Here is a 57,086-nt window from a genome sequence, read left to right on the forward strand (position 1 = left end):
CCGGGGAACGGCAGGCGCAGGCCGCGCCGGGGCGCGGGCGCCTCCTGCGGCGTCCGCGCGGCGGGCAGGTCCATGGGGTCCATGACGGCGGCGGCGAGCGTCAGCGCGCGGAGCCCGTCGGCGAGGGCGTGGTGGAACTTGAAGAGGACGGCGAACGACGCCCCGTCCGCCGACGGCAGCACGTGCGCCTCCCACGGAGGCCGTGCCCGGTCGAGCGGCCGCTCCATGAGCGCGCCCGCGGCGGCGTGGAAGTCGGCGACCGGCTCCGCGATCCGCACATGGTCCAGCGGGTCGAACGCCGCGACGGGCACCCGCGCCGCACCGCCCACGGGCACGAGCACCCCGGCTATCCGGATGCGCAGGCCCGGCACTCCGGCGGCGCGCGCGGCGAGCAGTTCGCAGGCGTGCCGGGCGGCGCCGGGGCCGTCGGCCTCGAAGACGCCCAGCGCGCCGAGGTGCATGGGGTGTGCGGAGGTCTCGATGTTCCAGAAGGCAAGGTCGAGAGGGGCGAGCAGGTCCGGTCCTGTGGCAGTCATGGAGTGCTCTCGCGTCGACGACGGGGACGCCGCAGTCAAGCGCGCTCGGTCGATTACGGTCAAGTACGATCTAGGCACGCACAGTTAACAACAGGTTAAGACCCGCCTCTCCGTGAACTTCCCGGGAAAGGCGGGTCTCCTGTGACTTCTGGTGCGTGTCTAGTACGTCACTTCAGCGCGGGCGGCGCCGCATCCGCACCGGTCCCCCACGCCGAGGGCGCGCTGCCCACCGTGAACGACAGATCGCGCAGGCCTCGCAGGTCCTCGGTGGTCAGGTACGTCTTGCCGTACGCGGACCCGTTCGCCCGCGCCGACTGGATGTACCGGTCGGTGCCGGACGTGCCCGGCGCCCGTACCGTCAGCTTGCCCTTCGGGTAGTAGCGGCGGTCGAGGGTGAGGTCGACCCGCTCGAAGACCGGCGTCGACAGGCCCCACGTGTCCGTGCCGGGCTGGACCGGGAAGATGCCGATGGACGACAGGACGTTCCAGGCGGACATGGTGCCGAGGTCGTCGTTGCCGGTCATGCCGGTCGGGCCGTCGGTGAACAGGGTCAGCGCGGCGTGCACCACGTCGGTGGTCTTCCACGGCTGCCCGGTGGAGAGGTAGGTGTACGGGGCGATGAGGTCGGGCTCGTTCTGCGGGTTGTACTTGTCGGCGTTGTAGTAGTCGTACGGCCCGTTGACCCACACCTCGCGGGCGGTCTTCGCCGGGTCGGCGACGAGCTGGTCGTAGGCGAAGAAGGAGTCGAGGCGCTTGTTCGCCGCGTCGGTGCCGCCGATCAGACCGACCATGCCGGGCAGGTCCTGCGGCACGAGCCACTGGTACTGCCAGGACGTGCCCTCGTGAAAGCCCTCGCTCTGCGCGGGGTCGGCGGGCCCGGTGAAGGCGCCCGAGGCGTCGCGGGCCCGGAAGAAGCCCGTCGAGGCATCGAAGATCTTCCGGTAGTTCTGCGCCCGCTCGGCGTACCGCTTCGCGTCGGCCTTGTGGCCCAGATCCTTCGCCATCTGCCCGAGCATGGCGTCGGACAGGGCGTACTCCAGGGTGGCCGAGGCCCCGTGGTCGTAGTCGGAGTCACCGGGCTTCACGTGCGCGCGGCCCTTGATGTACGGGGCGAAGCCGTCGGCGAGGTACTCCTTGTTGGCCTCGCGGCCCACGGGCGCGGAGTCGGCCGGCGGCACGCCGTCGGCGTTCTTCTTCAGCGCGCGGTACGCGTCCTCCTCGTGCCCCTTGAGCAGGCCCTGCTGGTAGGCGTTGGTGAGGAACGGGGTGACCGGGTCACCGGTCATGATGTTGGTCTCGACCGTGCCGTAGCCCCACTTGGGCAGCCAGCCGCTGTCCTTGTCGATCTGGATGACCGACAGCGCCATGTCACGGGACTCGCGCGGCGCGAGCAGCGACAGGAGCTGGGCCTGGGTGCGGTACGTGTCCCAGAGCGACCAGTTCTGGTAGTAGGTGTAGCCCTTCGCGCGGTGGGTCTTCTGGTCCCAGCCCGTGTACCGGCCGTCCACGTCGCTGCCGACGTTCGGCGCGAGGAACGAGCGGTACAGCGAGGAGTAGAAGGTGCGGCGCAGGGTCTCGCTGCCGCCCTTCGCCCGCACCTCGCCGAGCCGGTCCTCCCACGCGGCGGTCGCGGCGCGATGCACCTTGTCGAAGGAACGGCCGCCCTCGGCGCGGAGGTTGAGGGCCGCGCCCTTCGCGTCCACGTAGGAGATGGCGGTGGTCGCCTCGACCGTGCGGTCCTTGCTGGTGTCGAACCGCACGTAGGCGCCGTTGCGCTCGGCGTCCGCGGCGGAGGACTTGGAGCCCGCGGTGACGGTGTCGCCCTTCCACGTGCCGGACGTGGTGAAGGGGCGGTCGAACTTGGTGATCGTGTAGACCGTGTACGGCTTGGTGTCCTGGCAGAAGCCGCTGCCCGTGATGGCGGTGCGCACGGTGCGGCTGTCGAGGATCTCGACCTTGGTGCGCACCGACTTGTGCAGCGACTGGCCCGCGTTGATCAGGACGTTGGCCTTGTTCGTGGCCGGGAAGGTGTAGCGCTGGACGCCGGTGCGCCGCGTGGCGCTCAGCTCGGCGCCGATACCGGTCTTCAGGCCGACCTTGTAGTAGCCGGGCGAGGCCGTCTCGTCGTCGTGGCTGAACTCGGCGGCGTACTTCGCGTAGTCCGTGCTCGTGATGTCACCGGTCGTCGGCAGCACGGGCAGGTCGCCGCCGAGGCCGCAGCCGACGCCGGAGATGTGGACGGTGGAGAAGCCGCGGATGTGGTTCTCGGAGTAGTCGTAGCCGGTGTTGTGCCCCGTGTCCGGGGAGAACTGGACCATGCCGAACGGGACGGCGGCACCGGGATAGGTGTTGCCCTCGTTCTCGGTGCCGATGAACGGGTTGACCAGGTCCGTGAGGCGGCCGGAGTCGGCGGACGGCGCGGCCTGCGCCATCGGCGCGCCGAGCCCCGTGCCGAGCAGGACGGCGGCTCCGAGCGCGCCCACCGCCAGGCGGGCAGCTCTGCGGACTGTCGTGCGGGTTGTCATCCTCAGCCTTTCGACAACGTTGTCAACGGGCGCGCTCATTCTTCGTGCGTCCCGGGGGTCCGTCAAGACGTCAGCCGCCACAGATGGTCGTCCGTCCCGTTGTCGGCGAACTGCACCACTTGGGCGCTGTCGGCCGTGGACATCCCGTCGACGCCGAGCACCTTGCCGCTGTGCTCGTTGCGGAGCAGGAACCAGCCGTCCCCCTGGTCGATCCGGGTCCACAGCAGGTCGGGGCGCCCGTCGTCCTCGTACTGGACGGCCCAGGCGCTGTCGGCGGTGGAGCTGCCCTTGACGGACAGGTACTTGCCGCTCTGGCCGTTGCGGATACGGAGCGTGCCGCCGCCCGCGTCGAGCAGCTGCCACGCGTGGTCACCGGTTCCCGAGTTGTCGAACTGGACGACGCGCGCGTCATTGTCCGTGGACATGGAGTCGACGGCGAGGACCTTGCCGCTGTGCTTGTTCTGGATGCGCCGGTACGGGGCCTCGGGCGTCCAGGGCCGTCCGTTCGGGGCGGCCGTGGGGAAGGACGTGATGCGCAGCCGCGCCGCGCCCATCGGCACGAGCGTCACCGTCTCCACGGCCGCCCGGCTGCAGGCCGGGCTCGGCTGCAGCGGCGCGACCACGTGCTCGTCGTCCGCGATCCACTCGGGCAGGCGGCGGGCCTGCGTGGCGAGGGTGACGGGCGCGGCGTCGAGCGTGAACGGGTTGGCCGGCAGCGGCCCCGGCCTGCGGCGCAGGGTGGGCATGCTGCCCGGCACGAGGCCGTAGTTCCAGGCCGAGGCGGCGTGCACGTCGTACTCGGGGAAGGTGTCGTCGCCCCCGGTGCGCACGTACTTCTCGGTGATCTTCAGGGAGTAAGTGAGCGGGCCGTGGTCGACGCTTACGCTGTCGTGGTTCCGGGACCACGTGCGCAGGGTGGTGCGCTGCGGCAGGCGCAGGGTGACGCGGTCGCCGGTGCGCCAGGTGCGCCGGATCTCGGTGAAGGACGGGCCGGAACTCGCTTTCACAGTGCGGCCGTTGACGGCGAGCCGCGGCTTCTCGCACCAGCCCGGCACGCGCAGCCGCAGCGGGAAGTCGACGGGCCGGTCCGCGCGGACGGTCAGTGTGATCGTCTCGTCGAACGGGTAGTCCGTCTCCTCCGTGATGGTCACGGGGACGGCGTCCGCGCCCGCCTCCGCCCGCACCTCGCACGCGGAGTACAGAGCGGCGGCCAGTCCCCCGTCAGGCGTGGCGAGCCACAGCTCCTCGGTGAAGTAGGGCCAGCCCATGCCGTAGTTGTGCGGGCAGCACCGGTACTGGTCGACGCCCGGCTGAAAGGACTGCATGGCGAAGCCGTTCTGGAACTGCCCGTCCGTCTTGCGGGCGTTGTCGAGGTCGACGCTGTTGGCGCTGGTGACGTAGTGGATGCCTTTGCCCTGCGGGTCGAGCGACGCGGGCAGCATGTTGAAGGCGAGGTCCTCGCAGCGGTCGGCCCACACGGGGTCGCCGGTGAGCCGGGTGAGGAGTTCGTGGCTGGCCATGAACTCGACGATGCCGCAGGTCTCGAACCCCTGCCGGGGATCACCGAAGCCGGGCCGGCAGTTCTCGTCGCCCGCGATGCCGCCGCCCGCGAACTGCCCGTACTGAGACAGCACTTGCTCGTACGTGCGGTACGTGGCCCGCACCAGGTCGTCGGCGCCGCTCGTCGCCCACTGCGCGTACTGGGCGGGTTCGCGGAAGCCCTGGGCGATGTTCACGTTGTGCGGGCTGGGCAGCGGGCCCGTCCAGTCGGCGCCGTAGCGGTGCATCTTCTCGACGAGGCTCGCGAGGAACGCCTCACCCGTGCGGTCGTACAGCCAGCGCGCGGTGTCGATGCCGTCGCCCCAGCGCACGGAGACCCAGCTGGAGTCGTAGGCGCCCTTGCCCTGCGCCTCCATATAGCGCAGGAAGCGGGTCAGGAACGGCACGATCCGGGCGTCGTGCGTGTACTCCTCGTACGTGCGCAGCGCCATGAGCAGGGGCAGGAACGGCCAGAAGTCGGGGCCGCCGTTGAGCGAGGTGCGCAGGGCGCGCGGGCCGAAGAAGCCGTCCGGCTCCTGGGTGGCGAGGATGGCGTCGATCCAGCGCTCGGCGGTGGCGAGCGCGGAGGCGTCCCGGGTCGCGATGGCGAGGGGCACGTATCCGCGCAGCCAGTACGGGAGTTCCTCCCAGCCGCCGAGTTCGGGGTGGACCCAGCCGCTGGTGTCCATGTCCAGGAAGTGGGACTTGTCCTCGTAGCGGCCGCAGAGCCCTGCGAGCTGGAGTCTGAGCTGTTCGGCGAGCCAGCCGCGGGCGGTGATGCTGCCGACGGGGAGGCGGGTGAAGGCGTCGGGCGCCACGGTCGTACGGGCAGCCGGGCTCGCGGTCGTGCCGGCGGTCGCGGTTCCGGCGGCCGGGAGTCCGAACACCGTCGCCGCCGCCACGCCGCCGCCCTGCAGTACGCCACGTCGTGTCACGGTCATCTTCGTGCTCCTCACGGGGGTGGTTGGAGCCATGGGGAGGGGGCGGGCCCGGCCGTCGCCGGACCCGCCCCGAAGCACCTCAGGGATCAGGCGCAGTTCTGCACGGTCGCCTGCGAGGCGTCCTTGATGAGCTTCACCTGCGCGTCGTGCACGCGCTTCACGTCCGGCTTCACGACCCTGCGGTCGTAGGTGATGAGCCCGTTCAGCTCACCCTCCACGTCGGAGATCTGCGTGTAGACGGCGCCGTTGCCGCCCTTGCAGGCCAGGGCGTGCACCTCGTCGAGCTTGGTGAGGTAGTCGTCCGTGTACGTCGCCGGGTCCACGTCGACGTAGGACTGCTGGACCGACCAGGCGTGTCCGGGCACGGCGAGGCCGAGGCCGCCGTACTCGCCCGCGACCAGGGCGCGCTTGCCGTCCGGGTTCGGGGGCAGCGCCGGGCTCGGGTAGCCGTGCTCGTCGAGGATGTCGCCGGTGCCGCCGTCGCGGCCGAGGTTGATGCCGGACATCGAGTTGATGAGGCGGGTCGGGTCCCACGCCTTGGCCTGGTCGGCGAGGCGCGCCTCGTCGTACTGGCCCCAGCCCTCGTTGAGGGTGACCCACATGATGACCGACGGGTGGTTGGCGTGCTGGTCGATCATGATCTTCATCTCACGCTCGAACTCGGCGCGGGCGGCCGTCGAGGGGTTCACCCCGGCCGTCATCGCCGGCATGTCCTGCCAGACCAGGAGGCCGAGCTTGTCGGCCCAGTAGAACCAGCGGTCGGGCTCGACCTTGATGTGCTTGCGGACGGAGTTGAAGCCCATCTGCTTGTGCATCTTCAGGTCGTAGGCCAGGGCCTCGTCACTGGGCGCGGTGTGCAGGCCGTCCGGCCAGAAGCCCTGGTCGAGGGTGGCCATCATGAAGGTCGGCTTGCCGTTGAGGACGGTGCGCGGGGTGCCGTTCACGTTCTCGACGGCGATGGAGCGCATCCCGAAGTAGCTGCCGACACGGTCCTTGCCGACGCTCACCTTGAGGTCGTAGAGGAACGGGTCGTCCGGGGTCCACAGGTGCGGCTTGTTCAGCTTCAGGGTGAGCGTCTTGCCGGAGACACCGGTGACGGTGCCGACCTTGCGCTTGCCCTCGTAGGCGGTGGCCTTGACCGGGAGGCCGGCCTTCACGCCGGTCGTCTCGACGGCGAGGCTGCTGGTCTTGACGTCCGGGGTCAGCTTCAGGTCGGTGACGCTGTCCTTGGCGACCGGCTCCATCCACACCGTCTGCCAGATGCCGGACGACGGGGTGTACCAGATGCCGGACGGGTCCAGGCGCTGCTTGCCGAGCGGCGGGTTCTCGCCGTTCGCGGCGTCGGTCGGGTCGTAGACGCCGACGATCAGCTCCTGGGTGCGGCCCGGCTTCAGCGCGTCGGTGATGTCGGCGCTGAACTTGTCGTAGCCGCCCTTGTGGTCCGCGACCTTCTTGCCGTTGACGTAGACCTCGGACTTCCAGTCCACGGCGCCGAAGTTCAGCTGGAGCCGCTGGTCCTTGCCGACCTTCCAGTCCTTGGGGACCGTGAAGGTGCGGCGGTACCACATGCGGTCCTCGTGGCGCTCGATCCCGGAGAGCTGGGACTCGACCGGGTAGGGCACGAGGATCTTCTCGCCGAGCTTCTTGCCGGTCGGGACGGGGTCGCCGTCCTTGGCTCCGGCGAACTCCCAGGTCCCGTTCAGGTTCTGCCAGTCCGAGCGGGTGAGCTGGGGCCGCGGGTACTCGCGGTGGGCGTTCTTCGGGGTGACGTCGTCGCCCCACTTCGTGGAGAGCTGGTACGTGGAGTGGTTCGGGCCGCTGGACCAGAACTGGCCGACGGCCTTGCCGTCGCTGCCCGTCAGACCGCCCTTGCCGTCGTAGGTGACGTCGGCGAGGCCGGGCGCGTCCCCGTCCTTGTTGCCGACGACGGGCTCCGTGAGGTTCACGAGCAGCGTGCGCGGGTTCTTCCTGTCCGCCTTGATGCTCTTGAGCGGCCACTTCGCGCCGCCGATCACCGCGGTGAGGTGGTCGTTCACCTCACTCGGCACGGCGCCGAGCTTCTGCGCGAAGTCGAGCTTGAGGGTGCGGCCGTCGCCGAGCACGGTGGTGCCGATGGCGCCGTCGTACGCCCAGTCGTCCGGGATGCGGAAGGCGGAGGAGGGAATCGCCTCCTTCTGCCCGCCCGGCTCGGTCCAGCGCACGTGCAGGTTGGACCCGCCGTAATGCTCGAAGTACTCGACCTTGAAGTTCACCGCCTGCCCGGCGGTCAGCTGGACGGCCTGGGAGGTCTGCTCCTTGTCCCAGTCGTCGACCCAGTGGTCGATGACGAGCTTGTCGTCGACCCAGAGACGGAAGCCGTTGTCGCCGCTGATGGAAAACGTTGTCAGGCCGGTCTTCTCCGGCACCAGCTTTCCGGTCCAGCGGGCGTTCACGTCGTCATTGCGACCGGTCGCGGACTGGAGCCGGGACTCCAGGCTGCCGAAGTCGAGCTGCGGGTCGAAACCGGTGGCCTTCAACTCGTGGAAGTCGAAGGCTCCGGGCGCGGATTGGGTGTAGTACTCGCCTTTGAGCCCGTGCGGCACGGCCGGTTCGTCCGCGGCCGTGGCGGACGGTGCCACGGTGAGTGCGGTGAGACCGAGCGCCGCGGTGAGCAGCGGAGCCAGATGGCGGCCCTGTCGTCTGAGGGTTCTGGTGCGCAACGTTCCTCCAGTGCGGGACGCGTCCGGTGGAACACGTCGAGGAAGGGTGGCGGCTCGCCGTTCCAGTCGGTACAACTCGTCTGTACAACGTTGGAAGGAACGGCAGTTGGCATGACAGCACGCATTCCGGTGTGCTGTCCAGGGGCATGACACGCGCACCCGGTGAGCGGGTGCGCCGAAGCCGAAGGAGATTCCGTGCGGGTGAGCCTCAAGGATGTCGCGGAGCGCGCGGGCGTCTCGATCAAGACCGTCTCGAACGTGGTGAACAACTACCAGCACGTCACACCGGCGATGCGGGCCCGCGTCCAGTCCGCCATCGACGAACTCGGCTACCGGCCCAATCTCACCGCCCGCAACCTGCGCAAAGGCCGTACGGGGATCATCGCGCTCGCCGTGCCCGAGCTGGGCAACCCGTACTTCGCGGAGCTCGCGGGCGCCGTGATCGACGCCGCCGCCGAGCACGACGTCACGGTGCTGCTCGACCACACGCGGGGCGACCGTGAGCAGGAGGTTCTCGTCAGCCAGGGGTTCCGGGCGCGGGTGATCGACGGTCTGATCCTGAGCCCGCTGGAACTGGAGGCGGAGGATCTGCGCGGCCGGGACGACGACGTGCCGCTCGTGCTGCTCGGCGAGCGCGTGTACGACCTGCCCTACGACCACATCGCCATCGACAACGTGGCGGCGGCCCGCACCGCGGTACGGCATCTGATCAGCCGGGGCCGCACCCGCATCGCGTACCTCGGCGAGCGCATCGATTCGGCCAACCAGCCGGCGCATCTGCGACTGGCGGGCTGGCGCGCGGAGTTGACCGAGGCGGGGCTCCCTGCGCCGGACGCGCAGGTGGGGGCAACGGGCGGCTGGGACCGGGGCGACGGTGCCGAGGCGATGGCGCGGATGCTGGACTCGGGGGTGCGTCCTGATGCCGTCTTCGCCTACAACGACCTGGTCGCGATCGGCGCGATGCGCGTCCTGCACGAGCGGGGCCTCAGGGTGCCGTGGGACGTGGCGGTGGTCGGGTTCGACGACATCGCGGAGGGCCGCTTCGGGGCCGTCACGCTGACCACGATCTCGCCGGACAAGCAGTCCATCGCGCGCCTCGCGGTGCAGTCGCTGCTGAGCCGCCTGGAGCATCCGGAGGAGCGCTCGGGGCGTGAACTCGCCGCCGCATACCGGCTGATAGAGCGGGAAAGCACCCTCGGCCGCCGTTGATCGTTCCGGGCACCACGGCGGCGCGTGAGGGTGCAGGTCGGGGCACGAGTCGTTGCGCGAGGCCTAGACAGCACCTTTTTAACGATGTAAAAACCTCCCCTGTACCGCCGTTCCACCGGTCGAACACTCCTACCCCGTCCGCGCGTTGACGCGCCGGGCCGTGCCGTTTTGGGGACCATCACATGACGCAGACCGCACGCATTCGCCGCACCTCCTCCCGGGCCCTGCTCGCCGCCGGCCTCGTCGCGAGCGTGGCGCTCGCCACCGGCTGCGCCAAGTCCGAGGACGACGACGCGGGTTCCGCCACGAGCAGTTCGAGCGCGCAGAACGAGAACGCCGGGCAGGAGGTGGCCTCCTCGGGGGACGGCAAGACCTGCGACGTCTCGGCGTACGGCGGCAAGAAGCTCGACCTCAAGGGCGCCACGGTCGGCTTCTCGCAGTCCGAGAAGGAGGCCAACCCGTTCCGTATCGCGGAGACCGCCTCGATCAAGGCCGAGGCGGAGAAGCGCGGCATCAAGCTGCTCACGGCCAACGCCCAGTCGCAGTTCTCCAAGCAGATCAGCGACGTGCAGGACCTCATAGCGAAGGGCGCGGACCTGTTGGTCATCGCGCCGCTCAACTCCGACGGCTGGGAGCCCGTGCTGCGCGCGGCGGGCGCCAAGCACATCCCGATCGTCACCGTCGACCGCAAGATCAACGCCACGGCCTGCAAGGACTACGTGTCCTTCATCGGCTCGGACTTCGTGGAGCAGGGCAAGCGCGCCGCGGACCAGATGATCGAGGCGACCGGCGGCAAGGGGACGGTGGCGATCCTGCTCGGCGCCGCGGGCAACAACGTGACGACCGAGCGCACCAAGGGCTTCGAGGACCAGATCAAGGCGAAGGCCCCGGATCTGAAGATCGTCTTCAAGCAGACCGGTGAGTTCGCCCGGGAGAAGGGCCAGCAGGTCACCGAGCAGCTCATCCAGTCCAAGCCCGACATCAGCGGCATCTACGCCGAGAACGACGAGATGGGCCTGGGCGCCGTCAACGCGCTCAAGAGCGCCGGCAAGAAGGCGGGCGCCGTCAAGATCGTCACGGTCGACGGCACGCGCAACGCGGTCCAGGGCATCGTCGACGGCTGGATCTCCGGCGTCGTCGAGTCCAACCCGCGCTTCGGCCCGCTCGCCTTCCAGACCCTGGACTCCTTCACCAAGGGCGACAAGGTCGGCCAGGACATCGTCATCAAGGACAGCGCGTACACCGAGGCCAACGCCAAGACGGACCTCGACAAGGCGTTCTGAGATGCTCTCGGCAAAGAATCTTAGCAAGACGTTCCCCGGCGTGCGCGCGCTCGACGGTGTCGACTTCACCGCGCGCGCCGGGGAGGTGCACGCCCTCATCGGGGAGAACGGGGCGGGCAAGTCCACGCTCATCAAGGTCCTGACCGGCGTGTACCAGCCCGACCCGGCCGCCGACTCCGACGGCTCGTCCCTGACCTACGACGGCCGCGAGGTCAGTTTCTCGACGCCGCTCGAAGCGCAGCACGCGGGGATCTCCACCATTTACCAGGAGGTCAACCTCGTCCCCCTGATGAGCGTGGCCCGCAACCTGTTCATGGGCCGCGAGCCGCGCAACAGGCTGGGCCTGATCGACTTCCGGCGCATGCACCGCGAGGCCGACGACGCCCTGCACGAGCTGGGCGTACGGGTCGACGTGCAGCGCCCGCTGCGTGAACTCGGCATCGGCGCCCAGCAGATGGTGGCGCTGGCCCGCGCGGTCTCGGTCGACGCGAAGGTCGTCATCATGGACGAGCCGACGTCGTCGCTCGAACCGCGCGAGGTGCAGACCCTCTTCGGCGTGATCCGCATGCTGCGCGAGCGCGGCATCGCCGTCGTCTACGTCAGCCACCGCCTCGACGAGCTGTACGCGGTCTGCGACGCCGTCACCGTGCTCCGCGACGGCAAGCTCGTGCACACCGGAAAACTCGCCGACCTGGACCGGCTCCGCCTCGTCTCGCTCATGCTGGGCCGCGACATCGGCGACGTGCAGGACGAGGGCCTGACGAAGTTCTCCGGCGAGCACGACGCGGCGGCCGAACCGGTGCTGCGCGCGGAGGAGTTGACCATCCAGCACCAGTTGCACGGCGTCTCGCTCGACCTGCGTCCCGGGGAGGTCGTCGGGCTCGGCGGGCTCCTCGGCTCCGGGCGCAGCGAGACCGCGAAGGCGATCGCGGGCGCACTGCCCCCGGACAGCGGCAAGGTCACGGTGGCGGGCACGCAGGTGCGGACCGGCTCCACGCCCGCCGCGATCCGTGCGGGCATCAGCCTGCTGCCCGAGGACCGCAAGGCCGAGGGGATCGTGCCCGGCCTGTCGGTGCGCGAGAACATCGCGCTCGCCGCGCTGCCGACGCTGTCCCGCTTCGGCCTCGTCGACGAGGGCCGCATCGACCGCATCGTCGACACCTTCGTCAAGCGCCTGCGGATCAAGTCGGCGGGCCCGCACCAGAAGGTCGGCGAGCTGTCCGGCGGGAACCAGCAGAAGGTGCTGCTCGCCCGCTGGCTCGCGATGAACCCGAAGGTGCTGCTCCTCGACGAGCCGACGCGTGGCATCGATGTCGGCGCCAAGGCCGAGGTGCAGAAACTCATCGACGAACTGGCCGACGACGGCCTCGCCGTCCTGCTGATCTCCTCCGACACGGAGGAGCTGATCGAGGGCTCGGACCGGGTCGTCGTCCTGAAGGACGGCGCGGTGGTCGCGGAGCTGACCGGTGACGGCGTCACGGAGGACCGACTGATGCGTGCCATCGCCGCGACACCCGCTGGGGGGCCGAGCGTTGACTGACCTGTCCCTCGGCAGGGCGGGCGTCGACCGCGCCCGGCTGATGCGCCTGCTCCAGGAGTACGGCGTCTACGTCGGCGTGGCCGTTCTGCTCCTCGCCAACATCGCCTTCACCCCGCACTTCCTGTCGGCGGAGAACTTCCGCACGCAGGCCGTGCAGGTCGCCCCGGTCCTCATCGTGGCGCTCGGCATGGCCCTCGCGATCGGCACCGAGGGCGTCGACCTGTCGGTCGGCTCGGTGATGGCGCTCGCCACTTCCCTCATCTCCCTCTACCTCGGCTACGGGGTCTGGATCGCGCTGATCGCCGCGCTGATCGGCGGCGCCCTCGTCGGCGTCGCGAACGGCGCGCTGATCTCGTTCATCGGCGTACAGCCCATCGTCGCCACGCTGGCGCTGATGGTCGCGGGCCGCGGTCTCGCGCTCGTGCTGCTGCCGCAGCTCAAGGACGTCCGCGACCCGGGCCTGCGCTCGCTCGGCACCGGTGACGTGCTCGGCATCCCGTACCTGGTGCTGATCGCGGCGGCGCTCGCACTGCTCGTCGCCTTCGTGGTGCGGCGCACGACGTTCGGCCGCCAGCTCCTCGCGATCGGCGACAGCCGCCCGGCGGCGAAGCTCGCGGGGCTTCCGGTGCGCCGGGTCCTGATCCTCGTCTACGTCGTGTCGGGCGTGCTCGCCGCGACGGCCGGTGTCCTGGCCACCGCCCGTCTCACCGCGAGCGACCCGACCTCGCTCGGCAACCTGATGGAACTCTCGGCGATCACCGCGGTCGTGGTCGGCGGCACGCCACTCACCGGCGGCCGGGTCCGCATCGGCGGCACCGTCGCGGGCGCCGTCCTCATCCAGCTCCTGACGGCCACGCTCATCAAGCACGACCTGCCGCCGTCGTGGACGCAGATCGCCCAGGCCGTGGTGATCGTGCTCGCCGTCTACGCGGCCAGGGAACGGGGGAAGCGATGACGATGACCAAAGTCGACGCCGCACAGCCGGCCGAGGCCGCGCAGGAGGAGGCGCTCGGCGCGACCCGCGCGGAACGCCTGAGCGCGCTCGCGCAGCAGCACGGCGCGCTCGTCACCCTGGTGATCGCGGTGATCGCCGCGTCGCTCTCCTTCGACACCTTCCTGACCGGCGACAACCTGGAGAACATGGCGCTGTCGTCCGCGTTCCTCGCGATCGTGGCGCTCGGCATGACCTTCGTGATCATCACGGGCGGCATCGACCTGTCGGTCGGTTCGCTGTTCGCCCTCGGCGGTGTGCTCGCCGCGTGGGGTTCGCAGTACGGGACGATCGTGGCGCTGCTGCTCCCGCTGGCGGTGTGCGGTCTGATCGGCCTGGTCAACGGCCTGTTGATCGCCCGGTCCCGCCTCGCCCCCTTCATCGTCACCCTCGCGGCGATGCTCGGCGCGCGCGGCATCCTCCTCGCCATCACCGACGAGGGCTCGGAGACGTACCTCGTCGACAAGTCGACCGTCTTCGCCTCGCTCGGCCAGGAGAAGCTGTTCGGGGTCGGCCTGCCGGCCTGGATCACGCTCGTCCTGTTCGTGCTCGGCGCGGTGGTGCTCCGCCGGACCCGGTTCGGACAGTACGTGTACGCGGTCGGCGGCAACGAGGACGCGGCGGCCCTGATGGGCGCCCCTGTGGCCCGCACGAAGATCGGCGTCTACACGCTCTCCGGTCTCTGCGCGGGCCTGGCCGGCGCGCTGAACGCGGCCTGGCTGGTGTCGGGCGTGACCATCCTCGGCTCCGGCATGGAGCTGGAGGCGATCTCGGCGGTCGTCATCGGCGGCACCCTGCTGACGGGCGGCTTCGGTTTCATCAGCGGTTCGCTGGTGGGCGTCCTCCTCCTGAAGGTCATCCAAAACGTGATCAACCAGATCGGTTCGCTCGACTCCGCCTATCAGCAGGTGGTCAGCGGGGCGTTCCTGGCGGTCGTGGTGATCGCGCAGACGTGGCTGGGACGGCGGCGCCGGGTGCTGTGACGGTCCCGTGAGCCGCGAGCGTCCGCTCCCCCGGCCGCTCGCGGCTTCCGGCTTCAGTGCACGGCCTGGCCCTTGCCGAGGGCGATCACGCCGTTCTTCGAGACGGTGTACAGCTCCGCGTCCCGCTGCGGGTTGACGCCGATCGTCGCGCCGGCCGGGACCTCCACGTTCTTGTCGAGGACGGCGCCGCGCACGACGGCGCCGCGGCCTATCCGCACGTTGTCGTGGAGGACCGAGCTCTGGACGACCGCGCCGTCCTCGACCGTCACCCCGGGTGACAGGACCGAGCCGGTGACCTGGCCGCGGATGACGCAGCCGGGGCTGACGATCGACTCGCTCGCGATGCCCGCCGCGCAGAACTTCGCGGGCGGCAGCTGGCCCGGGTGGGTGTAGATCGGCCAGCGCCGGTTGTCGAGGTTGAACATCGGCTCGTCCGAGATCAGGTCCATGTGGGCCTCGTAATACGTGTCGAGGGTGCCGACGTCGCGCCAGTAGCCGTGATCGCGCTCGGTCTCGCCGGGCACGTGGTTGGCGTCGAAGTCGTAGACCTGGGCGACGCCGCGCTCGGTGAGCATCGGCAGGATCGAACCGCCCATGTCGTGCGCGGAGTCCTCGTCCTCGGCGTCCTGTAAAAGCGCGTCGACGAGGGTCTTCGTGGTGAAGAGGTAGTTGCCCATGGAGGCGAACACCTCGTTCGCGCTGCCCGGCAGCGCGGGCGGGTTCGTCGGCTTCTCCAGGAACGCCTCGACACGTGTGCTGTCGCGGGCGGGTGTGATGACGCCGAACGACGGGGCCTGCGCGCGCGGCACCCTGATCCCCGCCACCGTGACGCCCGCGCCCGACTCGATGTGCTGCGTGAGCATCTGGCGCGGGTCCATCCGGTACACGTGGTCCGCGCCGAACACCGCGATGAAGTCGGGCTGTTCGTCGTGGACGAGGTTGAGGGACTGCAGGATCGCGTCGGCGCTGCCCGAGTACCAGCGCGGCCCGAGGCGCTGCTGGGCCGGGACCGGGGTGACATAGTTGCCGAGCAGGCTCGACATCCGCCAGGTCGTGGTGACGTGCCGGTCGAGCGAGTGCGACTTGTACTGCGTCAGGACGCAGATCCGCAGGATGTCGCCGTTGACCAGGTTCGACAGGGCGAAGTCGACGAGCCGGTACGTGCCGCCGAAGACGACCGCGGGCTTCGCCCGGTCCGCGGTCAGCGGCATCAGCCGCTTCCCCTCCCCTCCCGCCAGTACGATGCCGAGCACCGAAGGACCACCGCGCATGACCGCCCCCTCCATGTTGTGGCGTCTCAGGGTTGTGGCGTCTCGGGCGCCGGTTGTGATGGTTCAGGCGCCGCCCAGGATCTCCCCGTACACCTCGACCGTGCGGCGGGCGATCGCGGCCCAGCCGAACTCCGCCGCCGCCCGCTCGTGGCCCGCCTCGCCCATGCGGCGCGCCGCGCCCGGGTCGCCGACCACCTCGTTCACGGCGCGCGCGAGGCCCGCCTCGAACGCCTCCGGGTCGGCCTCCGCGTACGGCACGAGGAGACCGTTCACGCCGTCCGCGACGACCTCCGGGATGCCGCCGACCCGGGACGCGACGACCGCGGTGCCGCAGGCCATCGCCTCCAGGTTGACGATGCCGAGCGGCTCGTACACCGAGGGGCAGACGAACACGGCGGCGTGCGTGAGGAGTTGGACGACCTCGGCGCGCGGCAGCATGGACGGGATCCAGTGCACGCCGTCACGGGTCCGCTTCAGCTCGTCGACCAGCTCGCGGAACTCCCGCCCGATCTCGGGTGTGTCCGGGGCTCCGGCGCAGAGGACGAGCTGCGCGTCGGGCGTGAACTCCCGGGCCGCGCGCAGCAGATGGGGCACGCCCTTCTGCCGCGTGATGCGGCCGACGAAGACGACGTAGGGGCGGCTCGGATCGATGCCGTAGCGGGTCAGCACGTCGGTGCCGGGATCGGCGTGGTACAGCGACACGTCGATGCCGTTGTGCACGACGCGGACCCGCTTGGGTTCGAGCGCCGGGTAGCAGGCGAGGATGTCGTCGCGCATCGCCCGGGACACCGCGATGACGCCGTCCGCCGCCTCGATCGCCGTGCGTTCGGCCCAGGCCGACAGGGCGTAGCCGCCGCCGAGCTGCTCGGCCTTCCAGGGGCGCAGCGGCTCCAGGGAGTGCGCGGTCATCACGTGCGGGATGCCCAGGTGCAGGGCGGCCAGATGGCCCGCGAGGTTGGTGTACCAGGTGTGCGAGTGGACCAGCTCGCGGCCTTCGAGGGCGGCGGCCATGGAGAGGTCCACGGAGAGGGTGCGCAGCGCGTCGTTGGCGCCGTCGAGCGCGGGCCAGGCGCGATGGCGGCGCACTCCGTCGCCCGAGCCCTCGCCCCAGGTGTGCACGTCGAGATCGACGAGCGGTCGCAGCTCCCTCGCGAGGAACTCGACGTGGACTCCAGCGCCGCCGTAGACGTCCGGCGGATACTCCCTGCTGAGCAGTCCCACTCGCACGCGGGCCCCCGTCTCCGGTCGTCCTTGCACAAACACTCGCACAGGCACGTGCACAGGCTCTGAGGCCGGTCTCGCTCGCTGTCGATCTCATGGTCACCCATGGACGGCCCGCGCGGAAGAGTGCGAACGGGCCGGGGCGCTCCGGGGGCCCGGTAGCACCCCTCCTGGGGATGACTCAGGAGGCGGCGTACTCCATCGGCAGTAGGACCCAATGCGTGCTCAGGTCGGACGACAGAAGGGCGGCGGCGAGAGATCGTGGAGGGTATGAGAACCGACCGCGCGCCGCATCGCACCGCAGGGGGCACCAGATGAGTGCCCTCGCGCTGGCCGTGCTGCTCTCCCTGGTCTCGGCGGTCGCCTACGCGGGCGGCGCGATCGTGCAGGAGCGGGTCGCCCAGACGTCGCCCGAGTCGGCGTACGCGCCGCTGCGCAGGCCCGCCTGGTGGGGCGCGGGCGCCCTGAACGGCACGGGCGCGCTGCTGCACGTCATCGCCCTCGCCTTCGGTCCGCTGAGCCTGGTGCAGCCGCTCGGCGCGCTGACGATCGTGCTGGCGCTGCCGATGGCGGCCCTGTTCGTCCGGCGCCGGGCCGGGGCCACCGCGTGGCGCGGGGCGATCATGGCGACGGTCGGGCTCGCGGGGCTCCTCGCGCTGACCGGTTCGGCTTCCGAGGACTCGCTCGACGGGGCCGAGCGCCTCCTGGTGGGTCTCGCGACGGCGGGCGGCGTCCTGGTCCTGATGATGTCGGCGCGGGCCGCGCACCGGCACCCGGTGGTGCGCGCGGTGCTGCTCGCGGTCGCGGCGGGCAGCGCGTTCGGCATGGCGTCGGTGTTCACGAAGTCGGTGGCCGTGGACTGGTCGGGCGAACCGTTCGAGCAGCTCACGACCCTTCTCGCGATCGCGGCCCTGGCCACGGCCGGGATGCTGCTCTCGCAGGCGTCCTACCGGGGCGCTGGCCTCGCGGCGCCGCTGGCGACCGCGACGGTCGTGAACCCGGTGGTGGCGGCGGCCGTCGGCCTCACCCTGTTCGGAGAGACGTTCCGGCACGGCACGACCGGCACGGTCCTCGCGCTGGGCTGCGGTGTCGTGGCCGCGGGCGGCCTGATCCTGCTGACGACCGAGCGCATCGGCCGGGAGAGCGGCGCGGCGCACGTCATCGCCCAGCACTCGCCCGCGCCCACGGTGCCGGACAGTCCGGCAGGGATCGAGGACCTGCCGGAACAGCCGGGACGGCAGGGACCGCCGACGCCGTCCAGCGGTGACCCGGCGGCGGACCGGAACGTCAGATCCTGACCCCGTGGGCCCGCAGGTAGGCCAGCGGGTCGATGTCGCTGCCGAAGCCAGGACCGGTCCGCATCTCGAAGTGCAGGTGCGGGCCCGTGCTGTTGCCGGTGGACCCGGAGCGGGCGATGCGCTGGCCCTCGACCACGCCCTGCCCGGCCCGCACGGAGAGCGCCGAGAGGTGCGCGTACTGGCTGTAGCGGCCGTCGGCGTGCCGGATCACCACCTGGTAGCCGTAACTGCCGCCCCAGCCCGCCGAGACGACGCGGCCCGCCGCGACGGCCTTGACGGAGGTGCCGGTGGGCACGGCGAAGTCCACGCCCGTGTGGTACCCCTTCGACCAGGAGGAACCCGCCGCGTGGTACGGGGTTCCGATGCCGGCGCTCACCGGGGCGACGACACCGTGCGTGGCGGGCTGCGCGGCCTCGGTCTTCTTCGGCGCGGCCTGCTGCTTGGGCGGGGCCTTCTTGGGCGCCGCCTGCTTGGGCTCGGTCTTCTTCGGCTGCGTCTTCTTAGGCTGGGCCTTCTGGTGCTGCTCGGGCTTCGGCGCCTTCCTGGGCTCGGCCTCGGGCTTCGTGGCCCTGGGTCTGTCGGTCCTCGGCGCGGTCCTCGCGGACGCGCCCGGCATCGAGAGCCGCTGGCCGGGCAGGATGAGGTCCGGGTCGGCGCCGATCGTCGTACGGTTCGCCGAGTACAGCCGCGACCAGCCGCCGCGCACCCGGCGGGTGTCGGCGATCCCGGAGAGCGTGTCGCCGCTGATCACGGTGTACATCTCGGCCCGGCCCGCCGTGGACTGCGGGGTCACCTCGGGCTTCACGTCCTTGACGGTGCGCGCCGGGGGCCCGCTCTGCGGCCGCACCGTCTCCGTCACCGTCGTACGGGAGAGGCCCGCGCGCTGCCCGCACACCGGCCAGGCGCCGGGCCCCTGCCCCTTGAGCACCTTCTCGGCGATCGCGACCTGCTGGTCCCTGGTGGCGAGGTCGGCGCGGGCCGCGTAGGCCGTGCCGCCGTACGCGGCCCAGGTCGAGCCGGTGAACTGGAGGCCGCCGTAGTAGCCGTTCCCGGTGTTGATGCTCCAGTTGCCGCTGGACTCGCACGCGGCGACCTTGTTCCAGGTGTCCAGGTCCGCGGCCTGCGCGGTGCCGGCGCCGATCAGCGGGATCGCCATACCGGCGCCGCCGACGGTGACCGTGAGCGACGCCCGGTTGACCCGGCTCGGCTGGTACCGGCGGTGCCGGCCGCGTAACGCCATGGAAGCCCCCTCTGTCACCTGCCGCACAGGCATAGGTAGGAGCCGCAAATTAGCCGCTCCCGCTCCGGGGTGACAAGAGCGCCAGAGCTGACCGTGGCCGCTTTCAGCCCCTCAAGTGGCCGGGAAGCCACTGCAGTTGCACGGCTTGCTGGAAGGGTCCGCCGCCCTCGTGGTCGTTGAACGCGTACACCTCCATGGAGCGCTCCGTGCCTGCCCAGTGGTTGTGCGCCGCGAACACCGTCGACGGCGGGCAGGTCAGGTCCTCCAGGGCCGCGGAGAACAGTCCGGGCGCGGTGGCGCGGGCCGCGAAGTTGATGCCGTCGAAGTACGAGAGCGTCCGGAACACGCGCTCGTCCGCGCCGATGTGCGCCTTCAGGTAGAGGGCGATCTCGCGGTAGGGGTGGCGCTCCGTGAGCGTGGCCGCGCGTCCGAAGTGGCAGAGGAACGGCACGTCGGGCGCGGCCGCCTTCAGGTCCGGGACGAGCCCGGCGACGGCGATGGTGATGCCGCCGCCCTGGCTGCCGCCGGTCACCGCGGTGCGGGCGGCGTCCACCAGCGGATGCGAGCGGGCCGCCTCGACGGCGCGCACGGCGTCGGTGTAGACCCGCCGGTAGTAGTACGCGTACGGGTCCTGGATGCCGCGCGTCATGAACCCGGGGGCGGCGGGATCGCTGCCGACCGGGTCCGGGGTGTCACCGACGGTGCCGCCGCTGCCCTGGCCCCGAGTGTCCATCACGAAGTGCGCGAACCCGGCGGCGGCCCACCTGAGGTGGGTGTGGGGCAGGCCCCGGCCGCCGCCGTAGCCGATGTACTCGACGACCACCGGGAGCGGCTCGGTGGTGCCCGCGGGGAGGATCAGCCAGCCCTTCACGGGATGCCCGCCGAAGCCCGCGTACGTAACGTCGAACATGTCGACCGCCGTGAGCGGGGTGTCGACCGGTGCGAACCGCGCGTCGAGGTCGTGCTCCCTGGCCTCGGCCAGGGTCTTCTCCCAGAAGGCGTCGAAGTCGTCGAGGGCCGTCAACGCGGGCTTGTAGGCACGCAGTTCGTCGAGCGGCAGGTCGAAATGAGGCACGCGCGGCTCCAGCATCGTAGAGAGTGCGGAAGGCAAGGCTACGCCGGACCGTTCGACAACTGAACAAGATCATTCATTTTCCGACTCCAGGAGCGACAGGCATGAGCACTACAGCCCAGATCGGTGTCACCGGGCTCGCTGTCATGGGGCGCAATCTCGCCCGCAACTTCGCGCGGAACGGATACGCGGTCGCGCTGCACAACCGCACCGCTTCCCGTACCCACCAGCTGATGGAGGAGTTCGGCGAGGAGGGCGTCTTCGTGCCGACCGAGTCGGCGGAGGACTTCGTGGCCGCGCTCGAACGGCCGCGGCGCCTCGTCGTCATGGTGAAGGCGGGCGAGCCGACGGACGCGGTGATCAAGGAGTTCGCGCCGCTCCTCGAACCCGGTGACATGATCGTCGACGGGGGCAACGCGCACTTCGCCGACACCCGCCGCCGCGAGAAGGAGCTGCGCGAGCAGGGCATCCACTTCGTCGGCACCGGTGTCTCGGGCGGTGAGGAGGGCGCGCTGCACGGGCCGAGCATCATGCCCGGCGGCAGCGCCGAGTCGTACGAATCCCTGGGCCCGATGCTGGAGAAGATCTCCGCGAGGGCGAAGGACGGGGCCCCGTGCGTGACGCATGTCGGCCCGGACGGCGCGGGTCACTTCGTGAAGATGGTGCACAACGGCATCGAGTACGCCGACATGCAGCTCATCGGCGAGGCGTACCAGCTGCTGCGCGACGTGGCCGGATACTCCCCCTCCCAGATCGCCGACATCTTCCGCACGTGGAACACCGGGCGGCTCGACTCCTACCTCATCGAGATCACGGCGGAGGTCCTGTCCCACGTGGACGCGGCGACGGGGAAGCCGTTCGTGGACGTCGTTCAGGACCAGGCCGAGCAGAAGGGCACGGGGCGCTGGACCGTGCAGATCGCGCTCGACCTGGGCGTGCCCGTCTCCGGCATCGCGGAGGCGGTGTTCGCCCGCTCGCTCTCCGGCCACGCGGACCTGCGCGCCGCGTCGCGAGGTCTGGCGGGTCCGACGGCTCGGACGCTGAGCGAGTCGGAGGCGGGTGCCTTCGCGGACAAGGTCGAACAGGCCTTGTACGCCTCGAAGATCGTCTCGTACACGCAGGGCTTCCACGAGATCGCCGCGGGCAGCGAGCGTTACGAGTGGGACATCGACGCGGGTGCGGTGGCCCGCATCTGGCGCGGCGGCTGCATCATCCGCGCGGCCTTCCTCGACCGGATCACCGCCGCGTACGAGGCCGAGCCCGGCCTCATCTCGCTGCTCTCCGACAAGGGGTTCGCGGACGAGATCGCGGCGGCCCAGGACGACTGGCGCGCCGTCCTGGTCGCCGCGACCACACAAGGCGTGCCGACCCCCGGTTTCGCCGCCGCGCTCGCGTACTACGACGCACTGCGCGCCGAACGCCTCCCGGCCGCGCTGACCCAGGGCCAGCGCGACTACTTCGGCGCGCACACGTACCGCAGGGCGGACCGGGAGGGCACGTTCCACACGCTGTGGGGCGGGGACCGGTCGGAGGCCGACGCGTAGCCCCTGCCGGGGGTCACGGGTCGGGCTGCGCGCGGGTGCGGTTTCCGGCTGCGGTGGGGCCGCATACGGGTGCCGGCGCCGCGCGGGGGCCGGGGCCGGCTGCGGTGCGGCCGGAGCCAGGTGCCGACTGCGGCCCCGGCCGGGCCTCACACGGGTGACGGCTCCGGTTCCGGCGGCGTCGGGTCGGGCTCAGGGCCCGGGCCGGGCGCGGGCGGGGCCGGCGGGGGCTGCGGCGTCGGGAACGGGCCGGGCGACGGCGACGGTGACGGTGGGGTCGGATCCGGCACGTCCGGCCCAGGACCCGGTACGGGTGTCGGGTTCGGCGGCACCGGATCGGGGCCGGGGACCGGGCTCGGGCCCGGCGGCACGGGGTCGGGGAACGGCTGGGTCATCGCATGCCTCCATCGGTTCGGAGGTGGTCGTTGTCCACTGTCTCCCGCCCCGCGTGCCCACGCCCGCCGGACTCACGCGTCCGACGGGCGACACCGCCCATCCGGACGGAATCTGGTCGGCTGCCCGGGCGGGGGCCGCGGGGGCCTGTGCGCTGTCCGGGCGGGCCTTGTCCGCCGTCCAGGCGAAATTCTTTCCGTCAGGCCCAAGCGGGATCTTGCCCGCCGTCCCAGACGGGGCTTCAATCGCCGGGCCCGGGCGGCATCTTGTCCGCCGTCCAGGCGGAGTCCTATACGTCGGGCCCAGGGCGGGATGTTGTCCGCCGCCCGAGCGGGGGCTCGTCCCCTGCCCGGCGGGGACTTGACCCCCGTCGGCCCGGGCGGGGTCGCGTAAGGCGCCCCGCACGGGATCGTGTCAGCCGCTCGTGCGGGTCAGTCGTACGACCGGGATGTCCCTGGAGGTCTTTTTCTGGTAGTCCGCGTAGTTCGGGAACAGGGCGACCAGTGAGGGCCAGACCCGTGCCTTTTCCTCGGGTGACAGCGTTTCCGCCCGGGCCGTGAAGCGCTGGGTCTCCACGCGGAGGCGGACGTCCGGCTCGTCGCGCAGGTTCAGGTACCACTGCGGATGCTTCTCGGAGCCGCCGTACGAGGCGACGATCAGGTAGTCGTCGCCGTCCCGCCCGTAGATGAGGACGGTCCGCCGCCACTGCCCCGACCTGCGCCCCTTGTAGTCGAGCAGCAGGCACGGGACGCCCTGGATGGTGGTGCCCTTCGTACCGCCCGACTCCTCGTACGTACGGGCCTGGTCCGCGACCCAGCCGGTGGGGCTGATGGCGACCTCGTGGTCCTGGTCGGTCATGCCGGTTCCTCTCGCTCGATGCATTCGGTTCGATGCAAGCGGTGCTGCGCGTCAACTGTGCTCAAGCTAAGCCCCATTGGCGGCGGCGCATTCCAGGACGGCGGCGTCGAGCCCGGGCCCGGGGCTGGAGAGGACGGGGATGCCAGGCGTGCGGGCGCGGTCGGCGGCGTCGGCCATGGAGGCCTGGGCCAGCACGACGGCGTCCGTGTCCGTGTCCGTGACGGTGTCGAGCGCGGCCGCGATCCGGCCCAGGTAGCCGTCCCGGTCCCCCGCGAGGAACCGCTCCCACGCCCCCTCCACATGCAGCGTGCGCACATCGACGTCGCGCCCGGCGCGCTCCGCCTCCTCCTCGACGAGGGCGACGGTAGGCCCGAAGGTGCTCCGCACGGTGGCGACGACGGTGATCCGGCGCCCCGCCGCGACCGCCCGCGCGGCCATCGGCCGGTCGACGCGGAGCACGGGCACGCCGCCGAGCACGGGCGCGAGCCCCTCCGCGACGGCGCCGATGCTGGAGCAGGTGCACAGCACGGCGTGCGCGCCGTCCCGCGCCGCCGCCTCCAGGACCGAACGCACGTCGTCGGCGACCGACTCGGGCCCGCTCTCCCCCGCCCGCACCAGCAGGTCCTCGCGTACGACGTGGCGCAGCACGACACCCGGGTGACCGGCGTCGCGCAGGGCGTCGAAGACCGGGACGTGCGCGGGTGAGGTGTGGAGGAGGGCGAGGATCATGCCCGGCACCCTACCGACGGGGCCGGACCGGGCTCATCACTCCGGGCTCACCACTTCTCCGGGTCGGCGGCGAGGGCCTCCTCGGCGGCGTCCACGAGCCCTTCCGGCGCGGCCGGGGCCTCGCCCGGGTGCCGCTCGGCCCACCGCGCGACGAACGAGCACAGCGGCACGACCGCCAGGCTCTCGCGGGCGGCCAGCGCGTACAGCTCGCGGGCGAGGGACCCGGCGATGCCCTTGCCCTCGTGGGCGGGCTCGACGACGGTGTGCACGGCGACGAGGGCGCCTCGCCCGTCGTGGTCGAGCACGAAGTACTGGATCCGGCCGACGGTCTCGCCGCCCTGCCGGGCCGACAGGAGGCCCCGTTCGCGGTCGTCACGGATGTCGATGTCGCTCATGGGGCGCTCCTGACTGGGCGATGCGTGCTGATCAGGCGGTCACGGCTCCGGCGGGCACGGAGTGCGGGCTCCGCTGGGTGTCGCCGCCCGGGGCCGGTTCCGACGGGTCGGCGCCGAGCGCCACGATCCTGTTGTCCCGGTCCACGTGCACGACGCTGGGCCGCAGCGACCGCGCCTCGGCGTCGTCGACCTGAGCGTAACTGATGATGATCACGAGGTCGCCGGGGTGCACGAGGTGGGCGGCGGCCCCGTTGATCCCGATGACACCGGAGCCGCGCTCGCCCTCGATGACATAGGTCTCGAGCCGCGCACCGTTGTCGATGTCGACGATGTGCACGAGCTCGCCGGGCAACAGATCGGCGGCGTCCAGCAGATCCGCGTCGATGGTGACCGAGCCGACGTAGTGGAGGTCGGCCTGGGTGACGGTGGCGCGGTGGATCTTGGACTTGAACATGGTGCGATACATGCTTCACTCCCGGAAAGTCGCTCCCTGCCCGCTGTGTGCAGGTCAAGGGCTGTGCCGTCAGCCTACAGCGGGGGCGGCGCCCGGCGGGGGCTGGCGGAGGGCGGCCAGGGTCGCGAAACGGGTGCCGTCACCCTCCGGGACCGCGGCCGTCGCGGCGAGGGCGTGGGCGCTCTGGAGCAGGCAGAGGCCGGGGCGCAGCACGATGTCGAGGGCGGGGTGGGCGCGGTGGCCGGCCGCCAGGATGCTTTTCGCCGCTTCCCATACGCAGGGGAACGGCAGGTCCAGGTGTGCTTCGGCGTAGACGGCGGCGGGCAGCCCCGCGGCCAGGACGCGCAGGCGGCGTACGGGGTCGAGTGCGGTGACGGGCCAGTCGGTCATCGTGCTCACGTCCTTCGGACGTCGTGGTCGGAGCCCCCGTGCCGAGGCAGAGCCTCAGGTGGAGAGAGGCGGCGCCGTCCGTCCGTACTCCTCGGCGGCCGGGAATGAAGGGGAAATGCCTCGGGAATCTTCGCCCGCTGATAGGGTTTGGAACGACGCGTATCGAAAGGTATTCGTCGCCAACGGGGGCATCGACGGGGGTCGATATCGTGGAGCGAAGGTCTCCGCAGGACGGCGGGGTCCGTGCATTCGACATAAACGCAGATCCTGTCCAGGCGGATCATGCGGATTATACGGATCACGCGGAATCGGATTCTGCCGAAACAGATTTATCTTCAGTTGCGCGCAGCCCATTCGTGCATCCCTGTATGAGGGCCACGGAGGCGCTGTGACAGAAGCGGAGAGGGTGTACGCGACGGGCCGGGACCCGGAGGTCCTGGCCGGTCTGGTGGAGGGCGCGCAGCGCGGGGACCTCCTGGCGATGGACGAGCTGCTGAGCGTGCTCGAACCGTACGTGGGCCGCATCTGCGGGCCCGTCGCGCTGCAGGACGGTCCGGACGCGGCGCAGGAGGCGCTCATCGCCGTCTTCTGCAGCATCCGGCAGCTGAAGGAGCCTGCCGCGCTGTTCGGCTGGGTGCGGGTGATCGCGGCGCGGGAGGCGGTGAAGTTCGCCAAGCGCCGCCAGGGCCGGCCGACCGTGCCGGTGGAGTTCGAGGACCGGGCGCTGCCCGAGGACGAGCTGCTCGCCTCCGACATCGCCGACGCCATGGGGCGGCTCGCGCCGGAGCACCGGGTCGTGCTGACGCTGCGGCACGTCGAGGGGCTCAGTGAGCAGGAGGTCGCCGAGGTTCTCGGAATACCGGTCGGGACCGTGCGCTCACGGCTGTTCCGGGCGCGCCAGTCCTTCCGGACCGCCTGGGACTGACCGGGCCGCGACGCGCTGCGCGAGCCGGTCGAGGAGCCGCGCCGAACACCCCTCGTGTCCGAGGTCGCGCACCTGCCCCGCCGGCTCCGGGCCGCGGACGCGCGGGCTGGTGAAGAAGGCGAACGTGCAGCCCGTCCCGTCCGGCACCGCGGCCATCCCGCTCACCCGCGCCCCGCTCTGCAGCAGGCACCACCCGGGGCGCAGCACCACCTCGTACCGCTCGCGGCGGCCGAGGGTGCCGATCGCCTCGGCCACGAGGCGTCCGCCGTCGGGCTGCGCCGCCCGGTCGGTGACGGTGAAGGAGTGCACCTCCGGCATCAGGTGCGGGAGTTCGCGCTCCAGGTCGCGGACGACGGACCACAGGGTGTCGAAGGGGACGTCGAAATGGCGCTCGGCGTAGGCGGGGCGGGCGGCGGCCGAGGCCAGGACCCGCAGTCTTCGCACAGGGTCGAGATCGGCTGTCGGCCAGCCGTCGCGCGCGGCACCCGTCATGATTCCGTCCCCCTCTGTGTCGTGTGCACGAGATTCGCACCCTCATTATGAGCGGTCAAGTCCGGGCAAAAAACTGTAGCCAATGCCGAGCGCTGCCGCCCCATGCTTCCCGCGTATTTCACTCCGCGCCGATCCGCGGCCGATCCGCATCCGGTCCGCAGCCGATCCCGATTTGAGCTGCATTTGAGCCGCATTCCAAAAATTCGTGCGGGACCGGTGGAGTGTGCGCGCGACGCCGCGACTCTTATTCCGTGTCGGCCCTTATGACAGGCCACATCGGATTCCCGGGAAGGAGTGCATGGTCGTGATCTGGGAGACGAAACCCGACGCGGACGCCGCCGCCGCGCTCGGTGAGGCGATCCGTGCCCGGCTCGCGCAGCATCTCGGCCTGCGCGCCGTCGAGACGGCCGCCGCGGTCACCGAGGCCGGTGACGGCCCGGGCGGACCGGCGGCGGCGACGGCCGGTGCGCCGCCCGTGCCGAACTGATGAGTGTCGGCGAGTCGCCCGCCGCCGACGGAGCGCTCGGCGTACCCCGCCCGGCCGCTCCGGTCGGTGCGTCCCGGTCCACGAGGCCGGGGCGCATCGACGGGGCCTGCATGCCGCCGGTCCCGTCCGAGACCGTCCCAGATCGGGACGCGGGCGGGCGACAGCTCCGGGTCTGCGTCGTCGGGGCCGGACCGCGCGGTCTCAGTGTGCTCGAGCGGCTGTGCGCCGACGCCCGTACCCATGCCCCGGACGTCGCCGTGACCGTGCACGTCGTGGACCCCGACCGGCCGGGGCCCGGCCGCGTCTGGCGCACCGGCCAGTCGCCCCACCTGCTGATGAACACGGTCGCCTCGCAGGTCACGCTCTTCACGGACCCGACGGTGGAGATGGCCGGGGAGGTCGAGCCCGGGCCCAGCCTGTACGAGTGGGCCGGGCGCGTGGCGTCCGGCGCGTACGCGGGCCACGTCGACGAGGACGTACGGGCGCAGGCGCGGGCGCTGACCCCGGACTCGTATCCGACCCGTGCCTTCTACGGGCACTACCTGGAGTGGGTGTTCCGGCGTGTCGTGCGGGGGGCGCCGGACGGTGTGCGGGTCGTGGTCCATCCGCTGCGCGCCGTCCGCCTCCAGGACGGGCCCGGCGGGCTCCAGAGCGTCAGCCTGGCCGACGGCACCCGGATCGGCGGCCTCGACGCGGTCGTCCTCGCCCAGGGGCACCTGCCGCTGCGCGCCGACCCGGCGCAGCGGCGGCTCGCGGACTTCGCCGCCCGGCACGCGCTCGTCCACCTGCCGCCCGCCAACCCGGCCGACCTCGACCTGCGGGCGGTGCTCCCCCGCTCCCCCGTCCTTCTCCGGGGACTGGGGCTCAACTTCTTCGACCACGTGGCGCTGTTCACCGTCGGCCGGGGCGGCGCCTTCGTGCGGGACGCCGCCACCGGGCGCCTGGTCTACCGTCCCTCGGGCCGGGAGCCGGTCCTGTACGCGGGTTCCCGGCGCGGCGTCCCCTACCACGCGCGGGGCCACAACCAGAAGGGCGCGCACGGCCGGCACCGTCCTCTCCTGCTGACCCCCGCGAAACTGGCCGAGCTGCGACGTGCCGCGGACCGGCGGGGTCTGGACTTCGCGCGGGACCTCTGGCCGTTGATCGCCAAGGAGGTCGAGACGGTCTACTACGCGGCCCTGCTCACGCGCCGCGGCCGTGCGCGGGCCGCCCGGCGGTTCACCGCGCGCACCCTCGCGGCGCCCTGGTGCTCAGCGCAGGAGGCGGCGCTGCTCGCCGAGTTCGGCATCTCCGAAGGTGAGCGGTGGGACTGGCAGCGGGTCCAACGCCCGTACGGGGACGGGGGTTTCCCGACCGCGGTCGCGCACCGGGCCTGGCTGCTCCGCACGCTCCGCCGCGACCTCGCCGAGGCGGCGGCGGGGAACGTGGACAGCCCGCTGAAGGCGGCCCTCGACGTGCTGCGCGATCTGCGCAACGAGATCCGGCTCGTCGTCGACCACGGCGGTCTCGCAGGCCGCTCCCACCGCGACGACCTGCGGCGCTGGTACACCCCGCTCAACGCGTTCCTGTCCATCGGGCCGCCGCCGCAGCGCGTCGAGGAGATGATCGCGCTCGTCGAGGCGGGGGTCCTGCACCTCATGGGGCCGGGCATGACGGTGCGGACCGACGAGCGGGACGGGGTCTTCGTCGCGGAGTCCGCCGATGTGCCGGGACACCGGGTCACCGCGACCGCCCTCGTGGAGGCCCGTCTCCCCGAGCCCGACCTGCGGCGCACCGCCGACCCGCTCCTTCGCCACCTCCTCGCCACCGGCCAGTGCAGGCCGTACGTGATCCGCGACGCCGAGCACGGCGACCACGAGACCGGCGGCCTCGCGGTGACCGGCCGCCCCTACCGCGTGATCACGGCGGACGGCACCCCGCACCCGCGCCGCTTCGCCTACGGCGTCCCCACCGAGTCGGTCCACTGGGTGACAGCCGCCGGCATCCGCCCCGGCGTGAACTCGGTGACGCTGGGCGACTCCGACGCGATAGCGCTGGCCGCTCTGGCCCTGGCATCACCCGCACCGGCGCCGAGCACACGGGCACCCGGCACGGCGGCGCCCACGACGACGACGCCGACCGCCCCGGCGCCCGGCGCTCCGGCACCAACCATGACGGCGCCGGCCACCCCAGCACCCAGCACTGCGGCATCAGCCACTTTGACGTCGGACACGTCGCCGCCCGGCACTACGACGTCGGCCGCGCCGGCGTCGCACACCTCGGCGCCGGGTGCCGGGGCGGCGGGTGCGGGAGTGGCTGACGCCGGGCGGCCCGACACCGCGGCGCCCACCATGACGACGTCAGCCGCCTCGGCACCGGGCACTGCGACGTCGGCCACCCCAGCATCCAGCACTGCGGCGTCGGCCACCCCAGCACCCGGCGCCGCGGCGCCCACCATCGCGCCCCCGGCTTCCTCGCCACCGACCACCCCGGCGTCAGCCACCCCCGCACCCGCCGCCCCGGCAGCCGCCACACCGCCCGCCCCTCCCATCCCGGCCGCCGCCCCCGAGAGGAGAACCCCATGAGTGAGCTCGCGCCGGACGGATGCGCCCTCTCCGCCGTTGCCCTGACGGACGCGGGGCTCTTCTCCCCCGTCCGGGTCGGCGCCCCGGTCGAGGGCGCCAGCTCCGACCTCGCCTTTCTGCAGGCCATGCTCGACGCGGAGGCCGGGCTCGCGCGGGCGCAGGCGCGGCTCGGTACCGTGCCGCCGCCCGTGGCCGCTCTCGTCACCGAGACCGCGCGGGCCGAGCGTTTCGACCTCCGGGAAGTGGCGCTGCGCGCCAGAGCCGCCGCCAATCCCGTCGTCGCGCTGGTGGGCATGGTCGCCGAGGCCGTCGGGCGCGTCGACCCCGATGCCGCGCATTACGTGCATCAGGGCTCGACCAGCCAGGACGTGCTCGACACCGCGCTGATGCTGGTCGCCGCGCGCACCCTCGACCTCGTCCTGGCCGATCTGGACCGGGTGGCTGCCGCCCTCGCCCGGCTTGCCGAGGCCCACCGCGACACCCCGATGGCCGCCCGGACGCTCGGGCAGCACGCGGTGCCCACCACCTTCGGGCTCAAGGCGGCGGGCTGGCTGCAAGCCGTGCTCGACGCCCAGGAGCGGCTCGGTCGGATTCGCGCCACCGGGTTGCCGGTTCAAGTCGGCGGCGCCGCGGGCACGTTGGCCGGTTACCTCGCCTACGCCGAGCTGTACGGTAACGGGGCCAAGGGCAGCAACGACTACGCCCGTAGGCTGCCCGCCGTCCTCGCCGAGGAGGTGGGCCTCAGCGATCCCGGCGTGCCCTGGCACACCGTCCGCACCCCTCTCGCCGACCTCTCCGCCGCGCTCTCCCTCACCGCCGCCGGCCTCGGCACCTTCGCGGCCGACGTGCAGCTCCTGTCCCGTACCGAGTGCGCGGAGGTCTCCGAGCCGGGCGCGGAGGGGCGGGGCTCCTCGTCCGCCATGCCGCACAAGCGTAACCCGGCGCTGGCCGCCCTGATCCGGTCCGCGGCGTACCAGGTGCCGGGGCTCGTCGCGGGGCTCGCGCACGCGGCGGTCGTCGACGACGAGCGTCCCGCCGGGGCCTGGCACGCCGAGTGGGAGCCGTTGCGCGGGTGCCTGCGCCTCGTGGGCGGCGCCGCGCACACGGCCGCCGAACTCGCCGAGGGGCTCCTCGTGCACCCGGAGCGGATGCGCGCCAACCTGGGCCTCACCGAGGGCCTCGTCGTGTCCGAGCGGCTCGCCGCGCTCCTGTCGCCCGCGCTGGGCCGGAGCGCCGCGAAGGCGCTGGTCTTCAGGGCGTCCGCGCGGGCGGCCGGGGAAGGCCGCCACCTCGCGGACGTCCTCGCCGAGGCCCCGGAACTCGCCGAAGCCCCCGAACTCGCCAAGGCCCCCGAACTCGCCGGCCGCCACGACGCACGGCAATTGCGGGCGTGGTGCGATCCGGCCGACTACACCGGCGCGGCAGCCCAGTTGGTCGATCTGGTCCTCGCCCGCCACCGCGCGGCCGGACCCGCCCGGCCCGAAAAACGAGAAGGGGCGTGATCGCGAGGAGTGTCCCGGCCCCCTTCCCGCTCTCTATCCGTGAACCCTCTTTATGGAGGAAGCATGACCATGCTCCGCCCACCGGGCGCACTGCGCTGGTGGACCCTCGCAGTCGTGTCCGTCGGCACGTTCATGCTCATGCTCGACCTGAGCGTCGTCGCCGTGGCGCTCCCCGGCATCCGCGGTGACCTGCACGCGAGCTTCAGCGAGATGCAGTGGGTGTTCGACGCCTACGCGCTCACGCTCGCCGCCTTCCTCGTCATCTCCGGCTCGCTCGCCGACCGGCGGGGCCGCAAGGCGGTCTTCGTCGTCGGGCTCGTCGTCTTCACCCTCGCCTCCCTGGCCTGCGGTCTCGCGGGCTCCGTCGAGGTCCTCAACATCAGCCGGGGCGTGCAGGGCGTCGGCGCGGCGATCATGTTCGCCGTCGGTCCCGCGCTGCTCGGCCACGAGTTCCACGGCAAGGAGCGCGCCGCCGCGTTCAGCGTGTTCGGCGCCGCGGTCGGTATCGCCGCCGCCACGGGCCCGCTGATCGGCGGCGCCCTGACGAGCGGTCCCGGCTGGCGCTGGATCTTCTTCCTGAACGTGCCGGTCGGCCTCGCGACGCTCCTTGTCGCGCTGCGGCGCCTGCGCGAGTCGCGGCTCGCGCACAGCGCCGCCCCCGACTTCGCCGGGATGGCCGTGTTCACCGTCTCCCTCGCCGCGCTCGTCCTGGCGATCGTGCGGGGCAACACCGACGGCTGGTTCTCGGGGAGCAACATCGCGCTGTACGCCGTCGCCGCCGTCGGCCTGGTCGTGTTCCTGGCCGTGGCGCGGGCCCGCGGCGAGAACGCCATGATGGACCTGCGGCTGTTCCGCAACCGGACCTTCGTCGCGCTGTGCGCGGTCACCTTCCTGGCCAACGCCGCCGGTATGCCGGCGATCTTCATCGAGACCTCGTACCTGCAGAGCGTCCTGGACAACTCGGCCTGGGAGGCGGGCCTGCGGTTCCTGCCGCTGTCCCTCGGCATGTTCGTCTTCGGCGCGCTGACCGGCGCCCTGACGAACAAGGTGCCCTTCCGCATCATCATGGGCCTCTCGCAGCTCGCCCTCGCCGGTTCTCTGCTGCTCACCCATCGCGGCGGCCCCGGCGACTCCTGGACGGCGCTGCTGCCCAGCCTGATCGTGATGGGCGCGGCGTTCGGCCTGTTCCAGCCGACCCGGGCGGCGCTCGCCATCGGCGTCGCAGAACCCGCCAAGGCGGGTGTCGCCTCCGGGATCAACGAGACGTTCCAGCAGGTCGGGGTCGCGCTCGGGATCGCCGTCGCGGGCGCGTTCTTCGAGAACCGGGTCGCCTACACCTTCGCCCGGTCCGACGCCGCCGCGAGCATCGGCGACAAGAGCCACGAGGTGGCGTCGGCGATCAGCGCGGGCGCCATCGAGCCCGCCGCGCGGTCGGCGGGCCCGGCCCTGCGCGAGCAGGTCCTGGTGGACGGGCGCCACGCGTTCACCGAGGGGTTCCACCAGGCCATGACGTTGTGCGCGGCGCTCGCGTTCGCCGCCGCGGTCATCGCGTTCGCGTTCCTGCGCGAGAAGGACCTGCACGAGAGCGCCCTCACCGGCGTCCCGCCCGACCTGCCCGACGAGGACAGCGCCGCGGACGAACCGACCGACTCCACCACACGAGGCACTTCCTGATGAACCGACAAGCACAGCCCGTCCATCCACGTGCACCACGTTCTCTGGGGGAACCCCGCATGAAGCACCAGGGCATATCCGAGCGCGTCGACCTTCCGATCGACCGCATCCCGACCCGCTGGTACAACGTGATTCCGGATCTGCCCCGGATTCCCGACCGCTACATCGACAACGCCACCGGGCAGCCGGTCACGCAGGAGTGGCTGGAGCGGCTCTTCGTCAAGGCGATGGCCGCGCAGGAGAGCTCCCTCGAACGCTGGATCAAGATCCCCGAGCCGGTGCGCGACGCGTACAAGCTGTGGCGTCCCACGCCGCTGGTGCGCGCCGTCGCCCTGGAGCGGTATCTGGACACCCCGGCGCAGATCTGGTTCAAGTACGAGGCGACCTCGCCGACCGGCAGCCACAAGCTCAACTCGGCCATCGCGCAGGCCTATTACGCCAAGCGCGACGGCCACACCCGCCTGGTCACCGACACCGGCGCGGGCCAGTGGGGCAGCGCCCTCGCGCTCGCCTGCCGGCTGATGGGCATCGACCTGACGGTCTTCATGGTCCGGGCCAGCTTCCACCAGAAGCCCTACCGCCGCCACCTGATCGAGACCTACGGCGCCACCGTCCTGCCCAGCCCCGGCGACACCACGGCCTTCGGCCGCAAGCTGCTCGCCGAGGACCCCAACCACCCGGGCAGCGAGGCCACCGCCGTCAGCGAGGCCCTCGAACTCGTCGACGCCGACCCCGGCACCCGCCTCGCCGTCGGCGCCTTCTCCAACCACTGCCTGCTGCACCACACCGTCATCGGCCAGGAGCTGCGCGAACAGCTCGCCCTCGTCGGCCGCAGCCCCGACTACCTGATCGCGTCCGTCGGCTGCGGCTCCAACCTGGGCGGCTTCGCGATGCCGTTCCTGGAGGACAAGCTGAACGGCGCGGACATCGAGATCCTCGCCGCCGAACCGGAGGCGTGCGCGCCGCTCACGCACGGCGAGTACCGCCTCGACTGGGCCGACGCGGGCGGTCGCGGTCCGGGCGTGTACACGTACACCCTCGGCCACGACTTCGTGCCGCCGCCGATCCACGCGGGCGGCCTGCGCTACCACGGCTGCGCCCCGCTGGTCGGGCTGATGCGGCACGAGGGGCTGTTGGAGGCCGCCGCGTACCCGCAGACGCAGGTGTTCGACGCCGCGAAGACCTTCGCGCGGCTCCAGGGCTACCTGCCCGCGCCCGAGAGCGCGCACGCGATCCGCGCCACCATCGACAAGGCGCTCGAGTGCAAGCGCACGGGCCGCGACGCCACCATCGTCTTCAACTACAGCGGTCACGGGCTGCTCGACCTGGAGGCGTACGGGCGTCACAACGCGGGCCTGCTCCGCGACGTCGAGGAGGAGGACTTCTCCGCCCCGAGCATGGCGCAGAGCTTCGAGGGGCAGGCGTCATGATCTCCTACACCCAGTACATCGACGGCAAGGACGTCGAGGGCGAGCGCTGGACGTACGTGGTGCGCGCCTCCGCGCTGCTGCGCGACGTCGACAGCGCCTTCAACCTCAAGCGCGGCCTGGAGCTGGGCCGGACCACGGAAGTCACGGACGACGTCGTGGCGCGCTGCGCCGTCGGCACCGTCGCCGACAGCGACCGCGCCCTGGAGGCGGCCCGCCGGGCGAGCCGCGCCTACCGGCTGCTCCCGCAGGAGACCCGCAGCCGGATCATGCTGGAGTTCAACGAGGCGCTGACCGCCCGCGCCGACGAGCTGATCGACCTCCTGATCGCCGAGGGGCACCCGCGCCGCCTCGCCCAGTGGGAGGTCAGCGGGATGCTGCGGGGCACCGACGAGGCGACGATCCGCTGGTACGAGTCCCAGCTGCGGCAGTCCTTCGAGGTGGAGGGCAAGCCGCTGGAACTCGTCCGCAAGCCGGACGGTGTCGTGTGCGTCAACCCGCCGCAGAACGCGGCCGGTTCGAACTCGACGATGGCCGTGTTCGCGTTGCTCGTCGGCAACGCGGTCGTCGTCAAGGCGCCGCGTTCGTCGCCGCTCGGCGTGATGTTCGTCTTCCGCGACGTGCTCGCCCCGATCCTGGAGCGGCACGGCGCCCCGCCCGGCACCCTCAACGTGGTCTGCGGCAACGCGGGCGGCATCCTGCGCTCCTGGGTCACCAGCCCGCTCGTCGACGACATCCTGTTCTTCGGCGACAGCGAGGCCGGGCTCAAGCTCGGCGAGGAGTGCCTGGCCAACGGCAAGAAGGCGATCCTGGAACTCGCGGGCAACGACGGCTTCGTCGTCTGGCGCGACGCCGACCTCGACGCCGCCGCCCGTGCCCTGGAGGAGTGCTTCTACGGCTCCAGCCAGATCTGCATGGTCCCCAAGTACGCGGTCCTGCACCCCGACATCGCCGACGCGTTCACCGAGATCTTCCTCGGCCGCGTCCGCAAGCTGCGGCCCGGCTATCCCGAGGACCCGGAGACGCTGCTCAGCCCCGTACTCAAGGTCGACAAGTTCTTCGACTTCATCGCCGAGGCCCGCGAGGCCGGGGGCGCGGTGCTGTGCGGCGGCAACCGGGTGGACGTGGACGGCGAACCGTCGACGCGCGGCATGTTCTGCGAGCCGACCGTGGTCCGCGTCGACGGCCTGGAGCGCGCGGGCGGCCTCTCGGTCGTCCGGGAGGAGACGTTCTTCCCGCTCCTCCCGCTGGTCGTGCCCGAGGCCGCGCCGGACGAGGAACTCTTCGAGCGCGTCGTCGACTTCGTCGACGGCAACCTGTACGGGCTGCGCAACTCGATGTGGACCGGCGATCCGGAGCTGGCACGGCACTTCGCCGAGAGCGTCACCAACGGCGGCACGCTGAAGATCAACGACTCGCACATCGGGTTCAACTCGGTGCTGTCCACCCATGGCGGCACCGGCCGTACCGGCGGCCCCTACGGCGAGCTGAACTACGCCGGTCTGCGCACCTCCCACCTGCAGGGCATCTCGTGGGGCGACGGCGATCCGAGGCCGCTCGACCCGCGGGTCCTCGCCGCCGGAGAAGCCACAGGTGAAGCCACAGGTGAAGCCACAGGTGAAGCCACAGGAGAAGTCGCAGGAGAAAGGGCACAGGGCTGAATCCATGACCGTCAACGGCTCGAGCATTCCGGGCGGCCCCACGGCCGTCGAGCACTTCGACGTCATCATCGTGGGCGCCCGCTGCGCCGGCTCACCGCTCGCCACGCTGCTCGCGCGCGCCGGGCTGAAGGTGGCCGTGCTCGAGCAGGCGACCTTCCCCAGGCCGACGCTCTCCTCGCACCTCCTGGAGGCGGACGGCCTGAAGTTCCTCGACCGGCTCGGCGTGCTCGGGCCGGTCAAGGAGACCGGGGTGCGGTTCATGAGGCACACCGACACCCGGCTCGGCGACTTCCGGGTCCGCACCCGCTTCCCGCTGACCTTCGACGACCTCGGCGGCGCCGCGTTCCTCCAACGCCACCTGCTGGACGCGATCCTCGCCGACGAGGCCGCCGCGTCCGGCGCGGACCTGCGGATGGGGACCCGGGTCGTCGAGATGCTCTGGGACCGGGGGCGGGTGTGCGGGGTGCGCGCGGAGCGCAAGGGCGTCTCGACGCGGCTGCACGCGCCCCTGGTCGTGGGCGCGGACGGCCGTGCCTCGACCGTCGCCTCCATGTGCGGCTCCCACAAGTACAACGTCAATCCGAACCAGCGCTCGTACTACTTCACCTTCTTCGAGAACGCCGACCCCGCCTACGACGACCTGTTCGTCTTCCACCGCTGGGGCGACCGGATGGTGTGGGCGGGGCCCGCCGACAACGGCCTGTACCTGTGCGGCGTCTCGCCCGAGGGGCACGAGCGCGACTACTTCCGGCGCGAGACCGAGGCCGGGCTCTGGGCCCATCTGCGGGCCTGCGAACCCACGGCCGCCGCGCTCGACAAAGCCAGGATCGCGCAGAAGATCTCCGGGATCGTCAAGTTCGACGGCTATCTGCGCCAGGCCTCCGGGCCCGGCTGGGTGCTCGTCGGCGACTCCGGGCACTTCAAGGACCCGGCGGCCGGGCGCGGCATCGGCGACGCGTTCCTCCAGGTCGAGGCGCTCGCCCCGGCGATCGTCGACGCCCTCGGCGGAGTGGCCAGGGGCGGCACGGACGAGGCGATGCGCCGCTGGGGCGTCTGGCGCGACCGCCGCTTCGAGGGCCACTACTGGCTCGCGACGGTTCTCGGCGAGGCGGGGCCACTGCCCGGCGCCGTCCCCGAGGCGCTGCGGCGGCTCGACGAGCGCGGACAGCTCGACCGCTTCTTCGACCTGTACGCCCACCGCTCGCGCTACTACGACGTGTTCCCGCTGCGCGACATGGGCGTGGCGACGGCCCGCCGCCTGCTGTCCGGCGCGCAGCCCCGGGGACCGCTCCTGAAAGAGACCCTCGGGCTGCTCGCCCGCGAGCCGCGCCGCCGGTGGATCAACCGCCGCCCGGCGTACGCCACGTCCGACCTGTCGGCCCCGCCGGCCGCCCGGACACCCCGCACCACCCAGAAGGACCGGAGGGAGACCGCGGATGCGGCACATAACGGATGAGCCCCGGGCGGAGGCCGACATCGTCGTGGTCGGGGCCGGCCTCGCCGGTCTGACCGCCGCCCGCGAACTGACGGCGGCGGGGTGGACCGTCCGCGTCCTGGAGGCCCGGGACCGGGTCGGCGGGCGCCTCAAGGGCCTCGACCTCGGCGACGGCAAGACGGCCGACCTCGGCGGCGAGTACTTCGGCGACAAGAGCACGCTGATCGCCGAGACCGGCCGCTCGCTCGGGGTGCGGGGGTTCCGCACGTACGACGAGGGGCGCCGCCTGAGCTTCGTGGGCGGGCGCCGCCACGCGTACTCCGGCCTGTTCCCCTGGACACTCGCGCCGACCACACTCGCCGACTTCGGCCAGGCGGTCCTGCGCATCGAGCGGCTCGCGCGGACCGTACCGCCGGAGGCGCCGTGGCAGGCGCCGCACGCGAAGGCGCTGGACAGCCAGACGTTCTGGTCGTGGTGCCGCCGCAATGTGGCGACGCCGACGGCCCGGGAGTTCCTGTCGATGGTGACGGAGGCGGCGTACTGCGCCTCGCCCGCCGACCTGTCGATGCTGCACGTCCTGTACTACGCCAACGCCTCGGGCGGCTTCCGCTACCTCCTGGAGATCAGCCGCGGCATCCAGCGCTACCGCTTCGAGGGCGGCGCGCACAGCATCCCGGAGAAGCTCGCGCAGGGTCTGACGGAGGAGATCCGGCTCGGCGCGGTCGTCCGCCGCATCGAGCAGCACACCGACTCGGTGACGGTCTCGGGCACCGGTTTCGAGGTCCGGGCCCGCTGGGTGATCGTCGCCGTGCCGCTGACCCTCTCGGGGCGCATCGAGTACGCGCCCGCCCTGCCCGGCTACCGCGACCAGCTCACCCAGCGGATGCCCGCCGGGGCCGCGCTCAAGTGCCTGGCGGTCTACGACGAGCCGTTCTGGCGCGCCGACGGCTTCAGCGGCCAGGTGACCACGAGCGACGGGCCGTTCCGGGTGGCCCTGGACACGTCGCCGCCCGACGGGACGCCGGGCGTGCTGTCCGCGTTCGTCACGGGTTCGGCGGCGCGCCGCCTGACGCGGCTGGCCGGACCGGAGCGCCGCACGGCCGTCCTCGGCGCCCTGGCCCGCGCCCTCGGCCCGCGCGCCGCCCGCCCCGCCGAGTTCGTCGAACAGAACTGGCTCGACGAGGAGTTCACCCGGGGCTGCTACCACGGCTTCGCCCCGCCCGGCGTCTACACCTCGTACGGCCCCGCCCTGCGCGCCCCCATCGGCCGCATCCACTGGGCGGGCACCGAGACGGGCGTCCACCAGATGGGCTCGATGGGCGGCGCGGTCGACTCGGGCGTCCGCGCGGCGCGCGAGGTCTTCGCCCGCGCGGTGGGCGACCGGGACCCACGGGTGGCGATCCTGGGGATGGTGGGCCGTGGCTGACCAGGCCGCACAGCACCACGCCGGCGCTCTCCTGATCGTCGGCGGCTACGGGGTCGTCGGCGCTCAGGCGGCGCGGCTGCTGCGGCAGCGTGATCCCGGGTCGCGGCTGCTCATCGGTGGCCGCCACCCGGAGCGTGCCGCGGAGTTCGCGGAGTCGGTCGGGGCGCGGGCCGTGGTCGTCGACGTCGGGCGGCCCGGGCCGCTCGGCGCGCTGGAGGAGCGGCCCGCCGCCGTCCTCGGCGCCGTCAGCGACAAAGGGGGGCACCTCGCCGCCGACGCCATGCGGCTCGGCATCCCCCTCGCGGACATCCACCGGGCCGCCGACGCCGATGTCCTCGACGTCTGTGTGGCCGCGACCCGGGAACGGCCCACCGGGGCCGTCCTGCTCGCGGGGAGCTGGTTCGCCGGGATCGCCGCTCTCATGGCCGCCGCGGTGGTGCGTGAGCTGGGCGGCGCCGCCGACCGGGTGGACATCACCGTCCTGGTCTCCTCCGACGACCGGGTCGGGCCCGACTCCTGGGGTTTCGCCGACCGCCTCGCCTGGCCCTACCACCCGATGCGGGAGGGCCGCCGCGCCCTCGCGCAGCCCCTGACGGAGACCCGCCGGGCCCGGTGCGCGGACGGCGCCGTACGCCCCGCCGCGCTGGTCGGCACCCTGGAGCAGAGCACGCTGCCGGTGACGCTCGGCGTCCCCACGGTCGAGACGCGGATGGCACTGCAGAGCCCGGCGTCGCTGCGCGCCATGGTCGCCCTGAAGCGGTCCGGGACGCTGCGCGCCCTCAACCGGCCCGCCCTGCGCCCCGTCCGCTCCGCGCTCCTCGAACGGCCGGGCGCCGGGGACTTCGCGGGGCTCACGGTCACCGCGCGCGGTGCGGGCCGGACCGTCTCCGTCGATCTGCTCGACCCGCGCGGCCAGGCCCGTCTCAGCGCTGTCGGCGCGACGTGGGCCGCCGAGCAGGTCCTCGGCGGGGGGCTGCCGCGCGGCGTCTCCTACCCGGAGCAGTCCGCGCACCCCAAGGCCGACTTCGACCTGCTGCGCCAGTCCCTCGTCCAGGTCCGCACGACCGGTTTCACCGTCGCACCCTGACCCGCTCACGAAAGGAACCGCACCTCATGGAGAAGAAGCCGGGCGACGGCCGGACCGCCGCCCTCCTCCTCGCCGCCCTGCGCACCGTCGGCGGCGCCGCCTTCCTCGCCCCGACGCTCGGCACGAAGAACTTCGGCATCAAGGACGACGCGGAAGGCGTCCACCTGGTGCGGCTGTTCGCGGCCCGCAACCTCGCCGCGGCCGGCGGCCTGCTGTTCAGCAAGGGCCCCGCGCGGCGCCTGTGGTTCCAGGCGGGCGCCGTCTGCGACGCCCTCGACACGGCCGCGGGGCTCGACGCGCTGCGCAGCAGGAGGAGTTCGGGGGCGGCGGTCCACACCCTCGCCGCGCTGACCGCCACCGCGATCGGCCTGGCCGGTGCCCGCTCCGCGCGCGGGGAGGACGAACGGTGAGCGAGCGCGTCTGCGTCATCGGGGCGGGCGCCGCGGGCATCGCCATGGCCCGCGCCCTGGTGGTGCGCGGCGTCCCCTTCGACTGCTACGAGCGCGGTCCGGCCATCGGTGGCCTGTGGCGCTACCCGCCGGACCCGTCGGCGCACGACCGCAGCGCCGCCTATCCGTCCCTGCACGCGAACACCTCCAAGACCGTCATGCAGTACCCGAGCCTTCCCATGCCGGACGACTGCCCGGACTACCCCCACCACACCGATGTGCTCCGCTACCTGAACTCCTACGTGGACCATCACGGCCTGCGCCCGCACATCAGGTTCGACACCGAGGTGACCCGCGCCGCGCCCGCGCCGGACAGCGGCTGGGACGTGACCCTCGCCGACGGCTCCACGCACCGCTACCGCGCCGTCCTCGTCGCCTCCGGGGGCCGCCACGGCGAGCCCGTGCACGGCCGGTTCGAGGGCAAGTTCACCGGCGAGCAACTGCACTCCACGGAGTACCGGGGTCCTGACGGCTTCGCCGGGAAACGGGTCGTCGTCCTGGGGCTCGGCGCGACCGCCGCCGACATCGCCACCGAGGTCTCGCGGGTCGCCGAGACCACGTACCTGTCCGTGCGCACGGGGCACTACGTCGTCCCCAAGATCCTGGAGGGGCGGCCCATCGACCGGCTCTCGCCGCTGATGAGAAGGCTGTCCGTCGAACAGCGGCGCCCGCTGGCGAAGTTGATGCTCAAGCTCGTCCACGGCGACATGACCGACTACGGGCTGCCCGCTCCCCCGTACAAGGTCGGCCAGGGCCCGTTCGTGGCCAGCAGCGAACTCCTCCCGGCGATCGTGCACGGCCGGATCACACCGCGGCCGGTGCTCGTCTCCGCCGAGGACCGCACGCTGCGCTTCGCCGACGGCAGCAGCGCCGAGGCGGATGCGATCGTCCACTGCACCGGGTACCGGATCGCCGTCCCGTTCCTGGACCGCGAGCACGTGGGCGACGGCGACGACGCGCCCCCGCTCTACCACCAGGTCGTGCCGCCGCAGACCGAGGGCCTGTACTTCATCGGCCTGCTGCACTCGATGACCGCCCTGATGCCGCTCGCCGAGGCCCAGTCCGAGTGGGTCGGCGACCTGCTCACCGGCGCCGTCCGGCTCCCGCCGCGCGAGCGGATGTGGGCCCGGGTCCGGCAGGCCAGGCGCCGCCAGGACAAACGCTTCCACGACTCCTCCGGGCACCTCCTGGTCGATCCGCAGGAGTACGAGCGGCTCATGGCCGCCGAACGCACCGCTGAACGCGCCCCTGCACGTACCGCCGCACACGCCGCACACGCCGCACATCCGAGGAAGGACTGACCAGTCATGCCCCACACCCCGAACTCCCGGGGGCCCGGCGCGCAGCCGGGCCGCCCCGTGCGGCGCACCACCTTCGGCAAGGTGCTGCGCGGCCAGTTCGAGCACCGCCGGGTCGCCCTGAACAAGCCGGTCAACGTCGGCCTGATGGCCGAACTGGCCGCCGAGCGGCACGGTCCTGTGCCGGTCCACCTCGACCAGCCCTTCGCCTGGGACCCGCAGCAGCGCACCGAGACGGACTACGTCGAGTTCGCCCAGCTCGTGGAGCAGTTCTCCGCCGTCCTCGCGGCGGCCGGGGTGCGGCGCTGGGACCGGGTCGTCATCCTCAAGACCCCGAACTACGACGTGCAGGCGCTCGCCTGGGCCGCCGCCCGCATCGGCGCGATCCCCGCGCTGCTCTCCGCCGGGCTCGACCCCGACATCCTCAACGTCCTCCTGGAGCGCCTCGACGCCCGCTATCTGATCACGGACGCGCCCACGGCCGCGTACGCGCGTCTGGACCGGGCCCGGCTCGACGCGCTCGGCATCCGTGCCGTCGCCGACATCGACGGCGGCGTCCCGGTCGAGGACCTGTGGGGCGGCGCGGTGCCTTCGCCCGCGCCGCTCAAGGACGAGGACCCGATGATGATCACGCACACGTCGAGCACGACGGGTGTGTCGAAGCTGGCGGAGACGTCCGCGCGGGCGGTGTCGTTCTCCGCGTTCCTGGAGTCCGTCTTCCCGTTCGTGCACGGCGGCAACGAGCTGTTCGCCAGCGCCATCTCGCATGTGCACGTGCGCGGCGCGATCACCCAGCTGGCCGCCTTCTCGCGCGGCACCCCGCTGCTCGGCATCGGCCGCCCCGACGACGCGACGATGCTGCGGCTGCTGCCCCAGCACCGGCCGACGATCCTGGAGGCGCACCCGAACGCGTACGTCGGCTGGGAGCGGCTCATCGACGACCCGGCGCAGCCGTTCGCCGGGATCCGCACCTTCATCAACACCTTCGACGCCATCCACCCGCGCACCGTGCGCCACTTCCTCAACGCGTCGGCCCGCAAGATGCCGGTGTGGTGGCAGTGCTACGGCATGACGGAGACGCAGGCGGTCTCCGTGCGTCCGTACACCCGGCGTTCGGCGGCCCGGCTCGGTGAGCGCGACTCGCGGAGTGTGGGGTGGGAGATCCCCGGCGTGCGCGCCCGCATCGCCGACCCGGCCACCGGCAAGCGGCGCGGCTCGCAGTCCGAGCCGGGGATGATCCAGGCCCGTACGCGCGCGCGGGCGCTGTCGTTCGTCGGCACCCCGGAGAAGTTCTCCGAGCGGCGCCACGGCCGGTGGTTCGACACCGGGGACTGGGGGCGCCGGGGCCGCTGGGGGCAGTTGGAGATCCTGGACCGGGTCGCGGACCGGATCGAGGGCGTGGACAGCTGCCTGTGGCTGGAGGACGTCCTGATGACGCGGATCCCGGACGCCGAGGAGATCGTCGTCGTGCCCGACGGCGAGGGCCGCCCGGTGCCGGTGGTGTGCATGCGCGACGGCCGGGCCCTGGACCCCGTCGACTGGAAGAGCGCGGCGGCCGGCCTGACCGGGCTCGGCGCGCCCTTCGAGGTGTCCCCCGAGGACCTGCGGCGCACCGCGACGGTCAAGGCGCGGCGCTACCTCCTCACCGAGATGATCAAGAACGGCCGCCCCGCTCCCCTGCCCGCCGATGTCGTCCTGCGCGACGGTGCCTGAGCCCGTACGGAAGGCGTCGACCGATGGATGAAGTCCCCCGGTTCCCCGTGTACGACCGGGTCTCCCTGATGTCGCTGCACCTCGCCGAGGTCGGCACCGTACAAGCGCTCAAGGCCGTGCGTTCGGCGCCCGACCCGGCGGCGATCCAAGGGCTGCGGTTCGCCCAGACCTGGCTGATGAGCCCGCTGCGCACCGGCGCGCTGCCCTCCACGAAGGTCACCGGCGTGGCTCTGATCGCGGCCTGGGACGACGACCGGTCCCTGGACCGGTACCTGTCCCATCGGACCGCGCGGGTCTACCGGGAGGGGTGGAACGCCCGCTGCGAGCCCGTGCGCACCGTGGGCGCCTGGCCCGGTCTGCCCGATCTGCCGCGCCAGGAGAAGCCGACGGACGACGATCCGGTCGCCGTCCTCACCCTGGCGCGGGTGCGCCTGCACCGCTGGGGCCCGTTCGCGGCGGCCGCCGGGCCCGCCGAGCGCGAGGCCCGGCGCCATCCGGCGTTCCTGGCCGGAACCTCCCTGTTGCGCCCGCCCTTCCGCGTCGCCACGCTCTCCCTGTGGCGTACCGCGCGCGAGATGCGCCAGTACACCGTCGGCTCCTGTCCGGGCGGTCACGCGGACGCCATGAAGAGGCATCAGGAGAAGGAGTTCCATTACGAGACCATGTTCGTGCGGCTGCGCCCCTACGCGACCGAGGGGCGCTGGGGCGGGCGGGACCCGCTCGGCCGCACCGGACCGGTGGTGAAAGGGTAGGTCCGAGGAGGAGGAGCGACATGGCGACGCACACGGCCGAACTGCCGTCCGGGACCCTCGTCTACGAGGACACCGGGGGTGAGGGGCCGGTCCTCGTCCTGCTGCACGGGCTGCTCATGGACGCGTCGCTGTGGCAGGGCGTCGTCGGCGAACTGAGCGCCGATCACCGGTGTGTCGTGCCCGTCCTGCCGCTCGGCGCGCACACGCTGGCGATGCCCGAGGACGCCGACCTCTCGCCGCGAGGGCTCGCGCGGCTCGTCGCCGAGTTCCTCGACCACCTCGACGTCAGGGACGTCACGCTCGTCGGCAACGACACCGGCGGCGCCCTCATACAGCTCATGCTCGGCGGGCTCGACGACCGGCTCGGCCGCATCGTCCTCGTCTCCTGCGACGCCTACGACAACTTCCCGCCCGGCCTGACCGGCAGAACCGTCGTCCTCACGGGCAAGCTGCCGCCCGCGTTGTTCGGGGCGTTCATGCAGCAGCTGCGGCTCAAGCCGGCCCGCCGCCTGCCGATCGCCTTCGGCCGGCTGACCAGACGCGGCGACGCCGTCACCGCCGCCTGGCTGCGGCCCGTCTGGAAGCTGCCGCCGATCCGCCGCGACGCGGTCAAGGTGCTGCGCGGCATCTCCGCCCACCGCACGGCCCTGACCGAGGCCGCGGCGCGGCTGCCCGCCTTCGACCGGCCCGCCCTGGTCGTCTGGGCGAAGGACGACCGCGTCATGCCCCCGGAACACGGACGGCGCCTGGCCGAGGCGCTAAAGGCGCGGCTCGTGGAGGTGCCCGACTCCTCCACGCTGGTGCCGCTGGACCAGCCCGCCGCACTCGCCCGCGCCGTACGGGAGTTCACGCACGCCTGACCGGCACGGGTACCGACGCGCTCAGAGCGGCGGCGCCGTCGGGCGGCCCAGGTACCAGACCGGGCCCCGGTCCGGCACGTCCAGGAGCTCGAAGCCGAGGCGGTCGTAGAAGGCCCTGGCGGCGGTGTTCGCCCGGACCATGCACAGGTGCACGCCGGGGACGCCCGCGCGGTGCAGGGCGTCGAGGAGGGTGCGCATCAGGGCGCGGCCGTGTCCGCGGCCCTGCCACGGGGGCAGCAGGTCGATGTGCAGATGGGCCGGGTAGTCGCGCAGCTCCGCGCGGACCATGCGCTCCGGGGTGTGCAGGAGCACCGCCATCTCCTCGGTCGGCGTCCCCGGCTCGCCGGGCGGGGCCGGGTGGCGCGCGCCCGCCCCGGGCAGCCACTCGGTGCGGAACCGCTTCACGAACGTCTCCGTGTCCGGCACGCCCAGGACGTAGCCGACCGCGTGCCCCGCGCCGTCGTCCAGGACGAACGCGAACTCCGGAGCCAGTTCCACGTACGGATAGGCGAAGATCGTCGGCAGCAGGTCGGGGTCCGGGTGGAGGGCGGACGCGTCCTGGCCCGCGTCGGCCGTCCGGACGCAGATGTGCGCCAGCGCGGCGCGGTCGCCCGGCTGGTACGGGCGGATGAACGGTGCCTGGGGCTCAGCTGTCATGCCGGGCATGATTCCAGCGGTGGGAGCGCTCCCGCAGCCGTTTTCGTCCACATGCCCGCCCCGTGCTCGCCTTCAGGGAGCGGGTCAGAGACCGAGCCGCCCCACCACGTCGGACAACGCCTCGCCCAGCGGCAGGGCGACCCGGTGCGAGGCGAGCGCGTCGCCGCGCCCCACGCCCTGGTTGAGGATCAGGACCGGGGTCTTCGCCTGCGCCGCCTGGCGGACGAAGCGCAGGCCCGACATGACGGTGAGCGAGGAGCCGAGGACCAGCACCGAGGAGGCGCCGGAGACGAGGGCGCGGCAGACCGCGACCCGGTCCTGCGGCACGTTCTCGCCGAAGAAGACCACGTCCGGCTTGAGCACCCCGCCGCAGACCAGGCAGGGGACGGGCTGGAACTCCCGGACCGCCTCGTCGGGCAGCTCCACGTCTCCGTCCGGGTTGACGCGGGCCGCCGCCGCGTGGCGCTCGGCCGCCTCCTCGAACGCCGGGTTGGCCGCGCGGAGGCGCCGGTCCAGGTCGTCGCGGTCGCTGAGGTCGCCGCAGTCCAGGCAGACCACCCGGCGCAGGCTGCCGTGCAGCTCGACCACGTCGTCGAGGCCCGCCGCCTGCTGGAGCCCGTCCACGTTCTGCGTGATCACGCCGGTGACGAGCCCTGCCCCCGCGAGCGTGGCGACGGCCCGGTGCCCGGTGTTCGGCAGCGCCCGCGTCATGGCCCGGTAGCCGACCTGGCTGCGCGCCCAGTAGCGGCGCCGCGCCCACGCGTCGCCGGTGAACTCCTGGTACGTCATCGGGGTGTGGCGGCGCAGCGAGCCGTGCTCCCCGCGGTAGTCCGGGATGCCCGACTCCGTGGAGAGCCCGGCGCCGCTCAGCACGAGGACGCCGCCCGCCCGCAGAGCGTCGACGACCGGTGCGAGGTCGGTCGAGGCCGGCGGCAGGTCCTCGACGGGTTCCCAGGTCAGCGTGGGGCGGGTGCGCATACCCGCCAGCTTACGCAGCGCCGCGCCGCATCCGCCCGGCGCACGTGATCGCCTCGCGAGCGGGTACGGGTGGAGGCAGAATCGCAGATCGACGTGTGGGACACGGCCCACGCACCACGGGAGGTCACCCATGATCGCCGCAGAGAACATCCGGGACTGGCGCGGACACGACGTGGTGGACGAGGGGGGCCACAAGATCGGCACCCTTGAGTCCGTCTATGTCGACACCGTCTCCGACGCGCCCTTCTTCGTCACCGTCACCGTAGGGTTGCCGACCCGGCGGCGCCTCGTCTTCGCGCCGCTGATGGGGGCGACGGTGGGTCCGGGGCACCTCAAGCTGAACTACGGCAAGGACCAGGTGAAGGACGCGCCGTCGATCGACACCGACGGCGAGCTGATGGCCGACCAGGAGTGGGCCGTCTTCGACCACTACAAGCTGCCCTTCGAGCCGGGCGCGCGCGGCGAGCGGCGGCTCGCGCGCCGCTGACGCGTTTCGGCCGCACGTCGCCCGCCCCGGGTGACGTGCGGCGGGCCCGCGGCCCTCAAGGTGACGTGGCACGAGTGTGTCCCGCCACGAGAGGACCGCGTCATGGCGATCGTGCGTGCCGTCCCGCCGCTGATCGGGCGCGTCCTCCAGCAGCTCGTGCACGTCAACCTCCTCGACATGGCGACCCGCCTCGCGGCGCAGGCGTTCCTCGCCGCGCTGCCGATGCTCATCGCCGTGGCGTCGTTCTGCCCGCAGCCGATCCGGCGCGAGCTGCTGCGTTCGATGCACACCCTGGTCGGCACGAAGGGGCCGGTCGTCGCCCAGGCGACGCGGTTGACCGAGGGCGGGGACAGCACCGTGCACCACTGGGGCGCCCTGGGCGTCCTGGTCGCCCTCCTCTCGGCGACGTCCTTCACGCGCGCCCTGCAACGGCTGTGCGAGCGCGCCTGGCACCTGCCGCGGGCGGCCGTGCGGCTCACGGCCTGGCGGTGGGCGATCTGGCTCCTCGCGTGGATCGCGCTGCTGCTCGCCCAGGGCGCGGTGCACCAGGCGTTCGGTCTCGGCCCCGGCCTCGGCATCGCCTTCCAGTGGCTCACCGCGACGCTGATCTGCTGGTGGACGCAGCACCTGCTGCTCGTGGGCCGCGTGCCCTGGCCGCCGCTGCTGCCGGGCGCCGTCCTCGCCGGGGTGGGCGTGGTCGGCTTCACGCTGGTCTCGCAGCTCTATCTGCCGCGTGCGCTGCGGATGAGCCTGGACCGGTACGGGACGCTCGGCTCGGTCTTCACGCTGCTGTCCTGGCTCATCGTGTACTTCACCGTCGTGGTGTTCGCCATCGCGGTGGGCCGCACCCTCGCCCAGGAGGAGTTCCTGCGCCGCAGGCTCGGCGACGTGGACGTGCCCGCGGCGGCGGCCCCCTCGCCCTCCTCACGCTGACGTCGCGGCCACCCGCCCGCCGCGCACCGCGTCGGCCAGCGCCCGGTGGTCCCGCTCGTTCTGGTCGGCGTAGGACTCCGCGAAGCGCGCGACGGCCCTGTCGAAGGTGTCGGCGCGGCCCAGATAGGCGGCGATCGCGATGCGGTCGCCGGACCGCGCGTGCGCGCGGGCGAGGGTGGCGCCGCAGGTACGGCCGAAGAGGGCCATGACGTCGGGGGCCATCAGCTCGACCTGCGGGATCGCCTTCCAGTCGCGCAACTGCCGCACGTAGAAGTCCCGTTGACGTCCGTCGAACCCTTCGACACGCTCCCATCCCAGGAACATGTCGCCGGCCGCCTGCATCAGGCGCTGTCCGGCGACGACGCGTTCGCCCTGGTTGTCGTGGCGGCTCGGGCCCGCCGCCGGTTCCAGGACCGAGCGCTGCGCCTCCTTCGCCTGGAGCAGCAGCGGGTCGCCGTTGTCCCGGCCGAGGAGCAGGACGATCCAGCAGCGGGTGCCGACGCTGCCGACGCCGACGACCTTGCGGGCCATGTCGACCACCCGGTACTGGGCGAGCAGTGCCTGCCGGTCGGCGGGCAGCGTGCGCGCGTACCGCTCGATGAGTTCCCGCAGTTGCTCCTCCAGGTGCTTGCGTTCGACGTCCGGCAGGAACTCGTCCAGGGGGGTGATGAGCGGCGGGTCGGGGGCGAGGCGGAGTTCGTCGTCGACCGTGTACGCCAGCTTGGACAGGGCCTGGAGGTGGTCGCGGCTGCGGGCCTTGTCGAGGGCGCGCGTCATGCGGCGGCGGGTGCGCGGGTCGAGCCGCGCGGACAGGGTGGTGAGGAGTTCCTGGGCCTCGATGCGCGCGTACCAGACGTCGAGGGTGCGCATCGCGGCGAACCCCTGCATCGACGTGCGGTAGGAGGCGACGGTCGCCCGCACCACGCGGGCGCGCTCCACCTCGCGGAAGCCGTTGCCGCGCCCGGCGATCACCAGGGACGCGGCGAGGCGTTTGACGTCCCACTCCCAGGGGCCGGGCAGGGTCTCGTCGAAGTCGTTGACGTCGAACATCAGGCGCCGCTCGGGGGAGGCGAGCAGCCGGAAGTTCAACAGGTGGGCGTCGCCGCAGAGCTGGGCGCGCAGTCCGGTCGCCGGGGTGCCGGCCGCCAGGTCGGCCGCCATGATCGCGGCGGCGCCGCGGTAGAACCGGAACGGGGACTCCAGCATCCGGCCGTAGCGGATCGGGATCAGTTCGGGGACGCGGCTCGCCGACTGCCGTTCGAGGAGGTCGACCGGGTCGGGGCGGTCCGCCCGCGGCGTGTACTCGGCGTGCGCGGAACGGCGTACGCGCGCGCGGGCGGCCCTGCCGCGGTCCGCCCGCTCGCGCGGGGTCCCTCCGCGCGGCAGCCCTTCGGGGAACGTGGTGTCGGTCATGGCGCGCTCCTTCCCGGTGCGGGAACTGTGCGCTCGGCGGCGGCCCGCGGCGTCACCCCGCCGGTGTGAGCCGGTGCGCGGATCCCCTGCAAGGGGTGAGGACCGGGGTGCGCGGCGGCCACAGACTCCGGGCATGGAACCCATGACGCGTACGACGGCCGACGGGCTGCGCGGGCGACGATGGCTGGCGCGCGCCTCGTTGGTGTCCGCCGCTGCCGCCGTCGTCGTGCTCGGCGTGTTCGCGGGGCTGAAGACCTTCGCGCTGCTCGGGGTGGGGATCGCGGGCCTGGTCGTCACGGTCGCCGCCGTGTGGTGGAGCGTCAGCCGGCGCGGGGTGACCCGGTACCTCGCCGTGCTGCTCGCGCTCGCCGCGCCGGTCTGGGTCCTGGTGACGTTCACCAGGGCGCGGCTCACCTGGGTCGTCCTGGTCTCCTGCGCGCTGTGGCTCCTGGCGGCGGGCGCGGGCCGCGCGGCGCTCGCCAAGCACGTCGTCCCCCCGGCGGCGAAGGGGCGTCCGGCGCCCGCGTTCCGCGACGCGGTCCTGATCATGAACCCGCGCTCCGGCGGCGGGAAGGTGCGCCGGTTCGGGCTGCCGGAGCGGGCGGAGGCGCTCGGCGCCCGGGTGGTGCTCCTGGAGGGGCCCGGCGAGACGGACGTGTCGGCCCTGGCGCGCGCGTGCGCGCGTGAGGGCGCGGACCTCCTCGGCGTCGCGGGCGGTGACGGCACCCAGGCGCTGGTCGCCGAGGTCGCCGCCGAGCTGGACCTGCCGTTCCTGGTGATCCCGGCGGGCACCCGCAACCACTTCGCCCTCGATCTCGGCCTGGACCGCGAGGAGCCGGCGAAGGCCCTGGACGCCCTGCGCGACGGCGAGGAGCTGCGGGTCGATCTGGGGTTCGCGGCGGGGCGTCCGTTCGTCAACAACGTGTCGTTCGGGGCGTACGCCGAGGTCGTGCAGAGCCCTTCCTACCGCGACGACAAGACGCGGACCACGCTCGGGCTGCTGCCCGATCTCCTCATGGGCGAGAAGGGGGCGCGCCTCACGGCGCGGGCCCGGGGCGGAGACCTTCACCGATCCGCAGGCGCTGCTCGTGAGCAACAACCCGTACGGGGACCGGGACGTCGCCGGGCTCGGCCGCCGCACCCGCCTGGACACCGGGGTGCTCGGCTGCGTCGGGGTCCGGGTGACGAGCGCCGCGCAGGCGACGGGCCTGCTGCGCGGCAGCCGGGCCGCCGGGCTGACCCGGGCGACGGCGGCCGCGGTGGTCGTCGACGCCGACCAGGACACGGTCCCGGCCGGCATCGACGGCGAGGCGGTGCGGCTGCCCGTACCGGTGCGGTGCGAGATCCGGCCGGGGGTGCTGCGGGTTCTCGTGCCCCGGGAGCGGCCGGGGGCCTACCAGGAGCGTCCGGCGCTCGACTGGCGCGTGATCGGCCGCCTCGGCCTGACCAGCCGGAGCTGACCCCGCGAAGCGGCTCAATGCCCCGTAGACCTTGTGCGCCACGCGGGACCTATGCCCCGTAGACCTTGTGCGCCACGCGGTGGCCGTACATCGCCAGGGACCAGATCACCAGGATGTCGAGCGCGATGATGATGGCCGACCACACCGGCTGGTACGGCGTGAAGAAGAAGTTCTGCATCGCGCTGAACATCGCGACCAGGATGCCGATGGTGCGGGCCCAGACGCGCCCCGCGAAGAGGTTGAGGGCCGCCAGGAGGACGATGAAGCCCGTGATCAGCTCGACCCAGCCGCGCGCGTTGACGTCGAAGTCGAAGGCGTAGTCGGTCTGTTGCTGGTAGTAGTTCTCGCCGAGGATCGCGGAGAGGCCCGCGATCGTGTGGTACGCGCCGACGATGACCAGGACGCACACGGCGAAGACGACTCCGCCGAGCGCGACCGGGTTGACGTGCGGCTCCTGTTCCTGCACGCCGGGTCCGGGCGGCTCCTGCACGCCGTAGGGCGGTGGTTCCTGGCCGCCGGGGCGGGGCTGTCCCCGCCGGTTCCGCCAGTTCGGGTCGCTCATCCCGCACCTCCTCGTGTGTCCGGGGTGAGTCCGGAGCATCCCGCTCTCCGGCGGGCTCCACCGTCACCCGCACGAGGTGATGTCGCTCCCGCGCTGCGGCGGGAGGGTGCGGACGGTGGCCGAGCCGTCGCACAGGAGGTGTCGCCATGGGCGACTTCGAGATCCGGGTACGCGGCAGGATCGGCGAGGCCTTCCGTTCGGCGTTCGGGGAGCTGACGGTGGTGCTGCGGCCCGCCGAGACGGTGCTGCTCGGCTCGGGCCTCGACCAGGCCGCCCTCTACGCGGTCCTCGACCGCATCCAGGCGCTCGGCCTCGAACTCCTCGAAGTGCGGCGGCTGCCCGCCACCCCGCACTGAGGCCTCACAGGAGTTCGAGCTCCCGGGCCCTGCGGACCGCCGCCGAGCGGCGGGTCACGGCGAGCTTCCGGTAGACGCTCTTGAGGTGCGTCTTCACCGTGTTCACCGAGAGGTACAGCTCCGACGCGATCTCCTCGGTGGTCATCATCTGGGCGAGGCGCGCGAGGACGTCGCGTTCGCGGGCGCTCAACTGCTCGGTGGGGGCAGGACGGCCGGCCGGGTGGTCGGGCACGGGGCTCACGGCGGTCCGGCCGTGCCTGCTCGCGCCGAGGACGGCCGCGCAGGCCGGGCCGATCGCCCGCAGGACCGGGCGGGGCAGGCGCGAGCCGCGCGTCAGGTCGTCGACGGTCGTGGGCGGGCCGCCCTGTTCCAGGGCCGCCGCCAGGCCCGCCGCCACCGCCCGCACCTCGGTGAGGAAGACGTCGGGGCGTCCGCGCAGCACGGCGTCCGCGCGCGCGAGTTCGTGCCGGGCCCGCGCCGGGCCGCCGCGGGCCAGCTCGACCCAGGCCCGCACCAGGTGCAGGGTCGCCTGCGAGCGTTCGGCGGCGGTCCAACTCGGCAGGGGCGGCTGGGTGGCGTGCGCGGCGAGTTCGTCGGCGGCGCGGAACCGCCCCCGCAGCGCTTCGAGGAGAGCGAGTTCGACGAGGCAGTCCCGGCGCAGGGCGCCGTTCCCGGCGGCGCCCGCGGCCTTCAGGGCGCCGGTGAGCAGGGCCTCGGCGCCTTTGAGGTTGCCGGTCTGCACCTCGCGGCTGCCGCGCACCGACAGGGTGAGGGCGGCGATCTCGGGGTGCTCGGCGAGCAGAGTGTGCGGGAGCAGCGCCATGGCCTCCTCGGCGTCCAGCGCGGCGGCGTGCGCCTGGGCGAGGTCGCGGGAGCGCAGCCGGTCCATGCGGATCATGGCGTGCGCGGAGCGGCAGCGGGCGGCGCGGTCGTACTGGTCGTCCGGGAGTTCGGCGAGCAGCCGGTGCGCGCGGTCGAGGTGGCGGCGGCAGGCCGGGTCGTCGCCGCGCAGCCGGGCGACGGCGGCGGCGAGCAGCACGGGCTCGGGGCTGTCGCCGACGGGTTCCTCGGGGAGCCCGCGGACGAGTTCGGCGGGCAGCCGTTTGCGGGTGAGGCCGAGGATCTGGCCGATGGCGAGGCGGCGTACGACGAGTTCGCCCGCGGGTTCGTAGTCGTCGGCGGCGAGGAGGTGGCGCACGGCGTCGGCGAGGAGGCCGTGGGCGTCGAGCCAGGCGGCGGCGCGCCGGTGCAGCGGGGCGACGAGGCCCGGCGACTCGTGGCGCAGGCGCATCCGGAGGACGTCGGCGAACATCTGGTGGCAGCGGTACCAGCCCTGCCCCTCGGGCTGCAGGAAGGAGTTCTCGCGGACGAGGTCGGCGAAGTGGCGGCCCACGTCCTCCCCCGCGACCTCGACGGCGAGCTCGGCGTTGAGCCGGTCGAGGACGCTCGTCATCAGCAGCAGCCGGCGCATCCCGGGCGGTTGCAGATCGAGGACCTCCTCGACGAGGTAGCTGGCGATCGCCTCGTCGTCCCCGGCGAACTCGGCGACGAACCGCTCGGGTTCGCGCCGCTTCTCCATGGACATCGCGGCGAGCCGCAGCCCGGCCGCCCAGCCGTCGGTGCGCCTGCGCAGCACGCTGACGGTCTGTCTGGGCACGTCGATGCCGTGCTGGGCGAGGAGCGCCGCGGTCTCGCGGTCGTCGAAGGCGAGGTCGGCGGTGCGCAGTTCGGTCACCTCGCTGGTGAGCCGGGTGCGGCGCAGGTGCAGGGGCGGGTCGCGGCGGGCGAGGACGACGAGGCGCAGGGCGCCGGGCGCGTGCCGCAGCAGGCTGCCGACACCGTCGGCGAGCGGGGAGCCGGGCGCGGGCTGGAAGTCGTCGAGGACGAGCACCACGGGCTCCGCGCGCTTGTTGAGCGCGGCGGCGAGCGCGGCGACGAGGAGGGGGCCCTCGCCGGTCGCGACGGCCTCGGGCACCTCCACGCCCGCGTCGCGCAGCGCTCCGGTCACCCGGGGCCAGAAGACGCCGGGCTGTTCGGCGGGCCCGTCGCAGGCGATCCAGGCGACGGGCCCGGGCGGCGGCCGGGTGTGCGCCCATTCGAGGGCGACGGCCGTCTTGCCCGCGCCGACGGGCCCGAGGATCACGGTCAGCGGCCCCCGAACGCCCCTGGCGAGGCGGTCCGTCAGGCGGGGGCGGGGCACGAGCCAGGTGGGCAGGGCGGGAACGGTCGCCGCCGGCGGACGCGCGGGGGCGGCCCGCGCTGCGCGGGAGCGGGGTCGGGCCTGCTGGGCCATCACGGCACCTCGCTTCGGGGCACGGTGGTACGGCTCAGGGCGGGCCAGTGCTGAGGGTGCCGCGGTCGCGGGGCCCGGCAGGACGGCCTGCGGCGGCGCTCGCCCCGCTCGGGGACCGGGAACAGCACGGGCGGCCGGGTGCGCCCCGCCCCGGATGTGAGCGGTGCCGCGGGGGCGGGTGCCAGGCCAGTGTGCGGCCGGGGCGGGCGGGTGGCTCACGCGGCGGCGCCATCTCACCCGGGTGAAGTTCGGGGGTGAGACGGCGCGTCGCGAGGGGCGCCGGTCAGGGCTCCCCGAGGGGGTGTCTCAGACCGAGTGCAGGGCCTCGACCAGTTCTTCCTCGCGGTCCTTGGTGAGCGAGGTGCGGATCACCGTGGGGTTGAAGGGGCGCAGGGCCTCCCGGACGCGGTCGGGGGTGGAGCGGCGCACGAGGGCGAAGACGGCGGCGCGGCCGGGTTCGAGCGTGCCCGCGATCTCCTTGACGAACGCGTCGTTGATGCCGATGTCGGTGAGCTTGCCCGCGACGGCGCCGGTCGCGGCGCCCACGGCCGCGCCGAACACCGGCATCAGGAAGAGCAGCCCGAACAGCGAGCCCCACAGGGCGCCGCCCGCCGCACCGGTCGCCGTGGTGCTGTACGTCTGGTGGATGTGGAGCTTGCCGTCCATGGTGCGCCAGGCCAGCGCGGCGTCCTCCAGGTCGAGCAGCTCCTGCTTGGAGAGGTCCTTGGCGAGCCGCAGCACGCCTTCCGCCTTCTCCTTGTCCGAGAATCCGAGCACGACGAGATCGGCCATCAGGTACTCCTCCGGTGGTTGCGTGCCGTGTTGTCCGGCGGGGACGCGGGCGCGACGGGTTCGCCGAGCCGCTCGGCCGCCGCCGCGATCTCGACCGCGACGGGCGCGAGCGCCTCCTCGGTGAGGAAGCCCTCGGCCACGGGCACCCCGCCCGCGTCGCGGATCGCCGTGCGCAGGTACTTCGCCCAGACGTGCTCCAGGAGGACGAACGCCGCGGCCGTGCCCGGGTCGAGCGACTCGGCCATCTCCTTGACCTCGTCGACCGACAGGCCGAACGCGTTGCCCTCGACGAGGCTCGGATAGGTCTCCTGGGCCTCGCGCACCGCCTCGCGGGAGATGCCGAGCAGTGCGGCGACCGTCTCCCCCATGCCCTCGGCCTGGTAGTCCAGGGTGAACAGGCCGCCGCTCGGCTCCCGGCGGACGAAGAGCATGTCGAGGACCCGGATCTGCCCGTTCGCCTCGAGGATCGCCAGCTCTTCGATGATCCGTCCCTCGAACTTGGCGTCGGGTCCGAACTCGACCGTCAGGAGCTGCACCGGTCCGATCGCAGCCATCGTGCCTCCCTTCCACGGAAAACCGCCTCCGTCACGGCTGTCATCACAGCGCCCGCGCCCGCCCTGGCGCGTCACCCGCCGCAGGTGAGGGAGGGCCGCCGCGGCGCCGCGACGGTGGGGGGCGGAGGTGGCGCCATGTCCCCTGAGCAGACGACACCGGATTCACAGGGCGGGGCTGCGGACGCGGCCGCGGCGGACGCGGCCGAGCTGGAGCGGCTGCGCGCCGAGGTCGCCGAGCTGCGCGCCCGCGCCGGCACCGAGCGGCGGCGCGGCGCCCGGACGCTCGCCGTGCGCCGCATGGTCGCGGCGGTCCTCATCGCCCTGGTCGCCGTCGTCTCGGTCACCTCGGTGATCGGGGTGTGGGGCGCGCGGACGACGCTGAACACGGACCGCTGGATCGCCGCCGTGGGCCCGCTCCCCGAGGACCCCGACGTCAACAAGGCGGTCTCCACGTATCTGGCCGACGAGATCTTCGACCAGCTCGACGTGGAGCGGAAGCTGCGCGAGGCGCTGCCGCCCCGCGCGACGTTCCTCGCGGGGCCGGTCACCAGCGCCGTCCACGACTACATGCGGGAGTCGATCTCCAAGCTCATCGCGACGGACCAGTTCCAGACGGTGTGGCGGGCCACGAACCGGTTCGCGCACGAGCGCATCGTCTCGATCCTCGACAAGAGCAACAAGAACATCGAGGTGCGGGGCGACACCGTCACCCTGAACCTGCTCCCGATGGTCAACAACCTGCTCAACTCACTGGAGCAGGAGCTGCCCTCGATCTTCGACAAGAAGATCGACCTGCCCACCCTGTCCTCCGGGGAGATCCCGCCCGGCCTGCACGAGCGCATCGAGAACGCGCTCGGCGTCCAGCTCCCCGAGGACTTCGCGCAGATCCGCCTCTACGACCGCAGCGAACTGGGCCAGCTCCAACAAGCGGTCCTGGTCTTCAAGAAGGGCCTGGTCGGCCTGTTGATCGCGGTGCCGGTCCTGCTCGCGCTCGCCCTGTGGGCCTCGCCGAACCGCCGCAGGACCGTGCTCCAGCTCGGCCTCTGGCTGGTGGTGACGGTGACCGTCCTGTCGACCGTGCTGCGCGCCGTGCGGGAGCAGCTGCTCGACCAGATGCCGGAGGGCGTCTACCGCGACGGGCTCCGGGCCGCGCTGTGGACCGTGTTCACCACTCTGCGCGACCGCGGCGACCAACTCCTCTGGCTCGGCATCGTCCTCGCGGTCGTCGCCTACCTCGTCGGCCCGGGCCGCCTGCCGGTCTGGCTGCGCCGCCGGACGGCGCAGGGGGCGCGCGTCACCGGGCAGTACGCGGCGAAGGCCGGCGAGCGGATCGGCAAGGACAAGGCGCTGCGCCCGTGGCTGGCGCGGCACGCCGACACACTGCGAGTGGGTGGCGCCGTCGTCGCCGTCGTCGTGGCGCTCGCGCTGTCCTCGTGGACCGCCCTGTTCGTGGTGGGCGCGCTCCTCGCCGCGTACGAGATCGCGGTCACGCTCGCGGCCCGTACGGACGCTACGGACGACGGGACGGACGCCCGGACCGGCGGCTCACCCCCGGGAGGTGAGGCGCCCCCCGGGACCCCCGCCAAGACTGGCGCATCCGGCTGACCGAGGCAGGGAGAGCGCGGATGGACACGCAGGCGCAGGGCGCGAAGATCGGGCCGACGGCCGACGGGAACGCGCGGGCACGTCTGTGGGGCCCGTACCTCAGCGAACGGCAGTGGGGCACGGTCCGGGAGGACTA

At 72.6% G+C, this 57,086-nt stretch carries 47 protein-coding genes and 2 pseudogenes (1 of these 49 only partly in view); 28 read left to right on the forward strand and 21 right to left on the reverse strand.

What is annotated here, in order from left to right; translation table 11 throughout:
- The 4 genes from N5I75_RS14420 to N5I75_RS14435 all read right to left on the reverse strand — a co-directional run.
- On the reverse strand, positions 1-536 hold a 536-nt coding region (locus tag N5I75_RS14420; protein ID WP_476677540.1), incomplete at its 3' end, for a wax ester/triacylglycerol synthase domain-containing protein.
- 167 nt (positions 537-703) lie between these two features.
- Positions 704-3,061 (reverse strand): GH92 family glycosyl hydrolase, encoded by a 2,358-nt coding sequence (locus N5I75_RS14425; RefSeq protein WP_476677542.1) that lies wholly within the window; start codon positions 3,059-3,061, stop codon positions 704-706.
- Between the two features lie 62 nt (positions 3,062-3,123).
- Positions 3,124-5,541, reverse strand: coding sequence for an RICIN domain-containing protein (locus tag N5I75_RS14430; RefSeq protein WP_476677544.1), 2,418 nt, complete (start codon positions 5,539-5,541; stop codon positions 3,124-3,126).
- Between the two features lie 86 nt (positions 5,542-5,627).
- Positions 5,628-8,240, reverse strand: coding sequence for a PA14 domain-containing protein (locus N5I75_RS14435; protein WP_476677546.1), 2,613 nt, complete (start codon positions 8,238-8,240; stop codon positions 5,628-5,630).
- 195 nt (positions 8,241-8,435) lie between these two features.
- Between N5I75_RS14435 and N5I75_RS14440 the strand changes: the two genes are divergently transcribed.
- The 5 genes from N5I75_RS14440 (at position 8,436) to N5I75_RS14460 (ending at position 14,246) form a co-directional block, all read left to right on the forward strand.
- On the forward strand, positions 8,436-9,449 hold the full coding sequence (locus N5I75_RS14440; protein ID WP_476677548.1) for a LacI family DNA-binding transcriptional regulator: 1,014 nt from the start codon (positions 8,436-8,438) through the stop codon (positions 9,447-9,449).
- 182 nt (positions 9,450-9,631) lie between these two features.
- The gene (locus N5I75_RS14445; protein WP_476677549.1) at positions 9,632-10,732 is read left to right on the forward strand and encodes an ABC transporter substrate-binding protein; all 1,101 of its coding nucleotides are present in this window, start codon (positions 9,632-9,634) and stop codon (positions 10,730-10,732) included.
- A gap of 1 nt (position 10,733) precedes the next feature.
- Positions 10,734-12,272, forward strand: a complete 1,539-nt coding sequence (locus N5I75_RS14450) for a sugar ABC transporter ATP-binding protein (protein WP_476677551.1) — start codon at positions 10,734-10,736, stop codon at positions 12,270-12,272.
- A gap of 40 nt (positions 12,273-12,312) precedes the next feature.
- Positions 12,313-13,227 (forward strand): ABC transporter permease, encoded by a 915-nt coding sequence (locus tag N5I75_RS14455; protein WP_476677905.1) that lies wholly within the window; start codon positions 12,313-12,315, stop codon positions 13,225-13,227.
- Entirely contained in the window at positions 13,224-14,246 is a 1,023-nt protein-coding gene (locus tag N5I75_RS14460; protein WP_476677553.1) for an ABC transporter permease, read from the forward strand. The genes N5I75_RS14455 and N5I75_RS14460 overlap by 4 nt, the downstream gene beginning before the upstream one ends.
- 53 nt (positions 14,247-14,299) lie before the next feature.
- On the opposite strand, the gene glgC is transcribed toward N5I75_RS14460, so the two are convergent.
- A complete protein-coding gene (gene glgC / locus N5I75_RS14465) occupies positions 14,300-15,517 on the reverse strand; it encodes a glucose-1-phosphate adenylyltransferase (RefSeq protein ID WP_476677554.1) in 1,218 nt (405 codons plus the stop codon).
- Between the two features lie 63 nt (positions 15,518-15,580).
- Positions 15,581-16,738, reverse strand: coding sequence for a glycogen synthase (gene glgA / locus N5I75_RS14470; RefSeq protein ID WP_476677907.1), 1,158 nt, complete (start codon positions 16,736-16,738; stop codon positions 15,581-15,583).
- Positions 16,739-17,052: 314 nt separating this feature from the next.
- Here glgA and N5I75_RS14475 point away from each other — a divergent pair, with 314 nt between their 5' ends.
- A complete protein-coding gene (locus tag N5I75_RS14475; RefSeq protein WP_476677555.1) occupies positions 17,053-18,036 on the forward strand; it encodes a DMT family transporter in 984 nt (327 codons plus the stop codon).
- Here the strand turns inward: N5I75_RS14475 and N5I75_RS14480 are convergent.
- A complete protein-coding gene (locus N5I75_RS14480) occupies positions 18,026-19,276 on the reverse strand; it encodes a transglycosylase family protein (RefSeq protein WP_476677557.1) in 1,251 nt (416 codons plus the stop codon). The two genes, N5I75_RS14475 and N5I75_RS14480, sit on opposite strands and share 11 nt — an antisense overlap.
- Positions 19,277-19,379: 103 nt before the next feature.
- A complete protein-coding gene (locus N5I75_RS14485) occupies positions 19,380-20,351 on the reverse strand; it encodes an acetylxylan esterase (RefSeq protein WP_476677559.1) in 972 nt (323 codons plus the stop codon).
- Positions 20,352-20,452: 101 nt separating this feature from the next.
- On the opposite strand from N5I75_RS14485, the gene gndA reads away from it, so the two are divergent.
- The gene (gene gndA, locus N5I75_RS14490) at positions 20,453-21,892 is read left to right on the forward strand and encodes an NADP-dependent phosphogluconate dehydrogenase (RefSeq protein ID WP_476677561.1); all 1,440 of its coding nucleotides are present in this window, start codon (positions 20,453-20,455) and stop codon (positions 21,890-21,892) included.
- An 804-nt stretch (positions 21,893-22,696) separates the two neighbouring features.
- Here the strand turns inward: gndA and N5I75_RS14495 are convergent.
- The 5 genes from N5I75_RS14495 to N5I75_RS14515 all read right to left on the reverse strand — a co-directional run bounded on the left by N5I75_RS14495 (position 22,697) and on the right by N5I75_RS14515 (position 25,108).
- On the reverse strand, positions 22,697-23,140 hold the full coding sequence (locus N5I75_RS14495; protein WP_476677563.1) for a nitroreductase family deazaflavin-dependent oxidoreductase: 444 nt from the start codon (positions 23,138-23,140) through the stop codon (positions 22,697-22,699).
- Positions 23,141-23,206: 66 nt separating this feature from the next.
- Positions 23,207-23,869, reverse strand: coding sequence for an aspartate/glutamate racemase family protein (locus N5I75_RS14500; RefSeq protein ID WP_476677564.1), 663 nt, complete (start codon positions 23,867-23,869; stop codon positions 23,207-23,209).
- A gap of 47 nt (positions 23,870-23,916) precedes the next feature.
- Positions 23,917-24,264: a GNAT family N-acetyltransferase gene (locus N5I75_RS14505; RefSeq protein WP_476677566.1), complete on the reverse strand. Its 348-nt coding sequence runs from the start codon at positions 24,262-24,264 to the stop codon at positions 23,917-23,919.
- A gap of 31 nt (positions 24,265-24,295) precedes the next feature.
- The gene (gene panD, locus N5I75_RS14510) at positions 24,296-24,730 is read right to left on the reverse strand and encodes an aspartate 1-decarboxylase (protein WP_476677567.1); all 435 of its coding nucleotides are present in this window, start codon (positions 24,728-24,730) and stop codon (positions 24,296-24,298) included.
- 57 nt (positions 24,731-24,787) lie between these two features.
- Complete coding sequence (locus tag N5I75_RS14515) at positions 24,788-25,108, reverse strand: hypothetical protein (protein WP_476677569.1); 321 nt, start codon at positions 25,106-25,108, stop codon at positions 24,788-24,790.
- Between the two features lie 388 nt (positions 25,109-25,496).
- Here N5I75_RS14515 and N5I75_RS14520 point away from each other — a divergent pair, with 388 nt between their 5' ends.
- Positions 25,497-26,033, forward strand: a complete 537-nt coding sequence (locus N5I75_RS14520) for an RNA polymerase sigma factor (RefSeq protein WP_476677571.1) — start codon at positions 25,497-25,499, stop codon at positions 26,031-26,033.
- Here N5I75_RS14520 and N5I75_RS14525 read toward each other — a convergent pair.
- Positions 25,986-26,525 carry a hypothetical protein gene (locus N5I75_RS14525; RefSeq protein WP_476677573.1) on the reverse strand — a complete coding sequence of 180 codons (540 nt, stop codon included), beginning with the start codon at positions 26,523-26,525 and terminating at the stop codon, positions 25,986-25,988. The two genes, N5I75_RS14520 and N5I75_RS14525, sit on opposite strands and share 48 nt — an antisense overlap.
- Before the next feature lie 304 nt (positions 26,526-26,829).
- On the opposite strand from N5I75_RS14525, the gene N5I75_RS14530 reads away from it, so the two are divergent.
- The 14 genes and pseudogenes from N5I75_RS14530 to N5I75_RS14595 all read left to right on the forward strand — a co-directional run bounded on the left by N5I75_RS14530 (position 26,830) and on the right by N5I75_RS14595 (position 44,860).
- Entirely contained in the window at positions 26,830-27,012 is a 183-nt protein-coding gene (locus N5I75_RS14530; RefSeq protein WP_476677575.1) for a hypothetical protein, read from the forward strand.
- A 110-nt stretch (positions 27,013-27,122) separates the two neighbouring features.
- Positions 27,123-29,084, forward strand: a pseudogene (locus N5I75_RS14535) (FAD/NAD(P)-binding protein); the annotation flags it as partial.
- Between the two features lie 488 nt (positions 29,085-29,572).
- A complete protein-coding gene (gene pcaB / locus N5I75_RS14540; protein ID WP_476677577.1) occupies positions 29,573-31,078 on the forward strand; it encodes a 3-carboxy-cis,cis-muconate cycloisomerase in 1,506 nt (501 codons plus the stop codon).
- A 63-nt stretch (positions 31,079-31,141) separates the two neighbouring features.
- Positions 31,142-32,752: an MFS transporter gene (locus tag N5I75_RS14545; RefSeq protein ID WP_476677578.1), complete on the forward strand. Its 1,611-nt coding sequence runs from the start codon at positions 31,142-31,144 to the stop codon at positions 32,750-32,752.
- A 59-nt stretch (positions 32,753-32,811) separates the two neighbouring features.
- Entirely contained in the window at positions 32,812-34,182 is a 1,371-nt protein-coding gene (locus tag N5I75_RS14550; RefSeq protein WP_476677580.1) for a TrpB-like pyridoxal phosphate-dependent enzyme, read from the forward strand.
- On the forward strand, positions 34,179-35,840 hold the full coding sequence (locus N5I75_RS14555) for an aldehyde dehydrogenase family protein (protein ID WP_476677582.1): 1,662 nt from the start codon (positions 34,179-34,181) through the stop codon (positions 35,838-35,840). Before N5I75_RS14550 ends, N5I75_RS14555 begins: the two co-directional genes overlap by 4 nt.
- 4 nt (positions 35,841-35,844) lie before the next feature.
- Complete coding sequence (locus N5I75_RS14560; protein WP_476677584.1) at positions 35,845-37,296, forward strand: NAD(P)/FAD-dependent oxidoreductase; 1,452 nt, start codon at positions 35,845-35,847, stop codon at positions 37,294-37,296.
- Positions 37,277-38,701, forward strand: coding sequence for a flavin monoamine oxidase family protein (locus tag N5I75_RS14565; protein WP_476677586.1), 1,425 nt, complete (start codon positions 37,277-37,279; stop codon positions 38,699-38,701). The genes N5I75_RS14560 and N5I75_RS14565 overlap by 20 nt, the downstream gene beginning before the upstream one ends.
- Positions 38,694-39,788 (forward strand): hypothetical protein, encoded by a 1,095-nt coding sequence (locus tag N5I75_RS14570; protein WP_476677587.1) that lies wholly within the window; start codon positions 38,694-38,696, stop codon positions 39,786-39,788. Before N5I75_RS14565 ends, N5I75_RS14570 begins: the two co-directional genes overlap by 8 nt.
- Positions 39,789-39,814: 26 nt before the next feature.
- Positions 39,815-40,198, forward strand: coding sequence for a hypothetical protein (locus N5I75_RS14575; RefSeq protein ID WP_476677589.1), 384 nt, complete (start codon positions 39,815-39,817; stop codon positions 40,196-40,198).
- On the forward strand, positions 40,195-41,538 hold the full coding sequence (locus tag N5I75_RS14580) for a flavin-containing monooxygenase (protein ID WP_476677590.1): 1,344 nt from the start codon (positions 40,195-40,197) through the stop codon (positions 41,536-41,538). Before N5I75_RS14575 ends, N5I75_RS14580 begins: the two co-directional genes overlap by 4 nt.
- Before the next feature lie 6 nt (positions 41,539-41,544).
- The gene (locus tag N5I75_RS14585) at positions 41,545-43,248 is read left to right on the forward strand and encodes an AMP-binding protein (protein ID WP_476677592.1); all 1,704 of its coding nucleotides are present in this window, start codon (positions 41,545-41,547) and stop codon (positions 43,246-43,248) included.
- A gap of 23 nt (positions 43,249-43,271) precedes the next feature.
- Complete coding sequence (locus N5I75_RS14590; protein ID WP_476677594.1) at positions 43,272-44,000, forward strand: spheroidene monooxygenase; 729 nt, start codon at positions 43,272-43,274, stop codon at positions 43,998-44,000.
- A gap of 20 nt (positions 44,001-44,020) precedes the next feature.
- A complete protein-coding gene (locus tag N5I75_RS14595; protein ID WP_476677596.1) occupies positions 44,021-44,860 on the forward strand; it encodes an alpha/beta fold hydrolase in 840 nt (279 codons plus the stop codon).
- Between the two features lie 21 nt (positions 44,861-44,881).
- On the opposite strand, the gene N5I75_RS14600 is transcribed toward N5I75_RS14595, so the two are convergent.
- Positions 44,882-45,517, reverse strand: a complete 636-nt coding sequence (locus N5I75_RS14600; RefSeq protein WP_476677598.1) for a GNAT family N-acetyltransferase — start codon at positions 45,515-45,517, stop codon at positions 44,882-44,884.
- An 84-nt stretch (positions 45,518-45,601) separates the two neighbouring features.
- Entirely contained in the window at positions 45,602-46,495 is an 894-nt protein-coding gene (locus tag N5I75_RS14605) for an NAD-dependent protein deacetylase (protein WP_476677600.1), read from the reverse strand.
- Positions 46,496-46,625: 130 nt separating this feature from the next.
- Here N5I75_RS14605 and N5I75_RS14610 point away from each other — a divergent pair, with 130 nt between their 5' ends.
- Together N5I75_RS14610 and N5I75_RS14615 are read left to right on the forward strand one after the other, a co-directional pair.
- On the forward strand, positions 46,626-46,982 hold the full coding sequence (locus tag N5I75_RS14610) for a PRC-barrel domain-containing protein (protein WP_398195056.1): 357 nt from the start codon (positions 46,626-46,628) through the stop codon (positions 46,980-46,982).
- A gap of 102 nt (positions 46,983-47,084) precedes the next feature.
- Positions 47,085-47,915, forward strand: coding sequence for a YhjD/YihY/BrkB family envelope integrity protein (locus tag N5I75_RS14615; protein WP_476677602.1), 831 nt, complete (start codon positions 47,085-47,087; stop codon positions 47,913-47,915).
- Here the strand turns inward: N5I75_RS14615 and N5I75_RS14620 are convergent.
- On the reverse strand, positions 47,907-49,328 hold the full coding sequence (locus tag N5I75_RS14620) for a DUF2252 domain-containing protein (RefSeq protein WP_476677604.1): 1,422 nt from the start codon (positions 49,326-49,328) through the stop codon (positions 47,907-47,909). The two genes, N5I75_RS14615 and N5I75_RS14620, sit on opposite strands and share 9 nt — an antisense overlap.
- Before the next feature lie 142 nt (positions 49,329-49,470).
- Between N5I75_RS14620 and N5I75_RS14625 the strand changes: the two are divergent.
- A pseudogene (locus N5I75_RS14625) lies at positions 49,471-50,788 on the forward strand (diacylglycerol/lipid kinase family protein).
- A 49-nt stretch (positions 50,789-50,837) separates the two neighbouring features.
- On the opposite strand, the gene N5I75_RS14630 reads toward N5I75_RS14625, so the two are convergent.
- Complete coding sequence (locus N5I75_RS14630; protein ID WP_476677606.1) at positions 50,838-51,350, reverse strand: DUF7144 family membrane protein; 513 nt, start codon at positions 51,348-51,350, stop codon at positions 50,838-50,840.
- Between the two features lie 146 nt (positions 51,351-51,496).
- On the opposite strand from N5I75_RS14630, the gene N5I75_RS14635 reads away from it, so the two are divergent.
- Complete coding sequence (locus N5I75_RS14635; RefSeq protein WP_476677608.1) at positions 51,497-51,706, forward strand: hypothetical protein; 210 nt, start codon at positions 51,497-51,499, stop codon at positions 51,704-51,706.
- A gap of 4 nt (positions 51,707-51,710) precedes the next feature.
- Here the strand turns inward: N5I75_RS14635 and N5I75_RS14640 are convergent, their stop codons facing one another.
- From N5I75_RS14640 to N5I75_RS14650, 3 genes are all read right to left on the reverse strand, one after another.
- Complete coding sequence (locus N5I75_RS14640; RefSeq protein ID WP_476677610.1) at positions 51,711-53,999, reverse strand: winged helix-turn-helix domain-containing protein; 2,289 nt, start codon at positions 53,997-53,999, stop codon at positions 51,711-51,713.
- Positions 54,000-54,305: 306 nt separating this feature from the next.
- On the reverse strand, positions 54,306-54,791 hold the full coding sequence (locus tag N5I75_RS14645) for a DUF1269 domain-containing protein (protein WP_476677612.1): 486 nt from the start codon (positions 54,789-54,791) through the stop codon (positions 54,306-54,308).
- A complete protein-coding gene (locus N5I75_RS14650) occupies positions 54,791-55,345 on the reverse strand; it encodes a DUF1269 domain-containing protein (RefSeq protein ID WP_476677613.1) in 555 nt (184 codons plus the stop codon). The genes N5I75_RS14645 and N5I75_RS14650 overlap by 1 nt, the downstream gene beginning before the upstream one ends.
- 135 nt (positions 55,346-55,480) lie before the next feature.
- Between N5I75_RS14650 and N5I75_RS14655 the strand changes: the two genes are divergently transcribed.
- Together N5I75_RS14655 and N5I75_RS14660 are read left to right on the forward strand one after the other, a co-directional pair.
- The gene (locus N5I75_RS14655) at positions 55,481-56,950 is read left to right on the forward strand and encodes a hypothetical protein (protein ID WP_476677615.1); all 1,470 of its coding nucleotides are present in this window, start codon (positions 55,481-55,483) and stop codon (positions 56,948-56,950) included.
- 20 nt (positions 56,951-56,970) lie between these two features.
- Positions 56,971-57,086, forward strand: the 5' end (the start) of a protein-coding gene (locus N5I75_RS14660; RefSeq protein WP_476677616.1) for an MGH1-like glycoside hydrolase domain-containing protein. 2,584 nt of this gene lie beyond the right edge of the window; 116 of the gene's 2,700 nt are visible here — the first part of the coding sequence; the start codon lies at positions 56,971-56,973; its stop codon lies off the right edge, out of view.

This window comes from Streptomyces sp. R818, assembly GCF_056172735.1.

What these genes read in the sequence shown, in the direction of transcription:
- N5I75_RS14550 (WP_476677580.1), top strand. Translation starts at nt 32,812, where the DNA reads ATGAAGCACCAGGGCATATCCGAGCGCGTCGACCTTCCGATCGACCGC.
- N5I75_RS14555 (WP_476677582.1), top strand. Translation starts at nt 34,179, where the DNA reads ATGATCTCCTACACCCAGTACATCGACGGCAAGGACGTCGAGGGCGAG.
- N5I75_RS14610 (WP_398195056.1), top strand. Translation starts at nt 46,626, where the DNA reads ATGATCGCCGCAGAGAACATCCGGGACTGGCGCGGACACGACGTGGTG.
- N5I75_RS14480 (WP_476677557.1), bottom strand. Translation starts at nt 19,276, where the DNA reads ATGGCGTTACGCGGCCGGCACCGCCGGTACCAGCCGAGCCGGGTCAAC.
- N5I75_RS14575 (WP_476677589.1), top strand. Translation starts at nt 39,815, where the DNA reads ATGGAGAAGAAGCCGGGCGACGGCCGGACCGCCGCCCTCCTCCTCGCC.
- N5I75_RS14455 (WP_476677905.1), top strand. Translation starts at nt 12,313, where the DNA reads ATGCGCCTGCTCCAGGAGTACGGCGTCTACGTCGGCGTGGCCGTTCTG.
- N5I75_RS14615 (WP_476677602.1), top strand. Translation starts at nt 47,085, where the DNA reads ATGGCGATCGTGCGTGCCGTCCCGCCGCTGATCGGGCGCGTCCTCCAG.
- N5I75_RS14545 (WP_476677578.1), top strand. Translation starts at nt 31,142, where the DNA reads ATGACCATGCTCCGCCCACCGGGCGCACTGCGCTGGTGGACCCTCGCA.
- N5I75_RS14655 (WP_476677615.1), top strand. Translation starts at nt 55,481, where the DNA reads ATGTCCCCTGAGCAGACGACACCGGATTCACAGGGCGGGGCTGCGGAC.
- N5I75_RS14620 (WP_476677604.1), bottom strand. Translation starts at nt 49,328, where the DNA reads ATGACCGACACCACGTTCCCCGAAGGGCTGCCGCGCGGAGGGACCCCG.
- N5I75_RS14515 (WP_476677569.1), bottom strand. Translation starts at nt 25,108, where the DNA reads ATGACCGACTGGCCCGTCACCGCACTCGACCCCGTACGCCGCCTGCGC.
- N5I75_RS14630 (WP_476677606.1), bottom strand. Translation starts at nt 51,350, where the DNA reads ATGAGCGACCCGAACTGGCGGAACCGGCGGGGACAGCCCCGCCCCGGC.
- N5I75_RS14495 (WP_476677563.1), bottom strand. Translation starts at nt 23,140, where the DNA reads ATGACCGACCAGGACCACGAGGTCGCCATCAGCCCCACCGGCTGGGTC.
- N5I75_RS14605 (WP_476677600.1), bottom strand. Translation starts at nt 46,495, where the DNA reads ATGCGCACCCGCCCCACGCTGACCTGGGAACCCGTCGAGGACCTGCCG.
- N5I75_RS14585 (WP_476677592.1), top strand. Translation starts at nt 41,545, where the DNA reads ATGCCCCACACCCCGAACTCCCGGGGGCCCGGCGCGCAGCCGGGCCGC.
- pcaB (WP_476677577.1), top strand. Translation starts at nt 29,573, where the DNA reads ATGAGTGAGCTCGCGCCGGACGGATGCGCCCTCTCCGCCGTTGCCCTG.
- N5I75_RS14560 (WP_476677584.1), top strand. Translation starts at nt 35,845, where the DNA reads ATGACCGTCAACGGCTCGAGCATTCCGGGCGGCCCCACGGCCGTCGAG.
- N5I75_RS14525 (WP_476677573.1), bottom strand. Translation starts at nt 26,525, where the DNA reads ATGACGGGTGCCGCGCGCGACGGCTGGCCGACAGCCGATCTCGACCCT.
- N5I75_RS14430 (WP_476677544.1), bottom strand. Translation starts at nt 5,541, where the DNA reads ATGACCGTGACACGACGTGGCGTACTGCAGGGCGGCGGCGTGGCGGCG.
- N5I75_RS14650 (WP_476677613.1), bottom strand. Translation starts at nt 55,345, where the DNA reads ATGGCTGCGATCGGACCGGTGCAGCTCCTGACGGTCGAGTTCGGACCC.
- N5I75_RS14645 (WP_476677612.1), bottom strand. Translation starts at nt 54,791, where the DNA reads ATGGCCGATCTCGTCGTGCTCGGATTCTCGGACAAGGAGAAGGCGGAA.
- N5I75_RS14445 (WP_476677549.1), top strand. Translation starts at nt 9,632, where the DNA reads ATGACGCAGACCGCACGCATTCGCCGCACCTCCTCCCGGGCCCTGCTC.
- N5I75_RS14500 (WP_476677564.1), bottom strand. Translation starts at nt 23,869, where the DNA reads ATGATCCTCGCCCTCCTCCACACCTCACCCGCGCACGTCCCGGTCTTC.
- N5I75_RS14450 (WP_476677551.1), top strand. Translation starts at nt 10,734, where the DNA reads ATGCTCTCGGCAAAGAATCTTAGCAAGACGTTCCCCGGCGTGCGCGCG.
- N5I75_RS14425 (WP_476677542.1), bottom strand. Translation starts at nt 3,061, where the DNA reads ATGACAACCCGCACGACAGTCCGCAGAGCTGCCCGCCTGGCGGTGGGC.
- N5I75_RS14595 (WP_476677596.1), top strand. Translation starts at nt 44,021, where the DNA reads ATGGCGACGCACACGGCCGAACTGCCGTCCGGGACCCTCGTCTACGAG.
- N5I75_RS14475 (WP_476677555.1), top strand. Translation starts at nt 17,053, where the DNA reads ATGAGTGCCCTCGCGCTGGCCGTGCTGCTCTCCCTGGTCTCGGCGGTC.
- N5I75_RS14505 (WP_476677566.1), bottom strand. Translation starts at nt 24,264, where the DNA reads ATGAGCGACATCGACATCCGTGACGACCGCGAACGGGGCCTCCTGTCG.
- panD (WP_476677567.1), bottom strand. Translation starts at nt 24,730, where the DNA reads ATGTATCGCACCATGTTCAAGTCCAAGATCCACCGCGCCACCGTCACC.
- N5I75_RS14600 (WP_476677598.1), bottom strand. Translation starts at nt 45,517, where the DNA reads ATGACAGCTGAGCCCCAGGCACCGTTCATCCGCCCGTACCAGCCGGGC.
- gndA (WP_476677561.1), top strand. Translation starts at nt 20,453, where the DNA reads ATGAGCACTACAGCCCAGATCGGTGTCACCGGGCTCGCTGTCATGGGG.
- N5I75_RS14460 (WP_476677553.1), top strand. Translation starts at nt 13,224, where the DNA reads ATGACGATGACCAAAGTCGACGCCGCACAGCCGGCCGAGGCCGCGCAG.
- N5I75_RS14590 (WP_476677594.1), top strand. Translation starts at nt 43,272, where the DNA reads ATGGATGAAGTCCCCCGGTTCCCCGTGTACGACCGGGTCTCCCTGATG.
- N5I75_RS14635 (WP_476677608.1), top strand. Translation starts at nt 51,497, where the DNA reads ATGGGCGACTTCGAGATCCGGGTACGCGGCAGGATCGGCGAGGCCTTC.
- N5I75_RS14640 (WP_476677610.1), bottom strand. Translation starts at nt 53,999, where the DNA reads ATGGCCCAGCAGGCCCGACCCCGCTCCCGCGCAGCGCGGGCCGCCCCC.
- glgC (WP_476677554.1), bottom strand. Translation starts at nt 15,517, where the DNA reads ATGCGCGGTGGTCCTTCGGTGCTCGGCATCGTACTGGCGGGAGGGGAG.
- N5I75_RS14565 (WP_476677586.1), top strand. Translation starts at nt 37,277, where the DNA reads ATGCGGCACATAACGGATGAGCCCCGGGCGGAGGCCGACATCGTCGTG.